Source organism: Thioclava sp., assembly GCF_048263065.1.
Classification (GTDB): domain Bacteria; phylum Pseudomonadota; class Alphaproteobacteria; order Rhodobacterales; family Rhodobacteraceae; genus Thioclava.
In genome coordinates this window covers 1-57,247 of the sequence record NZ_JBLXEM010000010.1, presented here as the reverse complement: position 1 = coordinate 57,247, position 57,247 = coordinate 1, and the positions used below count along the sequence as shown (strand labels likewise).

Below are 57,247 nucleotides of genomic sequence, written 5' to 3'. Positions count from 1 at the left end.
GCTTGCCTCGGCGAACTTGTCGATATCGAACCGGTCCTTGTCGCAGGACGAGTCCTGCGATTTGGCGGTCTTTCCTGGCCTCAGCGGCAGCTCAACACGATGGCTAAGGTGCATTTCATGTGACGCCTTAAAAGAAGCTTCGCGATGGCAAAGCGTCACAAAACAGAATCACAAGCTCGTTAGGGGGAGGTGAACGCAACCAATCAAGGACCTGTTATGTCGCTTCGTTCCGCTCTTCTTCAAGCCACCGCTATCGCCCTTCTGCCGCTTGCCGCTCAAGCGGGGGATCTGTCCTTCGCGCCTGTGCCATTTGCCAAGGATGACACGGCCAAACGCGCGGCCATCGCCTCTGACAAGGTCACTGTTGATGGTAAAGATTACGCTATTGGCTATCATGTGATGGCGCGTTCGGGCGACAAGATTGGTGATCACACTTTCGCGCTGCTGACCGATAAAGACGGCAATCCGGTCAAATCCACTGACGGCTCCGAGCATATCTCGGAAGACGCGGATTTCACCTCGCTGATCCGTCAGGGCGACAAGCTGTATTCGGTGACGCATTTTGAATCGCGCCCCGGTGCTATGTATCTCAGCGAAGTCGAGCAGGATGGCGAGGGCAACCTCAAGCTGATCTCGACCAAGCCGATCAATTTCGCAGAGTTCCACGGTCTTTGGGTGCCTTGCGCAGGTTCGGTGACCCCGTGGGAGACGCATCTGGGGTCTGAAGAATATCCCGCCGATGCGCGCAGCATCGAAGCGGCCACCTCGCTGGACGAGATCGACGATTATGACTTCCCGATGGTGCGCTATGCCGGGGTGAACCCCGAGGATATGACGCTCGATCAGTTCCGCGCTGCCTATAAGCCCTATCGTTATGGCTTCCCGACCGAGATCGCGATTTCTCAGGACGGCAACGCCAACGCACATAAGCATTTCGCGATGGGCCGCGTAGCTGTCGAACTGGCCTATGTTATGCCCGACCGCAAAACCGCCTATATCTCGGATGACGGCACGAATGTGGGCCTGTTCCGCTTTGAGGCGGACAATGAGGGTGATCTGTCCTCGGGCAAGCTTTATGCCGCGAAATGGAACCAGACCTCGGATCAGGACGGCGGTGCCGCCGATCTGGAGTGGGTCGATCTGGGCCATGCGGATGATGCGAGCGTTCAAAAAGCCATCGAATCCGGCATCCAGTTCTCGGACTTGTTCGAAACCGCCGAGATCGGTGATGACGGTCTGTGCCCCGAGGGCTTTTCGGCCTCGAACGCCGAGGGTAATGCCGAATGCTTGAGGGTCAAAGACGGCATGGACATGCTCGCGTCGCGTCTGGAAACCCGCCGCTACGCCTCGATGAAAGGGGCCACGACCGAGTTCCGCAAAATGGAGGGCATCACCTACGATCCCGACAAGCACCAGATGTATCTGTCGATGTCGGCGGTTGAAAAGGGCATGGAAGACGTCGCCAAGCAGGACAAGGGCGGGAGGAACGCGATCCGTCTTCCCAAAAACAAGTGCGGCACGGTCTATTCGCTTTCGCTGGATGACAAATATGATGCGACAAAGATCATGGGCTTCATCTCGGGCAAGCCGCTGACCGAGGCGCATAAGGCCAGTGCGATGGATCCGAATTGCGATCCCACGCATGATATGTGCGGCGACACCGCCGTGCTGAACTCTTGCGACATCAACGGCATCGCGAACCCCGATAACATCACCTACATCCCGGGCTATAACACGCTGATCATCGGCGAAGATACCGGCTCGGGCCACCAGAACGATGCGATCTGGGCGATGAACACCGACACCAAAGAGCTGACCCGTATCCTGTCCACACCCTACGGTTCGGAAACCACCTCAACTTACTGGTATCCGAATGTGAACGGCCACGGCTATCTGATGGCCGTGATCCAGCACCCCTATGGCGAGAGCGACAAGGACAAGCTGACAGATCCGGCTCAGGCGCGCGCCTATGTCGGCTATGTCGGCCCGTTCCCGCAAATGGACGCGACCGCCAAGACCCACTGATCGGGCCTTGCACATGATACTGGCGAGATCCGGGAATCCGGGTCTCGTTTTTTACGAACGCGAACAGGACGAAACCCGATGCTGCGTATCTCGATATTGGCTTTGCTTGGGTCTACAACACTGGCCGGAGCGGTCGATCTAAAGACCACGATTCTGGACAATCCGACGGCCTATGTCCCCTCGCAATGCTACACCAAGACCGAGGATTCTTCAGGCAAGGTGCACAACCCGTGCCAGACCTGTCACACCTATCCGCGCAGCCCCAATTACGTGCGTGATGCAGATCTTCAGACCGAATACGCCTTTCCCGCACCCGCGCTGGAAAACCCCTGGACGAACCTTTTCGTGGACCGCCGCGCCCAAATCGCCGCGACCGATCATGCCGAGATCCGCGCCTATGTGCGTCAAGACAATTACCACGATGCGCAAGGCGGCATCGCGCTGGCGAAGACGTTGGCCGATCTGCCCGACGCTTGGGACGTGGATGGCAATGGGCACTGGGATGGCTACACGCCGGATGTGCAGTTCTCCTTTGATGGCGCGGGCTTTGATCGCCGCCCCGATGGCGCGCTGACAGGGTGGCGCGCCTTCGCCTATCAGCCGCTGCCGGGCACGTTCTGGCCCACCAATGGCTCAACCGATGATGTGCTGATCCGTTTGCCCGAGGCGTTTCGCGAAACAGTGGACGGCGCGCCCGATTTGACGATCTACAAGACCAATTTCGCGATCATAGAAGCTTTGATCACCCGAAAAGACGTGGTGATCCCTGCCACTGACGAGCGCGCGATGGGCGTCGATCTGGACCGCGACGGCGTGATGGGCACCGCCTCGCGCGTGACATTCGCCTTCGCACCGCTCGACGGCATCACCATGCACTATGCAGGGCGCGCGGGGGCCGAGGGCGCAAAGCTGGCCGCCGGGCTGTATCCCAAGGGCACCGAGTTCGTGCATACGGTGCGCTATATTGATCCCACGCCTGCGGGAATCGCGATGGCGGCGCGGATAAAAGAGCTGCGCTATATGCGCAAAACCGACTGGATCAGCTATGCCGCGCTGGAGGAAACCGCGCTGGCCGAACTTAAAGAAGACAACGCTTTTCCAGATCGCACCAAACAGTTCTTTGGCACGTCCGAGACCGGTATTCCCAACGCATTCGGTTGGCGGCTGCAAGGGTTCATCGAGGATGCCAGCGGCGCTCTGCGCCCGCAGAGCTTTGAGGAAACCGTGTTTTGCATCGGCTGCCACGGCACCTTGGGCACGAATGACGACTCCACCTTTGCCTTCGCGCGCAAGCTGGGTAAGGGCGCGTTCCGCGATGGCTGGTATCATTGGAGCCAAAAGAGCCTTGTCGGCACGCCGGATCTGATCCGCGCTGACGGCACGGGCGAGTATGCCCATTACCTGACAAGCAATGGTGCCGGAGACGAGTTTCGCGCCAATGCCGAGGTGATAGAGGCTTGGCTGGAGGCTGGCGAACTGACGCCTGCGCGCGCCGCCACGCTGCGCAACGATATCGGCGCACTGATCCTGCCCTCATCCAGACGCGCCGATGCCCTCAACGCCGCCTATCGCTTGATCGTGCGCGAACAGAGCTTTGTGAACGGCCGCGATGCAACGATCGCCCCGGTTGACGAAACCGTCTGGCGCAAGGTGGAGCAGGATCAGCCCACAGGCATCGAAAAGCCGCAGCAACCTTGGTTTGAGCGGCGCTAGGCTGCGGGGCATCTATCCAGGATAAGCGGTGTGATGCGCAGGTTGTTTGAGCCAAGCCTGACCTAGAAAGCGTCTCTCATTCGATGGCGATCTGTCATCATCGCGTCTCAGAAATGTGGAGGGCGTTATAGGCACGATGAAGGTGTTGTCTTCGCTGCTTTGGGCGTTTTTGGGGTTTGGGCAGTGGGTTGTGGTTTATTTATAGGCGTTTTGCAGGAGGGGGCTTTGCCCCTCCTGCTGGGCCTACGGCTCGGTAAAGCCCCCCCTGTAGCGGGCACGGAGCAGTCTCACGTTCAATTGCCCGAGCGGCTCGCGATTGTGTCGAGCGGATTTGCGTTCTTCAGGCGCCGAAAGTAGGTGCTGCGCGATATGCCAAGTTCCAACCACGGCTGCACGCTCTCCTTACTGTGCTCACTTAGCCACTCTGCTCTGGAGACAGCACCTGCGGCCTTGCGGCGTTCGCACTCCCTCCCGGCCTTTCGTCGCGCCCTTTCATCCAACGGCATGATTTGCTCAAGCTGAAGACCGCGTGCCGTTTCAGACAAGACGCCGAGACGCTCCGCGATCGTCGCCCCAGAGTAGTGATATCTGCCGTCATGGCCGGGGCTGCTAGCTCTCGGCAGAGAGGCATGGCTGGTCGCCATTTTAGCAATGGGGCGAACTTCTGAGGGGGGAAGGCCGGGAGTGGCCTGGCTTGCCATCTGCTCTACGAGCCCTGCGACATCCGATGCATTTGCGGTGTGAGACAGGCATGTTGCGTAAAGGTGCAGCCATGTATTTCGGTAACCTTCCGGGATGAGCCCACCCCAGGCTCCGCGCAAACGCTCCAGATCTCGCAGAACCGCAGCGAAGCGTTCCGCCGGAGCTAGGCCACCTGTGCGCTCGCTCTGTTTACGCCCACTCTGTCGCGCCTTGCGATCGCGCAGCTGCTCGCGTGTTGGTCGCCCGGCAGCCGTATAAATCGCGTCGGAAAATTGGTCGAAATCGTAGCGCGAGAGCGATCCTTGCATGATATGCGCTTCGCGCCCGCACTTCGTATTCAAGGATCCGGGCAAACGTGTGACGCGCGCCGCATCTCGACAGCTTGGATCGGCCCCGAGCTGTCGAAACAGCTCTATGAGCACGTTTTGCGCGGATTGCCAGCGAGGCAGAGCTTGCGGCGGAAGCGGGCTGATGAGCCAGATAGCAGCGAGGCCACGGCCGGTTGAAAGCAAAATGCTCGGCATGGGTAGCCGCAGCTTCTCCAGCGCGCGCGTAACTTTTTGAGCCCACGGTTTGGCATGTTGCGCTGAACCGCGAGGAAGACGATCAATGTCGAGATCCAGGAATAGCCCGTTCAACGCCGCAAGCCTGTCCACACGCCGAGGGCCATGAAAACGATGCAAAGACACGTAGCCGTCGCCATCGAGAAGGCAGTTTACCAAAATCGGAGCGGTCGCGGTCGTGTGCGTCACCGAATGCACACCGCCACATGCATCCTTCGTCATGAGAGTGATCTTGCCGACCGAACCGGGCGGGTGGATCAGCTTAATATACTCCGGCGCTGAGAGCGTTGTGGCCGCGGGACCGGCGTCGGTGAAGCGTGATTTGTCGAGATGTTCCATTTCAAGGAACTGGTGCAAAAAGCAGCCTTCTCAAAACGGAAAACCCTGTAAAATAACGCCGTCCAAAAGGAAGGATCAGGACGCGCGAACCGGCGCGATTGCAGAGGGTAGGGATGGCGAATCCGGTGCCAATACAGGCTTGGCAGCGGTCCCCCATTCCCACCGGACCATGCCGGGAAGCAGACCCTTTAGGGGGGACGATGCTCTTTGCGAAATGTGCCTGTTGGTGGCCGCGCGTGCCGCGGCGTGTCACAATCCGGTTCTCAAGCCGGACGCAAAACGCCTTAAAGGGGAGGGATCTCAACAAACGGGTCATCAACGCCCAGCTGCGGTGCGCATAGTAAGAGCACGTTCGTCAGAGGAGTCCGACCAGGATATACAGGCTCCGCAATACGATCTATCTGCCGTGGACCACCTTCAAGCCGAGTTCGTTGGCGCGATCTTGCGCGGGGTGAGGGAGGGCATCGAACGGTTTGCGGATCTGCGAGATGTCCAGATCGACGCTTTTCAGGCGCTTCAGGAGTGGCTCCATGCCCAAACTCTGTGAGTAGCTTTTCTCGCCCTCGTCTAAGGGCGCGTGCCCCATGAGACGTCGACGGATTGCGTCAGAGCCGTCGTCGGACAGGATTTCGTTGTGGAATGTTGTTCGCAGCGCGTGAAAGTCGAGCCCCGGCCAGTAGACATCATTGATGCGACGGAAGTAGTTGAATCTCTTTGTGAAGTTCTCGGCATAGGTCTTTTTGTTCTTGCCGCGCTTCAGGAACGGGAAGAGACGGCTGTGGCCCTGTTTCTTGCGCAGATCCACGAGTTTCATGAGGCCGAGATCGACGAGCTTCGGATGAAGAGGCACGCGGCGTTCGCTGCTCTCTGATTTGACGTGGTTTTCGTCTGTATTGCGCACTTGCAGATACGGCATGGCTTTGTCGGTTCCGATGTCATCGGTTTTGAGTTGAAGAATTTCTTCCATTCGAAGTCCTTGCGCGCGCGCGATGAGGGGAGCCCAAAACAGAGCGTCCCCCGGATCTTCGAGTTCTTTGGTAAAAATAGACGTGGCGAACAGCTTGTTGATACGATCATCCCAAGCGGCGCGCGCGTGCCCCTCTTCGCGCCGGCGCAGCGTCTTGACTTGCTTGTTGGACCAGACGCAGACTGAGAAGGGATTGTGATCAATGAGATGCATGTCCCAAAGCATTCTCCCGACCGCGCCGAGGCGGCGCGCATGTTTGAGATAGGTATCGACGCGAAAGCGTGGAATGGAACGCTCTTTGCGCATCGTGTCGACTTCCCCGGAAAGCGCGCCTTTGGCGATCGCGCGTTCAATGTCGCGTTTGAGTTCTGCTTCATCGGCGTCACACCGTTCGATCAAGTAGCCATAGCCGTTTTTTATGGAGTAGCTGGCTCCGCGATTGTGATCACGCGGGACACGCCACAGCAATTCAAGAGCATCGTCGACCAGCTCGGGCGTGATTTCATCAACAGGCGTTTCACCGAATTGCTCCGCCCAGTAGATATCGGCAAATGCATTCTTACTCTTGGTTTCTTGCTCCCAGCGCTTGCCGGCTGCGCGATCGCGCACTTGTGGCCGGGAAAAGTCTTCACTGTAGCCAAGCGCGCGCAGTTCGAAGTGAAGCGTCAGGGCTTGCTTGATCGTGATGCCGCGCGGTTCTTTAAGCGCTGCCCGAGAGTCGTCGCTCAGCAAGACGGGATCGAAGTGTAACCTTGGTGGGCGCAGAGCGACGCGGGCGGCCTGGGCTTGCAAAGGCGTCATGTTTGGCGGTGGCTCTGTGTTGAAGGGGATGATGGCATCCCTTTCGTGCTGGCCAGTGGCTGGCAGTGGGGGGGCAATTTCAGGGCCTGCGTCGCAGACATTCGCGAGCGCGCCGGTTGGCTCGCCAGCCGCGACGGGCGAAATCGGTGATGGAGTGTCGCGATAGCGGGCATCGCAGGGTGCGGCGAATCCGGCCGGGCTGGGCGCTTGGGTCTGACTGTCTCTGTGCGGTGCCGCCATGGTGTCTTGCATGATGTTATGCGGGCGTGTGAGGGCGGGACGCATCGCGTGGCGAAAATACACCGTGGGTTCTTCATAGACCCCGAGGCGGCGTTTCTCACGCTCACGGCTGACGTCGAGCAGAACCTTGCTCGCTTGGTAGGCCAGCGCGCGAAAGTCCTCGTCTCCTTCTTCCAGCGTGAGACCCATGCGTGCCGCGACTGCGCGCACGGGGGCTTCAGCGATCGTGCGATCACCTAGAAAGATTGCGGTGCGCAGCGTGTCCTGAAGTGCGAGTTCGCGATCAAGTTCGAGCTGGGCGAGAGCGGGCGACATCGGGTCGGCAACCGCCCGCATGCGCTCGAATGTATCGATTTCGAATCGAACGAGTTCGGTCAGCAAACGTTCAGCAATATCGGGCGCGATCGCCATGGTATTCTCCCGGACGCGGGTGAAAAGCATATCGCTCAGAGCCGTCAGGCGTTGGGCGATAATCTTTGCGTCACGGTCGATGTGGGTTCTTATAGAAAAAGAAAAAAATTTCTTGCTGAAGCTGGTTTCGCAGCTGTGGCGATAAGGGGTTGTTGGCACTCTGCGGCGCCAGAGATAGCCCGATTTCCGGTATTCGAGATGTGGAGGGAGGGAGGTTCGACGTGTCATGCGGTTTGATCTCCGAGACAGAGATGTGCACCGCTGAGTGCACCGAAATGTGCACTTCATCGAACGAACAGCGACTCCGGATTAAGGAAGCCATTTGTTTTCAGTAGCTTATAGAAATTTTGGCTCCGGCGGTAGGGGCCGGAGCAAAAACTTCGCAAGCCATTGATTTAGCTTGCGTATCTTGCTGAACCGATTTGTGATCAATGCAAGTATTGTGACGCCATTGTATGACAAGGTTAGGCGCGGGAGGCAAGGCCTTCGGATTGATTAGAGAGCAATTCGACCGCTGGCACCTGCCTGAGAGCATAGGGCGGGAATACTATGAGAATCTGATGGCGGCGACATGGCTTATAATTGAGGCTATCACTGGCGACCTGGTTTAGCCTCCGGCTAGAACGCCGATCCCGATCACGACCTTAATCATAAAGGGAACCCGTGAAGTGGCGGTCTATTCTGATCGTGGCGATGAGCTCATCGAGCTGAAGTATATTTTCCAGGAGTTTCTCGACATCCGTGACAGTGTGCTGGACCAAGTCGCTGCGCATCGGTGTCTGTTGGAAATAATGAGCGCTTAGGGTTTCACTGGGAACCCCGATAAAACTTCCTAATCGGGGTTCCCATTGTCAAGAATAACATTCCACCGAAAATGAGATTTACGCGGGTGTTGGCCATTTCGAAAATCTGAGATGGAATTAAATATAATAAGGTCAAAACCTTAATGGTGAATTGCCGTGTTCGATTACAGTCCGGTGTGATGGCGCGGTGTCGGTGGAACGCCTGGGTTGATCGCCGATTTAGCATGCCCTCAAAGCACAAATCGCACTTTTCTCGGTCGTGACTTTTGCTACGCCTGCATAGGCTGACGGTGCCTGCGGGCTGTTGTCTGCCCAAAAGATTTGGCGACATCGAGCTCGTTCTCCTGCGCCACGTCGATGCGCCTGCGGATCAAGTCCGGGACATCGATGGGCTGTTTGAAGAGATGACCACGGCTGCTAAGGAGCGGCAAATCAGCTTCAGTGATGAGCCGGATTTCTAAGGAGAAACTCGCCGCCATCCCTGCGGAGGCTGCCATGCTTGATTTTGCGACCCATCTCAGGCAAGCTCATCTTGAGGCGATTGTTTGACGTAGGTGCTCGGCAACCCTGATGTCTGCACATAAAGCATGACATTTCAGGCGCCCAAGGGCAGGGGGTCGCCCCGGCACCTCAAGGTAAGTGGTCAAAAAACCAATGGACGCTGCATTCCTTCGATCCGGATGCACGGCATTATTCACTGTCGTCGCGATCGCGACGACACAGATGGCGCTTGCACAGGAACCTTTTAAGCCTGCGGTGAGGATCGACCAATTCCGTCCCCCGACAACGGCGGACCGGACCAAGGCAGTACAGCCGTCGCGCATGAAAATACCCTGCCAGCGCAGCGATAAAGCGACCTGTCTGGATCGGAAAACTGTCCGTGATCTTCAAGCTGCGCTGAATGCCTTGGGTTATGATGCCGGCGCTACGGATGGACTTTACGGGGCCAAGACCTCCCGTTCGTTTGAGGCCTTCCGTAAAACACATGGGAAGACCATTACCGGCCCTCCCAGCAAGGCAGAGGTCCTGCATATTCTCCGTCTTGCGCAATCTGTGCAGGATATGCCCAAGGTGCGATTCCGCCGCAACCTGGCCGCTTCAAGTCAGCCACCCAATATAGGTGTCCAACCTGCAGAAGTTCAGGTAACAGCCGCACAGGCAGTGCAGCCAGCAAGCGCCGGCGGGCCGCCGGTGCCAACGCGGGTGTTTGCCGGTCCGGGTCAGTTCCCCCCAGAGAACTTTCGCGGTTATGGCTTTATGACCTTCATCGCCACGGCATCAGAATATGACTTCGGCCGTCACATGATCTTCTGCCAAGCCTATGTGAACAGCCTGCCGGTCAGCGCATCGGTCGCTGAGCTGCCGGGGGATCAGTTCGTAACCGTCTGGCCGTTAATCGACGCGGCACTATCCGGACGGTTGAACCGCGCCATGCATCGCGCGGACACGATCTCCACATGCAAACAAGCGATCGACAGTTATGATGCCAGTCGTGCGCGAGCCATCCTAAGCAGCATCCGTGAGAACGAGGGCATCGCGCTGGATGGCCTCGGGCCCTACCTCTTCGGCTGGATCCCGGCCGATGAGTTTGGCCAAGTGGGCAAGCTCATCCTGATGCTGGACCTAAGCCGGGTTTCGACCTACGAGCAGGCCTTGATCCAGTTGCAGAGCTGGCAGCAAAAGATCGCGACCAATCCCGAATTACTGCAGGACGGCTTCTCTATAGAGAACCTGCGCCGTTTGGTCCGTGACTGGTCCGATCAGCATGGACAGGCCTTCCTCGTTCTGATCGGGGCGGCATAGCGATATGGGTTTTGTACAGCTCTCCCGCGGTCTTCTCATCGCAATCACCCTTGGGCTGGTTTTCAGCCTATGGGTCAACCCGGGCACAACCGGTGGGCTTCTCTTGCTCCTCGCGGTATCGACCGGGATTATTTACCTTGTCGTCTCTGTGATCCATCTCACTTGGCTCGGCATCAAGCGTTCTCGCCAAAGCCGCGCAGAGCTTGGTCATGCGTCAAAGGGAAAGCCTTCGTTCACGTCAAGTCGACGCGGCACAAATTCAGGGGCAGGGGACGGCAATCCTTCAGATTGAAGGGCGCGTCTTTGGTCTCGCGATTGAAGCGACTTCGATCATCCCGGTCTACATTCCCTGAAGCGGCATTGCCCTCTGCAACTCCTTGCGCACACTCTCCACCGTAAATTTCGCCGGCACCTCAACCATCGTGATCCCCGCCGACGCCAGCGCCGCCCGCTTCACCTTATCGCTCTTCTCGGCTTTTTCGCGCGCCGCATTACCACGCCCGTAATGGCCGACACCCTGGTACTCGACGACACACAGGATACTGTCCTGCGCATCCGCGATCACGAAGTCGGCGCGTTTATGGTTGATCGTGGCATAGGCGCTGAGCGTACTCATCTTTGGTGCCACCATTCATAGCAGTGGCCGCGCGCTTTAACATGCCTGCAAGATTGAAGACGAGGCGCTGAACCGGGGTACGTGACATCGGTGCCGTTTCGATAATTTTCTGGAGAAATTTTGGCGCGAGCTCGAAATTCTCCCAACGATCGCTGTCGAGCGGATCGCCGCTCTCTGCCTGTGCAACGAGGTCGGTGATTGTCTCAAGGGCACTATCCATTTCGCGCTCGCGTTCAATCACCGCGCTTTCGCGTTGCGTGGCTCACTTCTGCGTGGAAATTAACACCTAGGGCGGGAATACTATGAGAATCTGATGGCGGCGACATGGCTTATAATTGAGCCTATCACTGGCGACCTGATTTAGCCTCCGGTTAGAATACCGATCCCGATCACGACCTTAATCATGAAGGGAAGCAGAAAGATCAACAGCCCGATTATCAGTATTCCTTTGAGCATTTAGAGCGGCTCCTAGGTTTCCAGTTTGACACACATAACCACGGCGTCTCATTCCGTATGATTGGCGCGTTCACGCGGACATGCCTTCCGGCGTCATCAGGTAAAGCAGAGGGGTTTCCGTAGGGGCGCTCACCGCTCGAATGTATTCGATGCCGCTGGTTCCTTCCAACCGCAACGTCTGAGCGATGCTGACCTGACCGGCGAGCCCGAGGACGCCTCCCTTTAAGCCATCAGTTAGGATGCGCGCTTGCGTAAGTGCCTCAATACGAAGCACTTTCGACTTTTCCGGATCGTTGGTGCTGCGGCTCACGAGGCGGCTAAGAGTGTCAGGGCTGAGAGCTTCCAGAAGCGAAAGTTGGCGATCAAGTTCGGATTGTCCAAGACGCTGCGCGACATCCAATTCGTCAGCAGCAAATAACGCTTGCATCGCGGCCTCTTGGCAAACGCGGATAGCGGCGGCAAGTGTCCAGAGCCGGTCCAACTGCGCCATCTGCATTGACACAAGGGAGCCTATATCCGCCTCGCGCAGAAAATGGACTTCGATAAGTCGCGCCGCTCGGGAAAGAGAGAGTTGGAGCTGCTCAGCCACACGTTGAGGTTCACGGCGGTCGATCAGCGTCTCAACGTTCTGCAGATCGGCCCCCATTTCAGCAAAGACGGATTTCAAGTCATCTTCGCGTCGATCCTTCGTGACCATTGCAATTTCTTCTGAAATCACGTCGAGGCGTTTTTCGATCGCTTTTAGCTTTGCCATGGTGGCGGCGAAGCCAGCGATTGCAACACCCAACCCGAGGCCGGAAAGCGCAAGCGTGCCGTATTGAAGGTTTTGCATCAACGCCATGCTGTTCTGGAGATCTGCAATGCCGCTCTTGATTTGCTCATTTTGAACGAGCGACATCATCCCGAGTGGGGAGAAGCCTCCGGTAGATATGGCCGACCCCGTGACGGTGTTCAAGATTTGCTGAAGTGCTGACGTTTGTTGAACATGTCCTAGAATTTGACCAGTCGCGTTGTCCTTTATTATTGTTCCAAAACGGGTGGCTTTCCCAATTTTGACAAGTAGGTCTAAGTTGCTCGGGACATCAAAAAGCAGCGGCATCAGGCAATCTCTTCTAACTTGTTTACCCCAGCCTTCAAAACAATCGCTTGTAGATCGTTCACGAGGCAACGTGAATTTGGCGCAAGTCCTTGACCAAAAATGACAGCCTGCGCCTCGGCCAAGATGCGCGCCGCAAGGCGTGCCCGCGACTTATCCTTGGCATAGTCTAGGCCTTTGAAGCCAGCTAACGAGAGGCCGGTTAGCGCTACTCCTCCAACCAGAAGGAGAGGAACGCTAATGCTAGAGGTAGAGATAAACAGGAACGACGAAGTTACTGTCGCGAAAGATACGACGGCAGGTAGGCCTGCAACCGATGCAGCCAAGACGCCGACGCCGGCAAGAGCGGGCAATGCTGTATGGATGTGATCGCCTATACTGGATTCCATATTCATCTCGGTGACCACGGCTGTCAGGCTCTCCTCTGCACGCTTCAGCGCGATCAGGCCTTGCGCGGCCGCCCAAGGGGAGATGATGCTCTCGGCAAGAGGTTTCGCGCTCAGTTGAGCGCGCGCAACTTGGAGAGTGGTCATCTCGGATAGGCGGGTCTCTATGGTCTTCTCAAGTGAGGGAAATGCATCTTCAAGCTGGCCCGTAATGGCCTCAAGTTGGCTGTCCCGCCAATCCAAGAGCTGTAGCCGAGTCTCAATCGTGTTTAGATCAAATGCCATGCTCTGATAATCCGCTGTAAGCCCGTATGAAATGCCTCGAGCCTAAAGGAAAGGCGCTCACAGCATTAATGACGTGAGATTAAATGATTTTCCAGTGAATTCTATAGCTTGGAAGAGCACTGGTCTGCCGCCTCCAGATTTACTTGGCATCTGGAGGCGATTGTCACGTATGCGTCCAACTGTCGGGAAATGTTAAATGCGGGCTCAATCTGGCAATAGCATTTGGGCGACGTTGCCATTTATGCGGGGTTTCGAAAGGGGCAAGGCCCCTTCGGCTGGGGGTTTCGAAAGGGGGATGCGCGGCTTCTCCCTTCGCCTACAGGGATAAAACGCGCCCGGAGGGTGAGGTTATCCCTAGTAGGTTTTGCGATGCCCAAATCTCCCGCTGCCCGTTCAAATTCAGGATTTTAGAGATTCAATTTTGGATTTTCATCAGTTTGTTCGAGTATTTCCGTATGAAGGATCTCGTTCAGGAAAACCGCGCCACCTTGACGGTCGATGCGCATTCCTTCCCCAAGGCAAACCCTCGGGCTGTTTCGGTGCGCCTTGAGGCTCGCTCGATGTCGAAGGCAAAGGGGACACGTAATCACGACTATCGGTTGGGCAAGGTGCCGGACTATGTCAACAGGGATCTTTCTCACCTGAACCGCAAGCTCTGCGAGTTGCGTCCCTTGTTTCAGATCAGGAATGAAAATGCAGAATTGCGCAGGAGGGCAGGGCGGCAGCGGGCAATGAAGTCAAACGCGGCGGTGGTTACCGCGGGAATTATCACCTTCGGTACCGAGGCCGCACGTATGTTCGAGGCGCTTGAGCCTCAAGCGCAGGACGCGGCATTTAAAGAACTCGCAAATACCATCGCCGCAACGCTCGATACGGCCTTGGAATCACTAATAGTCCATCTCGACGAAACCACGATCCATGCGCATTTCACATTGCGAGGGTATTCCGAGGCGGGGCTTGCGCTGAGCGACACGATGAAGGCTGGCACGATGTCGGAGTTGCAAGACATCGCGGCGGATGTGATGGCGCAGCACTGCCCTGGGATCGAGCGCGGGCATCGTAAACGCGACCGCCTCGCCGCTGGGGCACGTTACGCCGATACGCTGCATCGTTCGGTGCGGCAGTTGCACGAGGATCTTCCGCGCGAAATCGCGGCACGCGAGGCCGAGATGGAATCGCTCGAGTTACGTGCCCTCGAACTTCGGGCTTCGATGGTGAAGACACAAGCAATTATTGATAAGCTTAACGCCACAGTGGCGTTAAGCGAGAAAGAGGCGAAACGGCTGCAGATCTATGCGGTCCGCCTTCAAAAGAAGGAAGAAGAGTTGGCTGCTGTAGAATTCGCCCTCGAGGCCAAGCGTCAACGGGTTGAGGCAGATAGTAAAGCGGTCGACGAGACTTCGGCGCAGCTGCGCGCCGAGGCGACCGTTCTGGACTCTGAAAGGGTAAATTTGCAGAGGGCAGAGCAAGAAGCGGCGAAGGCTACGCAGATTGCGCGCGAGCGTCGCGAGAGGGCAGGGAAGCGGGAGGCCGCAGCAGACAAGAAGGAGGTAGAATTTGAGGCAGCGATCGGAGCATTTGAAAGCCTGCTCGGGGAGATCGAAACTGAGAGCATGCGGGTGAATGCGAATAATAAGATCAACTTGGACAACCTCGCTGTCTTGCGCGCGGTGCCGAAGCCTTTGCTCGACCGACTGATGCCGCCGATGCACCGCCTCGTGCGAATGATCGACAAGACCGGGAAAAAGGCGGCATTTGTCGACGGTATGATGACACGGGTGAACGCCTTCCTAAGGCGGAAGGATCTGGCGGCGGATGCCCGAAGCGAGGGGGAGACGTTGCGCCGGGAATGGGAGCCAGAATAGCGCAAAGATGAGCGCTCCGAATTTAGGCAGGGGATGCCACTGGAGGGGCTACTTTGCTTCGCCGCTTTAGGTCTTTTCTGGTGATGTCAATTTCATCCTCTACGTGCCCACCGCGATAGACGTAGGAAGTTTCATGGCGTGCGTATTGTCCATCGCGATCTGCGCTCAGCCAATTAAAGGATCCAACGCATACTGCCCGCTAGCGGCCATCGCCATAAGGGCATTTCTGCAATCAGTTCCAGTGGCAGTTTCGGGGAACCCCGCATTGTAGCGTTGATTTATCCGACTTTCGGGTCTGGCTCGCTCCTGTCGGCTGGCTGTTTTTTGCATGTGAAACGCTAAGAGGCGGTAGTTGGTAAAGAGGTCTCAGACCTGCCGTTCGTCGCGCTTGAACACACGATCAGTGCCAAGGTGTGTTGATTTCCACCCAGAAGTGACCCGGGTAGCGGTATAACTCTCATTGAGAATTGCAATAGCAAGAAGGCTGGTCACAATCGCCAACGCGATAGTCAAATCTGGAACCCCGTGGCAGAGTTAGTCCTGTGGTTGGACAAAGTTGCTAGCGCGCTCTCCAAGTATCGTCTTGGGCCTTCTCGTGGGCCTCAAGGGCGGTCAAAGTCTTGTCGGGATATAAATGTGCCCATTGAGGGCCTTATCACCACGCGGCGGCCAGAAGGGCTGGCCCAGAAAGATTTGGTTACAGGATGAAGTTAGCTCTTTTCGCGCCCATGCTGCTGATCTGTTTTTCAACCGCGCAGGCGCAAGATGTGAATGCGCAATCGCACGCTTCCCGCGAGACGTATTACGACAATCGTTCGACCGCGCGCGACGTTATCAGCTCTTACTACAATGCGATCAACCTGTCGCAATATGCGCGCGCCTTTAGCTACAAGCTGCGGGGTATGCCCGAGGGCTCTCCAGAGGAGATCAATGCGCAATATGCCCAATTTCGCGACGGCTACGCCCATACCGCGCATGTGCGGCTGCGGTTAGGTCAGCCCGTCTTGGACGCCGCTATGAGCAAGACCTACAGCGCGGTGCCAGTCGTGATTGAGGCGCTAACAGACACGGGTAAGCGCCAAACCTATTCGGGCTGTTATACGCTCATGCAAGTCTCGGCTTCGGTTCAGGATTACGTCCCCTTTGATCCGATCCGGATTGTGGATGCCAAACTTGTTAAGATAAGCAATAACTTTAAGATGGCTCCGATGCCAGATTGTCGACTTTAAACATCTCAACCGCCCGCGTCCCAGCACCCGATAGGAGACTTTTCTATGACTGCTCTGCTTATTATACTCGCTGTAATCGTTATCGCGGTGCTTTATGTCATCTTTCTCTACAACGCACTCGTGCGCGCTCGGCAGATGACGCGTGAAGGCTGGTCGGGGATTGATGTGCAACTCAAGCGGCGCGCCGATCTGATCCCCAACCTGATCGAGACGGTCAAGGGCTATGCCGCGCATGAGCGTCAGACCTTCGATGCGGTCGTAGCTGCGCGCAACGCGGCCGTAAGTGTCGCGCCCGAGGATGTCGAGGGGCGCGCCAAAGCCGAAGGCGTGCTGAACCAAGCGATTGGCCGCTTGTTCGCCCTTGCCGAGGCCTATCCTGATCTGAAGGCCAGCGAGAATTTCCGCGATTTACAAGCCTCTCTCTCCACGCTTGAGCAGGAAATTCAGATGGCGCGACGCTATTACAACGGTGCTGCGCGCGACCTGAACGTCAAGGTCGAGAGCTTTCCCTCCAACCTCGTTGCGGGACGGTTCGGCTTTGCCCAGCAACCCTATTTCGAGATTGAGGACGCTGCCGATCGCGCGGTGCCTTCGGCCAAGTTCTGAGGCGGGGCATGCTGCGTCGCGCGCTTCGCCTTTCGCTTTTCCTTCTGTTCGCCCTTGCGCCGGAGGTGCAAGCCCAAGAGGTCATTCGGTCGTTCCAGTCTGATATCCGGATTGCGGCGGATGGCACGCTGGATGTGCGCGAAACGATCACCGTCACGGCCGAGGGCGATGCGATCAAGCACGGGATCTATCGCGATTTCCCGCGCTATTTCGTCAAAGCCGACGGCACGCTGGGCAAGGTGTCTTTCGATGTGCAGGCGGTCACGCGTGACGGCGCCCCCGAGCTATTCATGACCCAAGCGGTCGAGGGCGGCACACGCATTCAGATCGGGAACGCGGATGAAACCGTGCCGCCGGGGGTGCATACCTATCGCATCGATTACCAAACGGACCGCCAGATCCGTTTTCGCACGGATCATGATGCGCTGGTCTGGAATGTGACCGGGACGGGCTGGCGTTTTCCGATTGAAAGCGCCCGAGCCACGGTGACCCTGCCTAACGGGGATCGGGTGCTATCGGCCGATACCTATACGGGGGCGAAAGGCGAGACCGGGCAGGATGCCACGGCGCAGATCTCGGGCAACCATGTCGAGTTTCAGAGCACGCGCATGCTTTACGTCGGCGAGGGTTTGACCATTGAGGCAAGCTTTACAAAAGGCGTGGTGGCGGCCCCGACGTCTGCCCAGATCCGCGCATGGTGGTGGCGCGACAATCTGGGGGCGGTGATCGCATACAGCGGTTTGGCGGCGGTATTCGCCTTTTTCTTCGCGCGGTGGTTCGCACGGGGGCGCGATCCGAAATCGGGGATCGTCGTAGCGCGCTGGGATTTGCCCAAGGGCGTTTCCCCGGCCTTGGCAAGTTATATCGACGAAAGCGGGTTGACGGGAGGTGCGTGGAGCGCGCTTTCAGCCTCAGCCATTGATCTGGCGGTGAAAGGATATGTGACGCTTGATAACCTGGATCAAGCGGTCACGATCACGCGTGCATCCAAGCCGGTGCCTGACGATCTGCCCGCCGGGCAGGCGGTGCTGCTCGAGACCGTCGAGCAGCACGGCGGAGCCTTCACGATCGAGAGCGCTAATGGAGAGGCCGTGCAGGCGATGTCCATGGCGTTCCGCGCCGCGATAAAGGCCGAGAACCGGGGTGTGTTCTTTCAAAATAACCGGGGCGTGTTCTTCATCGGCCTGCTCGCTTCGGTGGGTATTGCTTTGATTTGGTGTTTCACCAGCGGGCTTTCCTCTGACAGCATCAGCGCGATTGCACTTTCTGGCGCCGTTCCACTGCTGCTTGGCATTCTCATCTGGAAAGCGCTCAGGGCGCGGCGGCGGCGTATAATGGTGGCGGCGCGGCTTTTGCTCACGGTCGCGGTCATTCTGCTTAGCATGATTGGCTTGCTTGCCTTCTTGGTGGCCATCGACAGCTTTGGCGATGTCATGGGGTCAGGGGCCGCGTTGACGATGGTCTGGGGCCTCGTGGTGATGAACCAGCTTTTCTTTATCCTCCTCTCGGCACCAACGAAACGAGGGCGTGACATCCGCGATCACATCGCTGGTTTGCGTCTTTACCTGACCTTGGCCGAAAAGGACCGCATGAACCTTTTGGGCGCGCCGAAGATGTCGCCCGCACATTTCGAAACGCTGCTGCCCTACGCTGTCGTTCTGGGCGTCGAAAAACGTTGGAGCAAAAGCTTCGAGATTTGGCTCAGCGCCTCTGTGGCGGGGGCGGCAGCGGCATATGCGCCTGTCTGGTATAGCGGCACGCGCACGGGGAACGTCACAGGTGACATCGCCTCCTTCGCGTCTTCCATGGGCTCATCCATGGCTGCAAGCGTTCCCAGGTCTAACTCGTCTGGATCGGGGTCTTCGGGCTCCGGTGGCGGAGGAGGGGCCGGCGGCGGCTGGTAAGGGCCGCATTCGCTTCTTGCAGCGTCATTCAGTTAACTTATCATCAAGATGATAAGTTGGTTTGCATTTGCAATTATTTGCCGCAGCAGGTCCGAGCGGGAGCGGCTGCCATGAAGGATGATCTTCGAACTCACGTCAGAATCTGGGCGTCACACTGAAGGCGCTTGGTGCTGACGCGACGTTGGAGCGCAGCGACGCATTCCCCGAGGATGCTTTCGACGTGGTGCTTGATCTCGTGGGCAGAGCGCGTTGGCCTGATCTTCTCACTGCGCTCGCGCCCCGGGGACGCTGATCAAGCTCATGGAGCGGATGCTGGGGGTCGAACTGACCGCGCATCTTGGCTATGAAGGGTGCGAGAGCGCGCCGCCGAGCCAATCCAATCGGCGTAATGGCACATCGACGAAAGTGCTGAAAGGCCGGGACGGGGAGATGCCGGTGGCGGTCCCGCGAGACCGGGACAGCAGCTTCGAGCCAGAGCTGGTGAAGAAGGGGCAGACCCGGATCGATGGGATAGATGACAAGATCATCGGCCTCTATGCCGCCGGTCTGACGGAGCGGGACATCTAGGCCCACCTGCTCGACCCTTATGGCCTGAATGTCTCGCCCGACCTGATCAGCCGCGTCACCGATACGGTGCTGGACGAGGTCCGGGAATGGCAGAGCCGGGCGCTGGACCGGATGTATCCCATCGTGCTTTTCGATGCGCTACGGGCGAAGATCCGCGACGCGGACAGCCGGACCGTAAAGAACAAGGCCGTCTACATCGCCCTCGGCGTCACCCGCGATGGCCAGCGTGAAGTTCTGGGCCTCTGGATCGCCGAGAACGAAGGTGCCAAATTCTGGCTCTCGGTGAGGAACGTTCAAGAATACGCGTGACAGTTGGCACATCACGGGGCCTGCCGCCAGAATGATCCGGCTATTTCACGCGCCGTAGATATCCACTCGGCGCAACGGACATTTGCAATTTCGCGTCAATTGCGTAATCGATTTCGAAATGGTCGGTGGTCTGAAGAAACGCTTGCACGGCTGTCTTTGGATTGTTTCCCGGCCCCCAAGGTCGATCCGGAAACATCGAGGCATCCATATCTTCGACGACTGTATCAAACACAACACAATAGCTGTCGATGCTTGTCAGATCGGCGTAGGCCTCCAACTCCGCCAAAACGTGGTCGTGCGTATGGTTGCTGTCGAGCGAGATGAGAATCTTCTTCGCCCCCTTAGCCGCCGCGTGGACCTGTGCGATAACGTCTGGCGCGATGGAGGAGCCTTCGATCATGTCGATTCGACCCGCCATGGGATGCGCTTCAATTGCTTCGCGGTTGTGGGCGCGGATATCGATATCGATGCCGAGAATGCGACGTTTTGGGACGGCGGGGTCCATGACCTCCCCTGCCTCGATTGCATCGCACAGGTCCAGCTGTGCCAGTTGCGAGGCCATGAAGATGAGCGAGCCGCCGTGGGCGATCCCTGTCTCGATGATCAGGTCAGGCTTCACCGCCCAAATCAGTTCCTGCATCGCCATGATATCTTGCGGATATTGGATGATCGGGCGACCCTGCCAGAAGAAATTATATGAATACAACGATTTGATCGTTTCATCCCGGAACGCAGCCGTGGCGGCATGGAGGTCTGTGTTCTTGGCAGCCGCCTCAAGGCGCGCTGCTGCTTCGCGTTCAAAGTCTGTCACAGGCTTGTTCTCTCATATGAAAAGCGATTACCGGTCATCGCTTTGATCTCATCAAAGTAATTGGGGTTCATCACGTATATCAACGTGCCGGGAGCAAGCAACTGGGTTGCGTCTTCGGGCGAGGTCACGCGCAGGCCGGTCACGGGTAGGTAGCGGCCCTGTTTGTCCGGGTTTATGTCAATCACGCCGTCCACAGGGCGGCCCTCGCGCAGCCGCAGAAGTGAGAAGATCACGCCCTTCGACGCGCCACCCCAAACCATGCCGCCAGTGTCGCTTTTTGAAAGGCCGGCGGAGAAATCCTGGGGCCAATCAACGTCCGCGTCTGGCGCAGGATCGCGCAGTGTGGAAAGGTCCGCAATGATCGACAGATACTGCCCGCCAAAGCGGCGTTCTGAGACCAGCACGCGTCCAAACATGCGGGCGAAATCATCCATGCGGAAGTAGTTCACATGCTCGTAGAAAATGTCAAACCATGCCCGGTTCTCTAGGATCCAGTCGAGGCAGGGCACCTCGATATAGATCAGCCCCTTGCCGCCATTGGCCTCGGCCAATTGCTTCAGGAAATCGACGGGCTGTGGAATGTGTTCCAGCACGTGGCGCAAGATCAACCCGTCGCCTTCAATCCCTAGGTCCGGGTTGAAGTAAGATTTTCGGATCAGCGGGTTATTGCCCTCGTAGGTTGGATCAAACCCGGTGATATCTGCGCCACCTTTGATCATTTGCTCCAGAAACGCGCCCTTGCCGCAGCCCACTTCGATAAGGTTTTTGAGCCCCATGTGGGCCGTGATCAGCGCGGCCACATCGTCCATATGTGCCTGAAAACGGGGGCTGTGGGATTGCTCATTATTGTAGTCAGTATCGTATACTGCTTTGGCGAGCTCAAACGCGCGGTTGGTGATAATCCCCGTCGTCGGGTCTTGCGCCAGATCAATGTCCCCAAGAGCGCAGTCTCGCGCCTCCTCAGCCGTGGCATAGGTGCGGTTCTGGAACACGGGAAAGCCGGTTTGGCGGTATAAAGACGGCGAGGTCATGGGGCGAAATCCTTCGGCATCTTGGTCGGTACTCCTACGATCGTCGCGGGGTCGAAGATGTTGTTGGGCCGCGCGCCAAACTTCAAAAGGTCAACGCGTCCATACTGCGTAGCAATGCCAAGCGCTAGGTCGCGCACGCTGATTCCTGTGCCCGAACAGATATTGACCGGGCCATTGGTGGGGCCAAGGGCAGTCGTAACGATACGTTGCGCGGCTTCTTTAACGTCCAGAAAATCGCGGATCTGTGCGCCATCGCTGAGCGGAATTTCTTGGCCGTTGGCAAGCCGCGAATGCAGGTTCGCGACTAGGCGGCCGGGGTGCTCCCCCTCGCCGTGAAGCGCAAAAAGCCTGCACCATGCGAAGTCCGTGTCTGTCTTGGCTAGTGAGGTTGAAAGGGCCGTAAAAGCGGCAGCCTTAGCGCCCGCGTAAGGCGACTGTGGATCGAGCGGTGTGTCAATGTCCAGCGGCGCGTCGCCCATGCGATATTCGATGCAGGTCCCGATGCCGGTGATCTTGGAGATCCCCGCTGCGATGGCCCCTTCTGCCATGGCGAGCGTGCCGGCAAGGCAGCGGAGATTGGCAGGATCGTTGATGTATTTCCCCGGCGTCGCGGTCCAGGCAAGATGGATAAGGTGGGCTCCTTCGGTCAAATGCTCTGCCCACCATTCGGGCGTCTGAGTAAAGATGTCCTCTACCACGATTACCCGCGCTATACCCTCTGGAACGCGGGCGACGCTGCCGGGGCGGACAATCGCTGTCACCTCTTGGCCTACAGCGGCCAGTAGCCGACACACATGCCGTCCGACAAAGCCGGTTCCGCCTGTGACGAAGACCCCGCTCATACGATTTTCAACTCCGGCACAAAGGTTACAAAGCGGGTGCCTGCCTTTGCAAGATAGGACAGCTGCTCGCGGACTTCATCGGCGATGTTCCACGGCAGGATCACGATGTAATCTGGGCGCGTGTCGTCTAGCGCCGAGGGCGCAAAGATCGGGATGTGGCTGCCAGGCAGGAACATGTTCTGCTTGGCGGGGGCGGCATCATGGACGCGGGGCAGAAGGTCGGGGCGAATTCCTGCAAAATTCATCAGCGTGTTGCCTTTGGCGGCTGCGCCATATCCGACAACCGTTTGCCCGTCGCGCTTGGCGTCCAGAAGGAAGCGAACAGCGGCATCCTTGACTGCCTCAGCCTCAGACTGAAAGCCCTTGTAGAAGTCCGGTGTATCCATGCCGCGGGCGCGTTCTTGTGCAAGAATGATATCGACGGCATCCGCGGCGACGTGGCTCGCAGCCGACCGGCATCCGTAGACACGAAGCGATCCGCCGTGGGTCGAAAGTTCTTCAACATCCACCACACGCAAGCCGTTGGCCTCAAATATGCGCTGCACGGTCAGCAGTGAGAGGTAGGAGAAATGCTCATGATAGACGGTGTCGAATTGACGGTGTTCAACAAGGCGCATCAGGTGCGGGAACTCCAGCGTCAAGATGCCCTCAGGCTTCAAAGCCGTAGCGATGGCCTGAGTGAAATCGTTGATGTCAGGTACATGGGCGTAGACGTTGTTGCCCAAGATCAGGTCGGCGGATTTGCCGCCTGCCACAAGGGATTCCGCCAAGGTCAGACCGAAGAAATCCTCGACGATTTCGATCCCCTTGGCACGCGCGGCGTCCGCCGTGGCGGTGGTTGGCTCGACCCCCAGGCAGGGCACACCCGCCGCTTTCATATGCTGTAGGAGGTAACCGTCGTTGGCGGCCACCTCGATCACAAGGCTTTCTGCGCCAAGGCCTAGGCGATCTATGATCATGTCAGTGTAGCGTTTCGCGTGAGCCACCCAACCTGATGAAGTAGATGAAAAATATGCGTAATCTGCCCCGAAGACATCGGCCGCGCTGGTGTAATCCTCCGTCTGCACAAGGCGGCAGACGGAGCAGACGTTGAGCCGCAAGGGATAGGTGACCTCCGCCGCCTGCAAACCCGCCGCGTCCAGATAGGCGTTGGACAGGGGCGCATGGCCAAGGTCCAAAAACCGCTCGGTCAGGGGGGCGGCGCAGTGGCGGCAGGTATGGGACAGGCTCATAGCGCAATCGGCTCCAATTCGGACAGGCGAGAGTGCCCAGTGTCTCGAACAGATACTTCCGTCGGGGGCAATAGCCAAGGGATGTCGAGCGCGGGATCATCCCACGCTAATCCGCCCTCATCGAGTTTGGAGTAGGGCGCGCTGTGAAAGTAGAGCATCTCTACATCCGGCGTCAGCGTCTGATAGCCGTGCGCGAAACCGGCAGGTATGAATAGCATATCGCGGTTGTCGCCGTTCAACTCCACGCAGGTCGCTTGCCCGAAAGTGGCAGACCCGGCGCGGATATCCACGACGACATCAAGAATCGCCCCACGCACGCAGCGCACCAACTTGGCGTCAGCCATGGGCGGGCGTTGGAAATGCAGGCCGCGCAAGGTACCTTTTTTTCGATTGAAGGCAGAGTTCACTTGGCACCACGTCACATCGATGCCTGCATTCGCGAATTCCTGCGTACAGAAGGTGCGGGCGAAGAAACCCCGCGCGTCTCCATGCTTTTCGATGCTGACCCTGAAAAGACCCTTGGGCGGAAGCGCGTGGAAGATCATGCGCCAGCCTCAAACGCTGCAATCTGGGCGCGCGTGGTGGCCAGTGGGTCCGCGCCCTCATCCACCATGCGATACCAGTCGATTGTTTGCGCCACTGCGTCTTCAAAGCGCCACCTGGGCATCCACCCGAGGGCGTCGCGAGCCAGCTCGATCGACAGCGCGAGGCGACCCGATTCGTGGACTTGGTTGCCGTCCGAGACATCACGCCATTCTCCCGGCCAATGACGCAAAGCGACGTCTAGAAGATCGCTAACGGGTCGATTTGCACTAGGGTCCGGCCCGAAGTTGAGCGACACCGGGACAGAGCCGCCGTGCAAGTGCTCTGCGTAGGAGAGGTAACCTGAAAGCGGCTCCAGCACATGTTGCCAAGGCCGAGTCGCGCGCGGATTACGGACCTCAATTGCGCGACCATCGCGCAGGCCGCGCACGATGTCAGGCACGATCCGATCCTCGGCCCAATCACCGCCGCCGATGACGTTGCCAGCACGCGCAGATGCGAGCTTTACCTTGCCGCCTGCAAAGAACGCATCCCGGTAACTGGAAATCACCAGCTCTGTCGCGGCCTTGCTGGCGCTGTAGGGGTCATGACCGCCAAGTCGGTCGCTTTCACGATACCCATGCACCCATTCGCGATTCTGGTAGACCTTGTCGGTGGTACTGACGATTATCGTGCAGGGCCGATCCGCCATGCGGATTGCATCAAGGACGTGGACGGTGCCTTGCACATTGGTGGCCCAGGTTTCGGCAGGTCGGGCGTAGGAACGGCGTACTAAGGGTTGTGCCGCGAGATGAAACACGATGTCGGGAGCCACGGCCTGAATGCGGGCGGTTACGCTTTCGGCGTCGCGCAGATCAATCTCGGCGTGGTCAACCCGGTCGCGAATGGCGAGTTGATCGAACAAGGCGGGGTCTGTATCTGGTGCCAGCGCAAGGCCGAAGACCTGCGCGCCCATGTCTGCCAACCACAGCGATAGCCACGCACCCTTGAATCCGGTATGACCGGTCACAAGCACGCGCTTGCCGGACCAAAACGCGGCTTTCGTCATCGCGCCAGTCATGTCCATACGCGCCATGGCGCGCGGTCCTCGGCCCATAGCGCCTCTAGCACCTTGCGGTCGCGCATCGTATCCATGGCGGCCCAAAAGCCGTCGTGTCGGTAGGCAGAAAGTTGGCCTTCGCGGGCGAGGGATTCTAGTGGCTCGCGTTCCCAGATCGTTGCGTCACCCTCGATGCGCGACAGCACTGAGGGTTCGCACACGAAGAACCCACCGCTAATCCAGCGGCCATCGCCTTCGGGCTTCTCGATGAAATGGCTCACGCGGTCGTTCAGCAGTTCAATAGCACCGAAGCGCCCAGCGGGTTGCACAGCCGTCACCGTCGCCTCTCGCCCGCCTGCTTTGTGAAACGACAGCAGCGCAGCGATATTCACGTCCGAGACGCCATCGCCATAGGTCAGGCAAAACGTTTCATCGCCAATGTGATCGGCCACCTTGCGCAAGCGCCCGCCGGTTTGTGTCTGTTCTCCGGTATCTATGAGCGTGACGCGCCACGGTTCGGCGTTTTGCTGATGCACCTCCATCTTGTTGTCGCGCATATCAAACGTGACGTCGGACATATGGAGGAAGTAATTCTTAAAGTATTCCTTGATGATATAACCCTTGTAGCCACAACAGATCACGAATTCGGTGATCCCGTAATGGCCGTAGAGCTTCATGATATGCCACAGGATCGGGCGCCCGCCGATTTCGATCATCGGCTTGGGCTTGAGGTGAGATTCCTCGCTGATGCGCGTGCCTAGTCCGCCAGCAAGAATAACAGCTTTCATCAGGTAGTACTCCGCTTGAGGAAGGGTGTGTGGCCACTGTTTAACGTAGAAGCGGAGCTGCGGCGTAACACCAACAAGCGGTCCAACGTATCAAGAAAATTATGATATCCGTTGCGGTCGCTATGTCAATGTATCGGCGGCTTACCTCTTTATTCGCTCCTTCCGGGGTTCTCTCAAGGCTCGCTTCCAATCCAATACGATGCCTGCTATTAGCCGTCACCCAAGCAAAGGATCAACCATTATTGGTGAAACTTTATGCATGAAGGTATAAGATGCAGCTTTCGAAAGTAGCCGTAGTGATTCCAGTCCACAACGGCGGCGAAACCCTTGCCGCGACGCTCAGCGACTTGCTGGAACAAACCTACACTGACTTTTCCGTCACGATCGTCGAGAATGGGTCCACTGACAATACTGTTGAGGTCGCTAGACGGTTTTGCGCCAAAGATACTAGAGTCTCAATAGACTATGGCTCTGAGTTGCTTCCTCCAGTGGAAAATTTCGCTCGTGCGATGCAGATCGGCGCAAGCCGGGGTACCTACTTCATGCTCCGGGCGTGCGATGACACTTCCGCGCCTGACTACTTAGAAAAACTTGTTCACGCGCTTGATGCTTGTCCGGATCGCAAGTTGGCTGCGGGGACGACAAGATTAGTCGGTGGATCAAAGGGTGAGCGGAGCAAAAGTCCAAACCAAAACGTATTTGACTTCGTAAACAGATATACCTCGGGACACGTGCCGCGAAATCTGACGTTTCCTGCAGAATGGATTTATGGCTTGTTTCGTTCAGACAGCGCAGAGCGTTTGCGTAGTCGTTGGACCCAGTTAGGGACGCCATGGTGCGCTGCATCCTTCGCTTTGTACGATTTTGTGGTACACGATGAAGTGGCTTACGTGCCCGATGCATACTTCGAATTTGTTGAGGGATCTGGCTCCAAAGAGAAGTATGCGGCTCGTGGCTTTCGCGCAAAACTGCGTCGACGGCTCGACTATAGCTTGGGCTGCTTCGCTTTGCGGCATTCCTTGCCCCCTGTCAGTATAGCCGTCACAGCACGTTACTTCTTCATGTGTTGGACAGATTCGCGGCGTAAAACGGGCTTTAAGCTGCTCGGATTTCTCTAGCAACTGTGTCTAATCAGCGAACTGATGTTGCCATGGGGTGCCGGTTTTGATGATTGCGTTGGCGATGGTGACCAGTCTGCGTGCGATTGCAATGATGACGAGTTTGTGTGGCTTTCCACGTTCTTTGAGGCGTTTTGCGACCGGTTTCAGGACCGGGTTATGATAGGCTGCGGCTAGAGCAGCCTGGAACAGCACATGCCGTAGAGACCGGCGCCCGCCCGCAATAGCTCTTCGACCTCTCATCGCCCCGCTATCGTGAGGGACCGGTGCCAGGCCGGTCATGGCTGCGGCTTCGCCTGCTGTCATCCGACCGAGTTCCGGCAGTTCGGCGATCAACATTGCTGCGGAGACTGGTCCAATCCCTGGGATCGATCTGAGAAGTGCGGTTCTGTCGCAAAGTTTTTTTTGCGAAGAATATTGTTCCTCGCCAACACCGCTTTGTGCGTGAGGGAGCTTCAATTTGAGATGATACTCAGCGAGTCTAGCAGCGGAATTTCAAATTTCAGCTTACTTTCCGATCACAAAAGAACAATATTCCAGTTATTTGAAGTGCTTTCAGAATTTGCGACAGAACCCTCTCCTGACCCACCGCTGCCCCATCTTGGAAACCGAAAACGGCAGCTTCCCGATAAAGGCAAGCTCAGCATCAGAGGATTAGCGGCTGGACCCCTCGCGCTTTCGAACGGCATCCAGTCAGCGACCAAACTTGTAACAATTACTCACTGAATCTTGGTGGTATCGCGGAAAATTACTAACTTTAGCCCAAGAGAAATTACAAATATTGACATATTCAACGCCGGAGTATACTAATTTTTATGGCTTTGACGGAGGAGATCTGGAGGGACCGACGTGCCGAGCGTTCTGGAGAGTGCCGTGAGGCTTTGCTGCTGACAGCGTTTAGGCGACCGACGGCCCGTTGTGTCGCTTTGGTAGTGGACGGGTCGGCAACAGATGCAAGCGCTGTGCGGGATGCTCAACTTACTGATACTAGCGCCGGTGCTTTGCGGCCGCGCAGCCGCACAGGCCACGCCGCAAGACGCGCAGTTAGGCGCTGGCAAACTTCAATCTGGTCTTGCGGGGCAATGCATCGCAGCGCCAGAGAGCAGGGCGAATTCATAACAACCATGGCCGCAACGAGCCCGGCGATAGGGAGAGACTATGAGCGACTACATCTTGTCCAGTGAGACGCGTGACAAATTGAGGAAAGTATCCACGGCTTCTGTCGCGACGGCTTTGTATAAGCGCGGCTTGCGCAACCAGTTCGTGCAAGGTGTTGTGCCGATGGAGCGCAAACCGGTCACGATGGTCGGTCAGGCCTTCACGCTGCGCTATATCCCTGCGCGCGAGGATCGCAATCCGCTTACCGTTTTCCGCAATCGCGACCACAAGCAACGCGTAGCGGTCGAGACCTGTCCCGAAGGCCATGTGCTGGTGATGGATGCCCGCAAGGACAGCCGCGCGGCCACGGCCGGGTCGATCCTGATCACCCGCCTTGCGCAACGCGGCGCTGCGGGGGTTGTGTCGGACGGGGGCGTGCGTGATGCCGTGGGTATCGCGGCTCTTGATATGCCGGCCTATTTTGGCTGCCCCTCGGCCCCGACAAACCTTACGTTGCATGAGGCCATTGATATCAACGTGCCGATTTCGTGCGGCGATGCCCCGGTCTTTCCGGGCGATGTGATGCTGGGCGACGGCGATGGCGTGATGGTGATTCCCGCGCATTTGGCCGATGAGATCGCCGAGGAATGCACCAACATGGAATCCTATGAGGATTTCGTGCTGGAGCAGGTGAATGCGGGGGCCGGAATCATCGGCCTCTATCCGGCAACGGACGAAGAAAATCTTGTGAAATATGATGCTTGGCGCAAACGGACAGGACGATAACATGACCTTTACTCCCCATGGAAATCACTTGATCGCAGGCAAACAGGTCGGCTCGAAGGCGCGGTTTTCCTCGGCTCCTGCGACGGGCGATGCCTTTGAATTTTCGGCCGGATCCCCCGAACTGGTGGCACAGGCCTGTGCTGCGGCCTATGACGCATTTGCAGGTTTTGCCGCTACGACCCGTGAGCAGCGCGCACAGCTTCTCGATACCATTGCCGAAGAAATCGACGCCCGTGGCGACGAGATCACGGAGATCGGCAGCGCGGAAACCGGCCTGCCTGCCGCACGTTTACAGGGCGAGCGGGGCCGGACGACCGGTCAGCTGCGCCTTTTTGCATCGCATATTCGTGCCGGAGATTACCTTGATCGTCGTCACGATACGGCGCTGCCCGACCGGCAGCCTCTGCCGCGTCCCGATCTGCGGATGATGCAGCGCCCGGTGGGGCCGGTGGCCGTCTTTGGTGCGTCCAATTTCCCGCTCGCCTTCTCGGTGGCGGGGGGCGATACCGCCGCCGCGCTGGCTGCGGGGTGTCCGGTTGTCGTCAAAGGGCACGGCGCGCATCCCGGAACAAGCGAAGTCGTCGGCGACGCAATCGTTGCCGCGCTTGAAAAGCTGGGCATGGACGCGGGTATTTTCAGTCTCGTCCAAGGTGGCAGCCGCGCCGTGGGCGAAGCGCTTGTGACGGATCCACGCATCCGGGCCGTCGGCTTTACCGGAAGCCTTGGCGGCGGGCGCGCGCTGTTTGATCTATGCGCATCGCGCCCCGAGCCGATCCCGTTCTTCGGAGAACTCGGCAGCGTCAATCCCATGTTCGTTTTGCCGCAGGCCACCGCCGCGCGTGGCGCGGAGCTTGGGGCCGGTTGGGCCGCAAGCCTGACGATGGGAGTGGGGCAATTCTGCACCAATCCGGGCATCGCGATTGTGATCGACGGGCCGGATGCCGATGCTTTCGTGGACGCCGCGCAAGCCGGTCTGAGGGCCGTTGCCGAGCAAACCATGCTGACCGATGGCATGGCCGATGCCTATCGCAGCGGCGCGCGCCGGGTTTCCGAGGGCGCGGGAGTCAAATCCCTGCTTACGACATCATGTGAGGGGCGCAATGCCGCGCCGTATCTGTTTGATGTCTCGGCCAGCGACTGGTTGAGCAATGAGGTGCTGGCCGAGGAAGTATTCGGTCCGCTCGGGCTGGTGATCCGTGTGAAAGACGCCGCGCAGATGAAAGAGATCGCGGAAAGCTTCAAGGGGCAACTGACCGCGACGCTACAGATGGATGACGGCGATATCGACCTCGCGCGGGACTTGTTGCCCGTGTTGGAACGTATGGCGGGTCGTGTTCTGGCCAACGGCTTCCCAACGGGTGTCGAGGTCTGCGATTCCATGGTTCATGGCGGCCCGTATCCGGCAAGCACCAACTTTGGCGCAACTTCTGTTGGCACGCTTTCGATCCGCCGCTTCCTGCGACCCGTGTGCTACCAGAATCTCCCCGAAGCGCTCCTCCCGGCTGATCTTGTGAGCGTTTAACGGTCGCCGAGCTCGGCACCCCAAAGACCCGCCACCGCGCCTTGTCGCGGCTGGCGGGTTTGTCTTTTGATGTCGGATAAGCGACCTGCTTAAGTCCCCTCGCGATTGCGTCATGCGGACGACCTTACACATTTTGTCAGGTAGAGCCGGAATTACGGCTCACAAACCTAAGCTTAGCAAAATTTGTTTTTGAAATGAACATATTTCAGCGCGCATTTGGAGCTTAAGCACGTAACTGGTAATTTTTTCGTTGATTTGTAAAAATTAGTTCAGTATCTTGAGGCAAGCTTCCTGAGCGTCCTGCCTACGGCGCTGACGGCTTCAGGGGTTACGGCTCGGTAATATACGGGAGGATGTTATCAGTCGCGTCCGAAGCGCAGGCTTGCCGGGCTTCGGAAGGCGCAAGTTTTCGACGAGGCGATAGTGTGATCTTGGCAACCCGATCACGCGCCCCGTCTTTTCCAAAGCGCATAAGCCAAGCCCAGAACCGCATTCGGGCTTTGCTTTCCTACTATCGGCAAACTTGAAGCCGCCTTGGCGAAGCGACCCGTCTCGTCACGCCAGCCGGTTCATTCAACAAGCCAGACTTATCTAAATGACAACATCTGTGGAGGAGGAACAGGTCTATGTTTTTTAAGAGCTTGAAGCGCGGTGCCGTGATGGCACTCGGCGTTTGCATCATCGGCACTTCGGTTGCTGCGGCAGATTTCCCGACTCGGGATATTCGTCTGATTGTTCCGTGGCCGGCAGGTGGCGGCGCGGATGCGATTTCGCGCAAGATTAGCAATATCGCTGAAAAGGAACTGCCGAAATCCATCTATGTGGAGAATATCGCGGGGGCCGTGACGGCGACCGGTCTGATCCAGATGACCAGTGCGCGCCCTGACGGGTATACCCTTGGCGTGCTGACCTATGACAGCGTCATCACCCTGCCGCGTGGCAAGATGGTGGCTGGCTATTCGCTGGATAACATGACCCCGATCGCGCGCATCACCAGCGAAGCCGATGCGGTTGTGGTCTCAAAGCACTCGGGCATCAACAGCTTTGAAGATCTGGTGAAAGAGGCCAAGGCAAACCCCGGCAAAGTGCGCGTCGGCGTTGCGCCGAAAGGCTCGGGTCCGTATCTGTCGGTCATCCAGCTTGAAAAGCTGCTGGACGTCGATTTCAACGTGATCACCTATGCCGGGTCTTCAAGCGCCGAAGCAGAGGCGTTGTTGTCCGGCGAGCTAGATGCAGCGATCTCCAGCCTTGGTGACTTCAGCGGTATTATTACCTCGGGCGATGCCAAGGGCGTTGTCGAGCTAAGCTCGGTGCAGAACGAGACCTATGCGGATGTGCCCACGATCAAATCCAAGGGCTATGATCTGGAAACCGGTAGCTTCATCGTTCTCGCGGCCCCCAAAGGCACCCCGCCCGAGGCTATCGCGACGCTCGAAGCCGCGTATAAGACGGCCTATGACAGCGCGGAATTCCAAGACTGGCTTAAGCAGGTCGGCGTGACTCCGGCCTGGCTTGGCTCGGACGAGGTCAAGCCTTGGATGGACCAACTGCAAAAGAAGACCTTCACGCTTATGGATCAGCTGAACCTGTAATCCAGTGCTGAAGGAACGTCTCTGATCCAAGACAAGGCCCCTCTCGGGAGGGGTCTTGTTCGGAGCCGTGACCCAAGCGCCTTTATCAAGCAACACTCACGCCAATGATCAGGCAGCAGGCACGAGCAAGCGTGGTTCCACGACTTTCTCCAAACCTGACGCGCAAACTCCGTTTTGGCGCTGAAGCCCACATCACACCCATCGCGGGAGAAGACGATGACCTTCAACAGACAACCGTTATTCTTGTATTTCACTCTTGCCGTGTCTGTCGGATATTTCATTACGGCGCTGAGTTTAGGTGCGCCCGTATCCGAGAGCGGCTTGACGCCTTCGTTCTTCCCCATCCTTCTGGGGGGCGCGGCCATCGTTTTTGCCAGCGTTCTTATCGTCCAAAAGCTGCGCGCCGAACACGATGGACCGGGACCAAGCGAACCGCGGATCTACACGCATTTGTGGGTTGTCGTGGCCATCTTTGTCTACATCGTCGCCTTCAAGCCTTTGGGATATTTCATCTCTTCAAGCCTCTTCGTCTTCGCGCTTCTCTTGCTTTTCTCGTCTTTCGAAAAGCTGCTGCAGAAGGCCGTTATATCCGTGGTGATTGTCGGGGTCGCCTATGTCATGTTCCAACAATTGTTCGGGGTTCGCCTCCCGACGCCGTGGGGGTAAATCATGGATTTCATCGCCCTTGTCTTCCACAGCTTCAGCTTGCTGCTTGATCCAATGAACCTGGCCTATGTGATTATGGGCTTCATAATTGGCACCATTTTCGCCGCCATTCCCGGCCTGACTGCAACGCTGGCGATGGCCTTGCTGTTGCCTCTGACCTACACGCTCAACGTTGAAACCGCACTTATGGCCAGCGCGAGCATCTACATGGCCGGCATGTACGGTGGCAGCATCACGGCTATCACCATCAATATTCCGGGGGCACCATCTTCGATGATGACGGCTCTGGACGGCTACCCCATGCAACAGCAGGGCAACGGCGCTAAGGCGTTGGGGCATGCGGCCCTAGGCTCGATGTTCGGCGGCGCGGTGGGAACGTTGCTGCTGATCGCGGTCGCGCCCTTTGTGGCCGAGCTGTCCCTGCTCGTCAAAACGACCGGTAAATTCTCGCTGCTTGCCTTTGCCATCGTCGTTGTCGTTATCGCGCAACGCGGGCGCATCCCACAAGCCGGGCTGGCCGCCTGTATCGGGCTCATGCTTGCCACCGTCGGCCTTGACGCGATGGAGCCGATCACCCGGTTCACCTTTGGCTACAGCGACCTGACCGCCGGCATTGATCTGATGCCTGTCATCATCGGGACGTTTGCGATCTCGGAAATTCTCATTCAGGCCAGCACGCACACCAATATGGCTGCGGTCGCTGCGGCCGCCGAAAAGATCAAGATCAGGCGCAGGGATTTTCGGCCCCCGCTGTCTGAAATCCGCGAGATCGGCTTTGTTTGCTACTTCAAATCCTGCCTGATCGGATATTTCGTCGGCACCCTTCCCGGTGCGGGCGGGTCTATGGGGTCGCTCTTGGCCTATACCGAGGCGGTTCGCACCTCTCACGAGCCCGAAACCTTTGGTAAAGGAAACCCCAAAGGTATCGCCGCCTCGGAAAGCGCCAACAATGCCGTCTGCGGCGGGGCCATGGTTCCAATGCTGACCTTTGGTATTCCGGGCGATCCGATCACCGCCATCATGCTTGGCGTCTTGATCATCAACGGGATCCAGCCCGGCCCGCAGCTGATGGCGGATCAAGCCGGTTTGATTGCGCCGATGCTTGCAACCCTGCTGTTCAGCGCCGTGGTCCTTATTCCTTTGACGCTTTATCTGATCGGGCCGTATTGCATCAAGATCGTGTCGATCCGTAAAGACCTGCTTTACGGCGTCATCGCTTTGTTGGCTGTTGTCGGAAGCTACGTTTCGACCTACTCGACCTTTCAGATGTTCATGGCGCTGGGGATGGGGGTTCTGACCTTCTATCTGCGACGCAACGGGTTTCCGGTAATCACGATGTTGCTGGGTTACATTCTGGGCCCCAACCTCGAGGAATTCCTGCGCCGGTCTCTGGCGCTGTCAAATGGCGATCCCATGACGTTTCTTACCAACCCGGACAGCTTGTTCTTTGTCGTGCTGACTTTGATCTTTGTCTATTTCCTCGCGATCAGAAAGCCTGCGAAGAAACCGTTGACGGGTCAATCCGAGTAACGTGCGTGCCAGTAGCCCCGTTCCCGTGATCGCACCAACTGCATCACGGGGGCGGCACCGAACCGGATGCGCGCCATGACCCGAGCGTTGCGAAGGCCCGTTTGCGGCTTATAAAGGAGTTCAGACGTTTGGCAGAGACTTGGCCAATGTATACTCCGGTCCAACAGAAACAAAGGAGGCCACAGTGTCAGAGTCCCGTCGCCCGTCGTTGGCGGACCAAGTTTATGATCAACTTCTGACGCAGATCCTCGAAGAGGAATACCCGGTCCACAGCCGTCTGCCCGCCGAAGACGTTCTGGCCCAAAATTTCGGTGTTTCGCGCCCGATTGTGCGCGCAGCACTTTCGCGGCTGCGCGATGACGGCATCGTCGAGTCCCGTCGTGGCTCTGGCAGCTATGTCTTGCGTAGTCCCGACCGGCAACTCATCACATTTCTACCGCTGGACTCGGTTTCAGGAGTTCAGCGGTGTTACGAATTCCGCATTGATGTGGAAGGTGCTGCGGCGGCATGGGCGGCTCTGCGCAGGGACGACGAAGATCTTGCCGCGATGGATCACGCCTATCAGGTGATGGCGCAAAGCTATGAACAACACGCACTTGGCGTCGAAGCAGACCAGATGCTTCACCTTGCCGTGGCACGCGCCTCGAAAAACCCGTTCTTTGCCTCGGTTCTCGAATCTCTTAGCGAACAAATTGCCATCGGCGTGAAACTCTCGCGGTCGCTGACGCTTTTGGATACGACAGTGCGTCAGGAACTGGTGCTGGCCGAGCATCGTGCGGTGTTGGACGCAATCCGCCTGAAGCAGCCAGAAGTCGCAAAAGCCGCCATGCGCTATCACATCACCGCCGCCAAGGACCGGATGTTTGTTGGGACACAGGACGCCTAGACGTTTCGGTACCGCTGACCTTCGTAGGTGTCGCGGTCAAACCTGACGGGAATACTGCGGTCGCCTTTGAGGCGGGGTTGGGAAATTGGTTGATCATCGGAATCTGCTACCGACTCTCGGAAGGCCGGCCAACAAGTTGACAATGCCAATGAAGGTTCTTCTTTCGACACCTGGAAACTCTGCGACAGCACCCATGAAACTGGCGGAAGCGGTATGTAACGACGCCGTCGCGCTCCTTAGCCGCAAGGTCCGGTGGTATCACGAACTCTAAGCCGCGGCTGGACAATCGCGTCACGCAGTTCTGCATGTGGCTCGGCGATCCGACGGATCAGCAGCTCGGCGGCTTTGGTGCCAATCTCGCGCGGGAAAACCTGCACCGTGGTCAGGCGCGGCGGTGCGCCGAGATCGATGAACGACAGGTTGTCGTGACCTACCACCGACAGATCGCGCCCCGGCATCAACCCCAGATCGAACAGACCGCGCAGCAGTCCTGATGCCAGAATATCATTAAAGCAAATGGCCGCTGTCGGGCGCGGATTGAGCGCACTCACCATCCCCGCCGATTGTGGTGATCCATCCCACGCAAGCGGAACCTCAATAATGCCCGCATTCTCAAGGCTCATTTCGCGCATGTGCCTGTCAAATGACTCCAACCGCTCAATCCGGGTTGAGGTCTTGCCCTTAAGTGAAACATAGGCAATCCGGCGATGGCCTAGATCGCGTAAATGCCGCACACTTTCGCGCACTGCCAGCCCCGGATCAGAGCCCGCAAAGTCGCTCAGACCCATTCCAACGTGACGCATCGCTTGCACCACCGGCAGGGACGCGCGGTCGAGTTGCGAGATCGTCTCGGGGCGCGTGGCGTCGGCGGGAATCAATATCAGCCCTTCGGCGTCGTGCTCGCGCAGCCTACGGATCAGGCCGGACTGGCGCGCGGGATCATCGCGGCTACTGGCCAGCATCACCAAATGGCCACTGTCATCGAGTCTGGCCTCAATTCCTTCGACAAACTCGGCAAAGAAGCTGTTGACGAGGTTGGGGATGATGACGCCGATCGTGCGGCTTTTTTGCCCGCGCAGACGCGCAGCGCCGCTGTTGGGCACATAATCGAGATCGGCGATTACCTTTTCGACTTTTTCACGCGTCGTCTCGGCCACGAGGCTTGATCCGCGGATCACCAGTGAGGCCGTTGCGCGCGACACCCCTGCCGCGCGCGCCACATCAATCAAGGTGATCCGCTTTTTGCTCATATTCCGACCAGTATCGTCCCGACGCCACAGTGGCAATTGAACATACCCAGCCGCGCCAGATCAGGGGGTATGCGCGCGTAAAAATTATGCGGCAGTAACTGTCATCTCGACTCGCGCATGATTTATTTCTGCGTGAAATGTGCCCGGCGTGGTCAGCGGGATTGGCCCAAGCCGCGCGCCAGTAATCACATATTGCCCTGCGCTCAGCGGCAGGCCAAGTTCCGCTGCGCGTCGCGCAAGAAAACCAAGAAAATCGACGCTTTGATCAAGAGACATGCCGGGTGCCGCCCGCGTTCCCGCCGGGGCGAAATTGGTTGTGATCGCAAGCGCCGCCAGATCGCGGTTGCGCCAATCGGCAATCGCGTCGCCGATCACGATGGAATAGTTGGTGAACCTGTCTGCCATCAGCTCTAGCGGCGTGTGACCAGTTGGTGTGACGAATCGCGTACGCAAACACTCAAACGCGATATGGACGTCGTCGATAGCATCAATGATCGCCTCGAAGGTGGCATCGGGGGCGATATCTTTGCCAAGGAGGAACGCGGTTTCAACTTCTATCCGAAGGCCTCTCAGGTGGGGCTGTAGGGTGCCGGAGTGATGAACTTCGGCTTTCAAAATCGGCGCACAGGCCAAGTCACGCCCGCCGATCAGACCGTGTTTCCAGCCGCCCACGACGCCAAGCCGTGCAATTGTGGCGCTCTGGATTGCAAAAGCGTCCTCGGCGGTTTCGGGCAGCAGCGGCAGCGCGTCGATCTGTCCCGTCAAATGGGCGTGGGCAAACTGAGCGGCGCAGCTCTCGATCATGTCAGACTGCATGTTCGGCGATCTCCTCATGCATCGCGGATTTCGGAATGATGGCACCGGGAAATTGCACCACGCGGGCGGCCAATCGCGCCCCTGCCAGAACCGCCTCCCGTGGGGACTTTCCGCGCTGAAAGGCCGATAAAAAGCCTGCGTCAAAACTGTCGCCTGCGGCGGTGGTATCGCGCGCGCGCACTGGTGCTGGTAGGGCGATGGACTGCGCCTCACCTGCGGAACTACGGTGCAAAACCGCACCGCCGCCGGTGGTCAAAACGATCTCGCCAGTCGCGAAGCGGGCGCAGTGTTGCAATGCCGCCTCGGGTGTATCACAGCCCCAAAGCGCACCCATATCTTCCAGTGAGGGCAGCGCGACCGAAGCCACGGCCAACGCTCGTGAACTCCAGTCTGTGGCTTCTTGATGCGAAGTCCACAACCGCGCGCGGTAATTCGTATCATAGGCCACCAAACAACCTGCCGCGCGCGCGTGCGCCAAAGCCGACAACATCCGGGCGCGCGCCGCTGCTGGCAAAATAGCCAGTGCAATGCCAGAAAACAGCACTGCGCGGGCGTTGGACAGGGCGGGCGCCTCGGACATTTCGGGGGAGAACATCCGACGTGCCGGGGACTGATCGCGCCAATAAACAAAGCTACGCTCACCGTCTTCATCGGTCGAGATAAAGCTCAGGCCAGGGCTGCCGTGCGGCTCCAGCGCGACGCCTGACACATCCACACCTTCGGCAGCAATGGCATCGCGCATCCAGCGGCTCATTGCGTCATCGCCCAACCGCGACAGATAGCCTATGCGCAAATCGGGTCGCAAACGCGCCAGATAAATTGCGGCATTGAGCATATCGCCGCCCAACCGGCGGTGAAACTGGTTCAGGTTTGCGGCATCATTGGTGAATTCAGCAAGCGGTTCGCCGATGCAAAGGATATCCATTCGAGGTTCCGTTCAAGACAGCGCGACTTTGCTGAGCAGCGGTGCTCCGGCAATAAACGCGTCGATATTGGCAATCACAAGTTGGGCCATTGCCCTGCGCGCCTCATAGGTGGCCGAGGCGATATGCGGGGTGAACAGCGTATTGGGCGCGCGCAAAAGCGCATCCTCCGGGCCGCCGGGCGTGGCCGGTTCGGTTTCAAACACGTCAAGCGCCGCAGCGCCAAGCGTTCCGCCGTGCAAAGCCGTCGCCAGAGCCGCGCTATCAACAACCGAGCCGCGCGCGACGTTGACCAGAGTGCCCTCTGGGCCTAGCGCGTCCAGCACGTCAGGCCCGACGATATGGTGGGTCTCGGGCGTGGCGGCCAAGGTTACGAATAGCACATCGCAATCACGCGCCAATGTCACAGGATTGGCGCGATAGGCGTCGGTCGCATTTTGATCCGGCGCGCGCGCGTAATAGAGCACCTCAAGGCCCAAAGCGCGCAGCATATCCGCCAGTGCACGCCCGATCCGACCGTAGCCCAGAATGCCGGACCGCGCACCGATCAGTGAGCGGCCAAGCCGCGCCTTTTGACCCCCGCCCCAAGCGCCCGAGCGCACCAGTCGCTCTCCTTCGCCAATGCGCCGGCGCACGCTTAACGCAAGACCAAGCGCCAGTTCGGCCACCGCCCCGGAAAGCACATCGGGTGTGGTGGTTACGGCAATGTTGCGCGCGGACGCAGCGCCCAGGTCGACGGCATCTGTGCCCACGCCATTCACCGCGATCAGCCGCAGGTCGGGCAGAGCGTCAATTTCGTCACACGTCAATCCGCGCGTGCCGCTGGTGAGCACGATCTCGATCCCGTCACGCGCCTCGATGTCGCGGGTGATGGCGTGACTGGCGCAAAACTGCTCCATTATGTCTGGCGGATTTAGATCGCTCAGAACCAAAATTCGGGGCGGTGCTGTGGCGGCAGTCATGCGATTTGACCAAGGAAGTTGCGCAGCCGCTCAGAGCGGGGGTTGCCAAAGAACTCTTCGGGCGCGCCCTGCTCGATGATCGCGCCCGCTTCCATAAAGATCACACGATCGGCCACCGCGCGTGCAAACTCCATTTCGTGGGTCACGCAGAGCATCGTCATGCCTTCGCGCGCGAGATCAATCATCGTATCGAGCACTTCTTTTACCATCTCGGGGTCAAGCGCCGAAGTCGGCTCGTCAAACAGCATGATCCGCGGCTCCATGCACAGCGCGCGCGCAATTGCGACGCGCTGCTGTTGGCCCCCCGACAATTGGGCGGGAAACTTATCTGCCTGCTCGGGGATTTTCACACGCTCAAGATATTTGCGCGCGGTCGCCTCGGCGCTGGACTTATTGGCCCGTCCCGTCTTGAGCGGCGCCAACATGCAGTTTTGCAGCACCGTGAGATGGGGAAACAGGTTGAACTGCTGAAAGACCATGCCAACTTCACGGCGCACTTTGCCAACATTGTCGCCCCCTGCTGTCAGCTCGATTCCATCAACGGTGATTGTGCCGCTTTGAATGGTTTCAAGCTGGTTGATCGTGCGGATCAGCGTTGATTTACCCGAGCCAGAGGGGCCACAGATAACAATCCGTTCGCCGGTCTCGACCGTCAGATCAATTGCTTTCAACGCTTGGAACGCCCCGAAGAATTTGGAGACCCCGCGCATTTCAACCGCGAGCTGCTTGGATTGTGCCATGGTCATGCCTCGTCATTGAAGCCCGGCGCCGCCGCGTTTGAAACGTGGCGCCGGGTTGATGTCAGATGTTCACTTCAAAGCCGCTTTAGCGGTGCCAGTGCGGACAAAATCAGGGACCTTCGTGCCAAGCCATTGCTCGCTGATTTTGTCCATCGTCCCGTCTTTCATCGCGTCCGCGACAAAGGCGTTGATTTTGGCCAACAGCGCGTCAGAGCCCGGCACGACGGCCACACCCTGAACTTGGCTCGAAAGTGAGAACTTCTCGTCGAAGCGGCCCGGTGCAGCTTTGTTGATCTGTGCAGCAATCACGTTCGAGACGCCAATCAGCGGCACCTGTCCCGATAGCAGCGCTTGAACTGCGGCGGCATCATCGTCAAAACGGCGGATCGTTGCGCTTGCGGGGGCAACTTTGGTGACGCCAGCATCTTGCGTCGAGGCGCGCACCACGCCGATCGTCTTGTCAGCGAGGCCCGCGCCGTCTTTCACGTCTTCGTCTTTTTTGCCGTAAACCATGATCTCAATCCCGGCATATGGGTTCGAGAAATCAACCCTTTCGGCACGCGCCGGCGTGATCCCCAGTGAGGCCACCAGAACATCGACCTGACCCGACAACAGATAGGGAATGCGGTTGGGCCCGGTCACCGGCACGATCTGAATTTTAGTGCCGAGATATTTCGCCAAGGCCTTGGCGGTGTCGGCGTCATAGCCCTCGGGGGTGCCGGTCGTGCTCATCGTGCCGAAGGGCGGAAAATCGACCAACATGCCGACTTTGAGCACGCCATTCGCCTCGATCTGTTTGAGTGTAGTGGCTTGCGCTTGCGGGGCAAGAAGGGCCGTGGCTGCAATAGCGGCGGCTGCCAGTGTGTGGAAAAACTTCATTCTCTCCTCCTCCGAGAAATTGGTGGTTACGGTCGTTCAGCGTGTGAAGGCGCGGCGCATCCGCGCTTCAAGCCGGCGCGCGTATAGCGAAAGCGGCCAGCAAATCAGGAAATAGATCACGGCCACCAATCCAAAGACCACAAACGGGTCGAAGGTGGCATTGTTGACAATCTGACCAGCGCGAGTCAGTTCGGTAAAGCCGATAATAGAGGTCAGCGAGGTGCCCTTGATGAGCTGCACCAGAAATCCCACCGTAGGCGCAACCCCAATCCGTGCCGCTTGCGGCAAGATTACGCTTTGCATCCGGTCGCGGTAGCTAAGCGAAAGGGCCGTTGCGGCTTCAAGTTGGCCCGTGGGCACCGCCTGTATCGAGCCGCGCCAAATCTCGCCCAGATAGGCGCTTGCGTGGAATGTCAGCGCAACGGCGGCAGCCAGCAACGGATTGATCGGCAAGTTCAAGACAGCAAGGCCAAAGTAAAACAGAAACAACTGCATCAGCAGCGGCGTGCCCTGAAAAATTCGGATAAATACGGCGCTGATCCGGCGTAGCGCGATCGAGTCAGAGCTGCGCGCCAGTGCGACGATCAGCCCGCCGACGGCTCCGCCGACAAACGCAATGACGGACAGCAGCAAGGTCCAGCGGACGGCCTCGATGATGAATAGAATGTCGGCGGGACCGAATTGACGGATCATATCAGCGGCTCGCGGGGTAATTGAACAAGGTGTGCTGAACCAGGCGGAACAAGCCCGAGAACAGCAGTGAAAGCACAAGATACATGGCCGTGATGACCAGATAGATCTCAAAGCTCGCAAAAGTTTTTGCGTTCAGATCCGCGCCGGCAGAGGCCAGATCATTGGCCGAAATCGTAGAGACAACCGAGGACGTCAGCATGAGGTAGATGAACTGGCTCGTCATCGCCGGGTAGACGTTGCGCAACGCAGGTTTAAGCACGACATAGCGAAAAATCTGCACCGGCTCGAGCCCAAGCGCACGCCCCGCCTCAACCTGACCATGAGGCACGGACTCGATGCCCGCTCGGGTGATTTCGGTTCCGTAAGCACCGACGTTGATCACAAGGGCGACGAGGGCTGCGACATTTGGATTCAATGCGATGCCCACGGCGGGCAAGCCGAAAAACAAAAAGAAAATTTGGATCAGGAAGGGTGTGTTGCGGATAATTTCAACATAGGCTCCGACAAGGCCGCGTAAGACCTTGTAGCGAGACGTGCGCGCCACCGCACCGAGAACCGAGACGACCAGCCCCAAAATCATCGCGGCAAAAGACAAGCGAACCGTCAGCCAAGCGCCGTATAAAAGCAGGTCAAAGTTGTCGAATACGGGTGTAAAGTTGAAATGGTACACGACGCCTCCCCTGCGTGACCGTCCGAAATCTCCGCTCCTCAACGGACATTTCGGATCATTTAGAACGATCCAATTAGATCGTTCTAAATGTTAATTGGCAAAACAAATTTCCGTGACGGCACACTCTCGCATCCGCGTGAAGGTGGCGCTATGGTCAACTTGGGATATGTCGGCGATCCGCGCCCGCCAAAGCCATTACAAGCGGCCATGTTGCATGGATTAAGCGATGGATACAGTTCCCCCTTTTCCCACAGGATCAGCTGACACGACAAAAGGATTTGTGGGTTTACGCTGATCAACCATAGGCGCAGACCAAAGGCCCGTGGTCTCGGATGTTTTCGCGCAACATTTCCAAGAGGGCGGGATAGCAGCGCAGAAGATAGCTCCAGTGTGCCGTCCGGGCATCGATATCGCAAAAGTCATCGGGGATCTCGCTCGGAACCTCGTGGCTCCCAATGCCTGCTGACGTAAGCGCGAGAGCGAGACGCGCATCCGCAATTGCGAGGGTTTGATCCGTTACATAGAAATCATCATATCCGCCGTAGACCCGACCGCCGATGTCGGCGTCAAAAAGGGCAAGGAAGTCTGTGTGATTTTTAAGGGCTTTGTCAGGTTGCTATGTCGCGACGCGACCAAGATCGGCGTCCCGATCAGGCAGCAATTTCGGCCGCATAGTTTTTCCACAGGCTGAACGCGTCAGCCCGAGATTGGCGGTAGGATGCTGCGGAAAGGCGGTGGCGCTTTGGACGAAAGATGGTGGCGGTCTGATCGTGGACGGATAGAAAACGCTGCGCCTGGTGTGTGGATTTGAAACGACCCATGATCTTTTCTCTTCGTCGTGTGTGTCGATGCGACGCCTCGGATCGGTTGTTCAGCCCCTTGTGGGAACGATGATCGACGCTTGGGCAAAGATCACGGACGGCCACGCCATAACTGCGCAGTTTGTCCACTGCCCGGCAGTGCATTGCGCAGCAATGTCACGAAAGGGTGTCACGAGGACACGTGGCACACCCCATCGCTTCATCAACTTCATCAGGAAACGCTTGGCAGCATGGGCATTTCTGCGGCTTTGTATCAGGACCTCCAGCACGTCTCCGTTGGCGTCGACCGCTCGCCAAAGCCAATGTTTTCGCCCTCGAATTGAAATCACGACCTCGTCGAGGTGCCATTTGTCGCCAGGAACCGGGCGGTTGTGACGGATCTTGGCCGCTATCTGCGTTCCGAACCGTTGGCACCACACTCGGATGCTTTCATACGAAACGATTACGCCCCGCTCGGCCAACAAATCCTCGACATCGCGCAGGCTCAGGGCAAACCGGTGGTACGCCCAAACGGCATAGGAAATGATGGGCCGAGGGAACCGGAAGCCTTTCAGGCGAGGCTGTGAAACTTTGCTGACCATGAGAGATGGCTATGCGTGCAGCCTGGGAGCGTCAATAACCTGACAAAGCCCCTCTCAGATATCCGCTCGCGCTCGAACTGGGCGATAGAAGCGAACACATGAAAGACCAACCGTCCTGCTGGTGTCGTGGTGTCGATGTCTTCTGCCAAGGACCGAAATCCCGCACCTTTTGCGCCGACCGCCTCAACGATGCTCAAGAGGTCCTGTAGGGATCGGCTCAGTCGGTCATATTTGGTCACGACAACCACGTCACCGTCCCGCAACTGCTCGATCATGCGATCCAGCTCAGGGCGGGACTTCTTGGTGCCGGAGATTTTCTCAGCGAAAATGCGATCCGCTCCAATCGCTTCAAGGGCGGTAGTCTGGGCATCAAGGTGCTGATCTTCTGTCGAGACACGCGCGTAGCTGATGATCACTGATATGACCCTTCCAAAAACCTTCAACAACTGGTTGGGTTTTGAACGGGGTTTGTGGCAGCGTCAATCGGGGTGGTTTGCGCATGTGCCAAAAAGGAGGGTTTTTGGAGCCGGAATTGCGTGAGAGCAGGGATGAGACATTCCCCGCCCTCGGTTTTTCAGCTACCGGGTGTAGCCGCCGATCCCGCAAGGATACCTCCATCAACGGTGAGTTCTGCTCCGGTCATGTAGGCGGCATCATCAGATGCCAATAGGACAGCAATCGCGGCGACTTCTTCCGGCTCTCCAAAACGCCGCATAGGCGTATCAGCAACCATCACAGCCTCACGTTCCGCCCGATCAGGACCAGTGCCGAGCATCGGCTCCCACATCGGGGTCATGATCGCCGCTGGGTGGATTGAATTGCAGCGGATATTCAGACCTTGGCCCGCGCAATACAGCGCCACGCTTTTTGTATGATTTCGTATCGCGGCTTTGGATGACGCATAGGCCACGGCCATTGGTATCCCGACAAGCCCCGAGCGCGACGAGATATTGATGATAGAGCCAGCGCCCTTTTCGCGCATTGCGCGAATTGCATAGCGACAACCGAGAAATGTGCCGTCAAGGTTTACGGCGTGGACAGCGTGCCAGTCTGCAAGCTGAGCGTTTTCAGGGTCGTGTGCGGGTGGTGTGCCGTCGAACGGACCTTCCAGACCTGTGACACCCGCATTATTCACAACCACATCAAGTGTTGGAAATTGTTCCGCGATAGCGGTCCAGTCTGCCTCCGAAGCAACGTCGAGGCGGGCGAAGATCGCGCCGATTGCATCAGCGGTCGCTTGACCACCTTCAACATTTATATCGGTCACAATAACCTCTGCACCTTCATTCACGAATGCACGGGCAATGGCCGCGCCAATACCGCGTGCGGCACCGGTCACGAGGGCGGTTTTTTCAGTTAGTTTAGGCATAGGGTTTCCTTTGGGGAATTGAAGACGGATTTCGAGCGCCGTTCATCTGAAGCGGTGCGCTCGTCAAAGGCGGTTAGCCGGATTACCGGTGGCGCTTGTCCATCGTCATTCACTCCCAAGTTGGTATTAACACCATATTTGCCGCTGATCGAACATTCAAGAAGGGCCGGAAGCTACCATTCAAGCCTTCCAAAAACCACATGGTGTGATTGCGGCGGCCGCTCTCCGGTGGCGAACGAGGTCCGGTATACTGGCCTCATGGAAACAAGCCGTGAGGAGAACGACCATGACGTATTATGCAGGATTAGACGTATCGCTCAAAGAAGTTTCGATCTGTGTTGTTGATGACGACGGAGAGGTGTGGCGCAGGGTAGCGCGCCAGCTGATCCTGAAGGGGTGGCAGGTTGGCTCAGGAACCGATCTCTGGCCCCAAAGCGGATCGTGCATGAAAGCGGTCAGCTTTCGATCTGGTTGCAGCGTGGAATGGTGCAATTAGGTTTGCCCGCAATCTGCATTGATGCCCGCAGGGCCCACAAAAGCCTGTCTGCACGCTTGAACAAATCCGACAGCGCCGATGCGGAAGGTCTCGCGCAGCTGGCGCGGATGAACTGGTTCACCCCTGTTCATATCCGCAGCGAAGAGTCGGACCGGTTGCGGGCGCTGGTCGGAGGGCGGGAACGCCTGATCCGATTGCGCAAGGATCTGGAAGGCCACATCCGAGGCGTCCTGAAGACTTTTGGCATCCGCATGACTGGGATCGGTCAGGCACAGCAAAGACAGGGTTTTCGCGATCAATTGGCCGCAGCTGGCGAAACTGATCCGGTGCTGCGCACCATCGCAGACGGGTTCATCGCTGCCCACATCACGCTCTGCAAAGCGACTGCTGACTTTGATCGCGCGTTGAAGGCAAAGTCCAAAAGCAATCCGATCACGCGCCGCCTCATGACCATTCCAGGCGTTGGTCCCATTGTGTCGCTCAGCTTTGTAGCACTCGTCGATAACCCTGATCGGTTCAGCAAAACCTCTGATGTAGGGGCATTCCTTGGCCTGACGTCGAGGCGACACCAATCCGGTGAAATGGATTGGTCTGGCCGTGTCTCGAAGTGCGGCGATGCCACGATGCGCGGACTTTTGTTTGAATCCGGATCCAGCGTGATGAGACAGGTGAAGCGCTTCTCGACGTTGAAATCCTGGGCTGTCCGCTTGGCTGCGCGTCGCGGGTTCCGCAAGGCCGCCGTCGCCACGGCCCGCAAGATCGCTGTTTTGATGCTGACACTCTGGAAATCAGGAAACGACTACCAATGGACACAAGAGGCTACTGCCTGAACTGAATTCTCGCCCGACGGGTGGGAAGCGAAGTCCCAACGGGACGGAGGTTGATCGATCTCGTAAAAACGGTTGGGACGGGGCAACTGCCGCGTAATCCGCAAACCACATTGGAGACGATCCACCACCGAAAACCATCATGAGGCGCAATACGCGACCTCGGAGAGAACCATGACCCCGGACGGACAAATCGCTAACCCGCTTGACAAGGCCGCAAACAGAGAACCGATTTATCAAACGGGTCACTCACCCTATGATGGGCTTCAAAGCATTCCATTCGGCCGCCGCGACCATTGCCGGGATCGAGACCGCCCACATGATCCGAAAGGGCAAGATCCCGGCGAAAGGCGCAACCGCCTTTCAGATCTTCGCGGAGATCGCAGCGTAGTCATGTCCAGAATTCGGCTCAACGATCCCTATAAAAAAGTTTGCGACGGAACCCTTTTGCCCACTCCCGTCCCAGGGTTTGATCGCCACCCCCGGTTCGGGCATCACCGAGAACATCGTCGACAAGGCCCGCAAGCTCTGGGTCCGCATCAAGAGGATCGGGGCTTAGGCCCCGGTTCACGCACCGCGCAGCAGATCTTGCACCACGGATGGTTTTTTGGCGATCAATGCCAGCAGAACCTGGGCCGGGCCCGTCGGGTGCCTGCGCCCATGTTCCCAGTTCAAGAGCGTGCCTTTTGCCACTCCGATGCTCTTAGCGAACTCGGCTTGGGATAGACCCGTCCTTTGACGAACATCGGCCACGTCGACTTCAGCAACGGACACTTCATGCACCTTGGCTCCGGCCAGATCGCCATTCGCGAAGGTCAGCGCCTCTTCTAGGCCCTTGGATACGGATTCGAATGCACTCATGTTGCGTCTCCATATTTCGCGACGAGCGCCTTGCTCATCTCTACCGCAGCGGCCTGTTCGGTCTTCGACAGATTGGCCCTCACGTTCTTGGCAAAGACCGTGATCAGGAAGATCGGCATATGGGTCCCGCCAAAAACATACACCGTTCTAAATCCGCCACTCTTGCCGCCCCCCTCTCTTGGGATGCGGACCTTGCGCAACCCGCCACCAAGAGAGACGCCAGCCTCCGGATTGGTAGCAATAAAGTCGATCGCAGCCTCGCGTTCTTTGTCCGACATGATAGTCTTGGCCCGTCTTTGAAATTCGGGCAGTTCGACTACTGTCTGCAATCGTGTCATCTCTCGTCCCATATAGGTTTCAATGGCGTGTATGTCAATGACGTATAGATTGCGGTCGAGAAGGGCAAGATGACTTTTGATGCGTGAACCAACCAGCCTTCGTTTTCACTACGTTTTCGCTTACGCCCGTGCAACAAAGCCGCCCTACACACCCCGGGACTGTGAGACGAGTTTCGAGAAGTTGGATGCACGAACACAAAAGCGCGGGAAAATGCGCGCTCGCACATCAAGGGAAAATGTGGGCAACCCGATTGCGCCATGACCATCTGTGCGGAATTGACCATCATAATCGGGGACGAGCGTCGACATGAAAGGCCCAAACCAGACCTTCTAGGTAGAAGTCAGCGCCGCAGTGCGCCTTCACCGAACCGGCCTAGAAAGACCTTGCAATACCAGACACCAGCCGAGAAATCTGAACAGTGTGTTGCGACGATCCGTTGAATTCGCAGTGGGGAACTGCCGTGCGGCAAATGGAGACGAATGTCTGTTTTCTACGTACCGCACGTTTATGCGTCGCCGCAAACCTACCGCAATGAGTTTCCGACCACGATCAGGCTGCTGGCGGCCATGGCTGCGGCTGCGATGCTTGGGCTGATTAATCCAGTGGCGGCCAAAGGTACCATCACAATGTTGTAAGAGAACGCCCAGAACAGGTTTTGTCGGATCACTGCGCGCGTCCGGCGGCTTTGGTTCAGAAACCACGGCACCAGGGTCAGGTCGCGGCGCATCAGGACGACATCCGAGGTCTGGCCGGCCACATCGCTGCCACTTCCCATGGCCATACTGAGATCCGCCGCCGCAAGGGCGGGGGCATCGTTGACGCCGTCGCCCACCATGGCGATGTCTTCACCCGCTTTCTTCCAAGCCCTGATCCGATCCGCTTTCGCCTCCGGCGTCAGAGCCGCCTCGCTGTCTTCCAGGCCAAGCGAGCGGCCAATCGCGTCCACCGTGCGTTTTCCGTCGCCAGAGAGCATCACCGAGGCGATGCCCGCCTTTGTCAGGGTCGCGATTGCCGCGCTGGTGGTCGGATCGATTTCGTCGCTCAGGGCGATGAACCCCAGCATTTTCGCATTGCGACCGACCCAAACCACGGTTTGTCCGTCGTCGGCGCGCTGATCGGCCTCGGTTATCATATGCGGTGCAGGGACCGCCCCGACATGCGCCATCCTTCCGACCGATATGCGTCCGCCCAACGGGCCGCGAACCTCGCCACTCACGCCAACGCCCTGCGCCGCCCGAAAGTCATTGGCGTCCCCTGCGCCAAGGTCCGAGGCCGCGATCGCCGCTGCCAGCGGGTGTGCAGAAGACCTCTCGACCGCTGCGGCCAGCGACAGCATCTGGCCCGCTGACAGGTCACTGGCCGGGTCGGCCTGGACATGGGTGACAGTCATCTTGCCGGCGGTGAGCGTGCCGGTCTTGTCAAACGCCACGCGCCGCACTTTCGCGGCCGTTTCAAGCGCCGTCGGGTTGCGCACCAGCAGACCTTTCTCGGCTGTGCGCCCCAAAGCGGTGCCAATCGCGAACGGGGTGGCAAGGCCGAGCGCGCAGGGGCAGGCCACGACGAGTACAGCCACTGCTGAGACCAGCCCTTGGGACAGGTCGTGATCCAGAACGGTCCACACCAGCAGAACCAGCCCCGCAATGCCTAGTATCGAGAAAGCGAACCATGCCGATACGCGATCCGCCAGACGCTGGACCGGAGGCTTCGTCTCCAGGGTCCGTTCAACGATGGCCGTGATGCGCGCAAGACGGGTATCGGCCGGCGCGGCAGTGACCCGGCAAACGAGTGCGCCGTCGACCAACTGCGATCCCGCGAAAACCTTGTCGCCGGGGTGTCTTGCGATGGGACGCGGCTCTCCGCTCAACATCGCCTCATCGATTGCGCCCTGACCCGAGATCACCTCGGCATCCGCCGAAATCCGCTCGCCAGCCCGCACCATGATCTTATCGTCAAGGACAAGCGCCGTCGCCTGAACCGTTTGCCAAGTCTCGTCGCGTTGCCGTTGCGCCGTCTCGGGCTGAAGGCGCAACAGGCCGCGAATGCCCTTGCGGGCATGATCGCCGCCCAGCGTCTCGACATAGCGGCCGATGCCGACGAAGACCGTGATCATCACTACCGAGTCGAAATAGACCTCGCCGCCGCCGTTCAGGGTGAACCAGACGCTGTAGCCGTAGGCCGACAGGGTGCCGAGGCTGACCAGCGTGTCCATAGTCGCGGAGCGGGCGCGCGTGGCGCGGATCGCGCCCCGAAGGAACGTCAGCCCGCCGTAAAACAGCACCGGGGTGGTCAGGAACCACGCCAAGTATTGAACCGATCTGATATCGGGCGCATCGAAGTTGCCGTTTGCATAGGCAGGATAAAGATGTACGAGAGTCAGCAGCATCACCTGCATGCCAAAAGCCATCGCCGCGATCAACTGCAACAGAGAGTAGGGTCGACGGGTGCCGGGACGAGTGGGGCTATCGCCGCCGATGACCTGCGCGGTGTAGCCGAGCTGGCTGGCGCTGTGCGTCACGGTCGCCGGATCGGTCACGGCGGGATCATAAGTCAGCCACCCGCGTTCCGAGGCAAAGCTGACCTCGGCGGCCCGCACGCCCGGCTGGTCGCGCAACAACCGTTCCGCTGTCTGTGCGCAGCCGGCACAGTTCATGCCCTCGATATGGTAATAAACGGTCTTGTATCGCGCCCGTCCGCGTGTCGCGCCTTCCGGGTCGATCGGGGTATCGGCGGGATGACCCGTCGCCGTCATGGCACCTCCTCGAAACTGTGGCTGGAGATACCCTTTCCGGTTACAAAATCGACGAACTCGGTCAGCGTCTTTTCTTCCATGACCTGCGAACTGCGGTGCGCCACCAGATCGTCCCAGTCTTGCCAGACGCTTTGAAACACCACCCGCGTCGGCTCGCCGCTATCGATGGAAAACATCGCCCGCGACGTGACGTAGCCTGTCTCGTTGGGCAGGAGCGCGCGCAGATAGCCGATCACCCGTTCCAGCGACGCGCCGATCTTCAGATCGCCCACCCGGTCCGGCGCGAGCTCAAAGCTGACTTGATGGACATATGCCATTAATCTAGCCCCCCGATCCGGTCGTCCAGTTCAGCAGGATGTATCCAAGCCACCAGAGCAAGACCACCGGGATCGCCAGCTTGACGACGGGCGGCACGCTTCCGCCAGCCTCTTCGATCTCATTTGAAAAAGTGTCGATGTATCCATCGGGGCCAATTTCTTCATGTCCAGTCTCGTCCGCTTTCAGGCGGTGGCCATGGCTGGCCGGCTTGCGCCGACCGGACTGTGGCAGCGCCAGCGCCAGTGCAAAGGCCGCGAGAACAACGATGCTGGCGATCACCCAGACGATCTCTCCCCAGCCCTCAACGATATTTCCGGTCATTGTTTGCCTCCTTTGCGGTCGGGCCAAGGTTCGGGTTCGCGATCTTCGAGCATGCGAAACTTTGGCTCTTCGGGGTTGCGGAACTGGCCGTGCCGCCAGCCCCAGTAGAACAGGCCGACCGCAACAAGCGCGACGAAGATCATGAACGCGACCTTAATCCAGAGACCGAAGAGCATCATGGCTTGGCCCCCAGAGCTGCACCGGCAAGGCTTTGCACGTAAGCTGTGACGTTCCAAAGATCCTCGTTGCTCATATTCTGCTTGAAGCCCGGCATGATGCCGTGCGGAACGCCGCTGCGCACCTTCGAGAATATCTGATCGAAGCTCAGCGCGGGGGTGAAAGCGGGTGGTGCGGCCGACGGCCCGTTCATCAGGCCCGGCGCGTCGCCCTTGCCGCTATCGCCATGGCAGGCCGCGCATTTGGCGGCGTAGACGGCCTTGCCAAGGTCGGCCGAAATGATTTTGCCACTGCCGGTCCAGTCGCTCTTGCTGAGTGTCACCACATCCGCTGGAACCGCCGCCGACGCATCCGTGACCTGCAACGGCACTCCGGCCACAAAGGCCTGCTGGACATACTTGATCACATCCCAACGGTCCTCGACCGACAGCACCTCGCCCCAGCTTGGCATCGCTGTGCCCATAATCCCGAAGGTGACTTTAGCGAACATCATCGCGTCGAGCTTCTGGTCGATCGGCGTTCCGACCATCTGGCGATAGTCTGCGGGCTTGATGGCAAGGTACTGGCCTTGCGGGCCATTGCCGTCGCCAGCCAGACCGTGGCAACTGGAGCAACGGGTCAGGAAAATCTGCTTGCCACGCTCGAACGAGGCTGCGGCCGGCATGGCCTGTTTCGTGTAGATGTTCGGGAAGTTGAAATCCGACCCCTTTGCGGGTTTGTCGAGCGGCTTTTCTGTCTGGGTGAACAAGGAGCGAATGTAGTGGACCAGCTTCCAGCGGTCCTCCTCGGAATACTGCCCTTTCCAGTCCGGCATGGCGCTCCACGGCAGGCCCTCGCTGATGCGCCAAAAATAGTCGGCATCATGGTAGGAGGGATTGGCGAGCGTGCCGTAGCTGCCATCGCTGAAGTCGGGCGGGGGTGGTTGCAGGCCCGCCGCATAGATCCCGCCACCGCTGCCGTCATAGCCGTGGCAGATGGAGCACTCGCGGGTAAAGATGTGTTTGGCATCCTCCAGAACCTGAATCCTCAACGGGACGGGGTTGGTCAGCCCGGCATAGGCACCGGTCGGGTCGCCCTCGTCTGGGTCGCGCATGATCGGCTCGGCGAAGATCTGCTTGATGTAGCGGATCACCTTCCAGCGCTGCTCGACCGTCAGCGCGTTTTTCCACGGTGGCATCACGGTGCCAGGCACTCCTTCCGAGACATGCCAGAACCACTGGTCATCGGGCATCGATCGGAAGGGTTCCTGCTTGAAGTTGGCAGGGGTGACGATCAGGGTGCCCGCATAGGTTCCCAGGCCGTTGCCAGATTGCCCATGGCAAGTCAGGCAGTTGGCCACGTAGATCTCCTTGCCCTCCTGCAACCCGGCGTTCTGCCAAGCCTCCCAACCCTGCGGTGCGGGGTTCTGGCCCGTGGTCGGTGTCATCGGCGGATAGGGTAGCGGATCGGTCAGACCGGCATATTCCGGCGGCGGGGTGATCATGTTTTCGGCAGCGACCCGGTTGCCGAGCGCGAACAGATAGGTGGCGATTGCTTTCAGATCGTCATCGGGCAGAAAGTCGTAGCTTGGCATGATCGACATCGGCGAGTATTTCCGCGGATCCTTCAAATGGGCGATCTCCCAGGCCTCGCTGCGCTTGCGTCCAAGATAAGACAGGTCGGGACCGGTCCGCTCCGATCCGAGGATCAGCGGATTGTCATAGACATAGTTCCCGGCCTGCGACACCGGCCCCATCGCCGTATCCGAGGCGCGGACATATTGCGTATGACAATAGTTGCAGCCGTTGGAATAAAAGAGCTTCCGGCCCCTTTCCTGTTCGGGCGTGTAGGGGTGGGCAACCAGCGTCGGCTCGGGGTTCCAGACCAGCGTCGGCACGAAGACGACCACCGACACGACGGCGAAGAAGACGAAGATCGCGCCAAAGACGATCGTAGGGAAGGACATTTTCATGGCTCAGACCCCCGCCCGCACGGGTATGGGCTGCGGCACCGGTGGACGCCCCACCGCTTTGCGGCCGATCACGGTGGCGAAGATGTTCCAGGCGAAGACCAGCACGCTCAGAACGATCACCGCGCCACCGATGGCCCGGAGCGCCATGTAGGGTCGCAGGCCGGGTAGTACGCTCCAGACCGGTAGGCCCTGGTTGACCCAGGCCGTGCCCTGAACCAACCCGGTCAGCACGAAGCCACCAAAGAAAGCCGCAAAACCGACCAGATAGAGGCTGTATTGGACGTTGGCGAGCGTGCGGTTGTGCAGGCGGCAATCGTAGATGCGCGGCAAGGTGTAATACATTCCGCCCATCACCACGGAGCCTGCGAAGAACAACAGGCCCAGGTGGGAGTGCGCCGGCACATATTGGGTGAAATGCGTCAGGTCGTTGATGGCGCGGAAGGCCTGATGCGTGCCTTGGAACGATGTGAGGATATAGGCGAACCAGCCGGTCAGCACGAACCGTAGCGGGATTGACGAGAAGAACCGGTTCCAGTTGCCGCGCATCGTCAGATAGATGTTCATCATGAAGGCAATGACCGGCAGCAGCATGCCTATGCTGTCGGCCACTGCAATTGTCTTCAGCCAATACGGGATCGGCGCCCACAGAAGGTGATGGCCACCGACGCCTGTATAAAAGAACGCGATCCCCCAGAACGCGAACAGCGACAATACATGACTGTAAAGCGGAGTATTGGTTTCTCTGGGGACGATGTAATAGATCACTGGCAGCAGTCCGGTCGTGAACCAGAGCCCCAACACGTTATGTCCATAGAACCAGCCGACGATCGAGTCGTTGATGCCTGTCAGAGCGCCGGTTGGCGGGTTCCACATCACATTGCCGATGAAATAGAGCATTGGCATCCAGATCACGCTGCCGATGATATACCACATCGAGACATAGAACTTCTGCTCGGTCCGGTGGGCCACGGTCATGTAGATGTTGGTCATGTTCAGGATCAGAACCAGAACCACCGCGACGTCGATGCCCCAGACCAGTTCCGCGTATTCGCGACTCTGCGTATAACCGTTGAGCAGCGCCACGATTCCGATAAGCATCGCCCCGTTCCACAGGATCACGCAAAGGTGGCCAAGCGGCTCGCTCCAGAGCCGGCGCCCGGTCAGGCGCGGCACGATGTACAGCCAGATGCCCATCATTCCGCCCGATAGGAAGGCAAACATCACTGTGCTGGTATGGGCTTGCCGCAGACGACCGAAGACGAGCCAAGACATCCCGCGCGCAATGTCCGGAAAGACCAGTTCCAGCGCCAGAACGAGCCCCATCAGTACCCCGATGACCAGCCAGACGGTTGCGGAAAGCATGAAGAAGGCGCTGGCGCTGTCTGGTATTTTGAACATGCCTTCTCCCCCCAATGTCAGTTTTGCCATGGAAATACTCTCCATTAGAAATATGCATTACTGAGTCGTGACTTTACGTTAACATGATATCTTCGAACCCATATTCACTTTTCAATCTTCACCTTAGCAGGGTGTTGGTTCAGAACGGGCTGTCGGCCAATGCCCCACATGGCAATACCGTTCACCGTAATGACTCTTCCAGACACGATGCATCTTCCCCTGAAATGCGTGTCGCGCCATGACTTCCAGCATTGTCCTGGATGTGTGGAGAAAACGCCCGATCTGGTTCTTCGCCATTGGCGCTTAGCCTGGTCACTGACATGCGGAACCTGTGGTCTAGCCCTTGCGACGAAATATCCGGCGGAAAGCCTGTCACACCGGCTTCTAATGCGCGCCGCTTGCGGTGCGGAAGTCCTTCAATCCGCAGTAGCCAACAAGGATCTCAGGAAGGTGCGCCGTATGGATTTAACCGTGCACGTCACGAACGTACTGGGCATCGGTCATTTGGAGTCGCTCACTTCCGGGAACGAGCGCGAAAGGTTGATGGCGCTTGCCGCAGTCAGTGTCGGCACAACCCGTCCTTTGTTGGGCTCCGCCATCATTCTGCGTGGAAACGACCGGCCGGTCTGGGAGTTGCGCCGCGTCTTTCCCCAGCACAGACGGGTGATTGAGAGGATCCGTGTGTTGTCGCGGGACCTTGATCGGCGGCTTCCGGGACAATCGGAAACTAGGCACCTGACTAGGCAGGAAACACATGGAATGAGCCATCCCAGTGCATCCGCGAGTGCTCTGAAAGCAGCTCGTCAGGCCATATCCGAGCTCGGCCCCGACGCAAATCGTCAAGCGCTGTTGGCGCGTGCCGATGCAATCTGGAGGCGCTCAACTAGTGTCAAATCCTGAGGTATGTTGCCTGTGGATATATGGTAATTAGGGGTACAGAACCGCCCCAAAAAGTTTAGACATGTCACTAAACTGTGTTGGTAGCCTTCTTTCTGGCGAAATCAGCCAATATTGCCTTCCCCGAACTAAAAGGAAGGCAGATGAGCAAATCCGGCAAAACAGCCATTACCCCTAAGTCGTTTAGGTCCCTCCTGGACAGACTGCCACAGTTGAATGCGAGCCAAATTGAGGACCTGCTGACGAGCGCGATGGAGATCCGTCGGACCCGCGCATCGTTGGCGGAAATCGAAGCGCGAGCAGAGCACGAATGCAAGTGTCCGCATTGCGGTGGCGAGCATCGGCAAAGGTGGGGACAGACACGAACAGGCGTTCAGCGATACCGGTGCTCTGCTTGCCTGAGGACCTTCTCCGGCCTCACTGGCACTGTCATGTGTGGGGTGCATCGCCACGACCTGTTTTTCGAGGCCATCCTGGACTTGTTCTCGGACACCCCGCAGTCCTGCCGGAAGCTGGCTCGCCGGCTGGGGAAGACCAAGGACACGACCTGGCGTTGGAGAATGATCGTTCTGGAGGCTGTAGGCGTCGCCTCCGACGATGCCTTCAGTGGCATTGTCGAGATAGACGAAACTCATCAACGCGAGAGCCGCAAAGGTTCACAGGAATGGGCGCTGCACCTGAGGAATCCGCTCCAGTATCCGCGCCCGCCCCGCCATCAGTGGTATGTCTACAAGAGCGGAAGGGTGAAGATGCAGAGAGGGTTGTCGCGGTGGCAAATTCCGCTTCTCACAATCACCGACCGCTCCGGCAAGCAATATCTGGAAAGGATCAAAAACCGCAGTATTCCCGTCATCGACGCGGCGCTTTCGCCCGTGGTTGCGACAGATGCGATTCTTTGCACCGACGGTGCGGCGGCCTATGCCCGCTTCACCAAGAAGAACACCTTGAACCATCATGTTCTCAGCAACAAGCCAGGCAAACGGGTCGCGCAGAAAGCATTTCACATCCAGAATGTGAACGCGTTACACTCCCGCTACAACGACTTCATGGGGCCTTTCAAAGGCCCGGCGTCGAAGTATCTGGGGCGTTACCTGCGTTGGTTTCTACTCCGGTCGAAGATGGACGGCGGAGCAGTCTTTCGAAGGGTGCTTTCGCCGCAATAAGTTGGTAGGGCGTGGAGACATGACGGTCGGCAGAAAGGCACACTGGGACACCGTCTATGGTGAGAAATCCGAGGCCCAGTTGAGTTGGCATCAGGATGATCCACGGGCTTCGCTCGAACTGATCGAGATGGCTGGCGCAACTGCGAATTCATCAGTCATCGACATTGGCGGAGGGGCCTCCCGCCTTGCGGGCACTCTGCTCGCGATGGGACTTCACGATATCACAGTCCTCGATCTATCGCAGGTCGCCCTGGATGTAGCCCGGGACCGGCTGGGACAAGCCGGTGAGGCAGTGAAATGGATTTCGGCAGACATCACCACTTGGGCCCCTGATCGCCATTACGACCTGTGGCACGATAGGGCAGTGTTCCATTTCCTCGTCGATGCGGCGGAGCGGGCGGCCTATCTGGAAAGCCTCGCGCGCGGGGTGAGCATCGGCGGCCATGCGATCATTGCCACCTTTGCGCCAGATGGGCCGGAGAAGTGCAGTGGCCTCCCGGTCGCCCGATATAGGCCAAGCGACCTCGCCGAGCTACTTGGAGAGAGTTTCGAACTCGTGGCGTATCGCCACCACCTGCATCAAACTCCCTCGGGAAAAAGCCAGTCCTTCCAGTTCAGTCTTTTCCGCCGCTTCCGCTGAAGCCGCAGATGCAACTGGTCGTGAGCCGACCTGCCCAACACGCTTTCGAGACATGGCTAAAAGTTTCGAATCCGCAACATCGGACTAATTAGGGTACAGTGACAGCGACGACAGCAAAAACCAATGTTGAGAAGGTCGTGCAGAGGGTCATTTCCGTCGTGAGCAGAACGCCCCTTGGTGCCGAGTTGGCTTGGGAGTTGAAGGTCCCGAAGGCTCTTTGCGTTGCCCTTGACCCA

The 57,247-nt window shown here is 58.2% G+C and carries 50 protein-coding genes and 3 pseudogenes; 19 read left to right on the top strand and 34 right to left on the bottom strand.

Annotated features, from left to right (window positions below; translation table 11 throughout):
- The first annotated feature begins 216 nt into the window (after positions 1-216).
- The gene (locus tag ACN0SD_RS13725; RefSeq protein ID WP_417808798.1) at positions 217-2,025 is read left to right on the top strand and encodes a PhoX family protein; all 1,809 of its coding nucleotides are present in this window, start codon (positions 217-219) and stop codon (positions 2,023-2,025) included.
- Positions 2,026-2,103: 78 nt separating this feature from the next.
- Complete coding sequence (locus tag ACN0SD_RS13720) at positions 2,104-3,738, top strand: hypothetical protein (RefSeq protein WP_417808797.1); 1,635 nt, start codon at positions 2,104-2,106, stop codon at positions 3,736-3,738.
- A 293-nt stretch (positions 3,739-4,031) separates the two neighbouring features.
- Here the strand turns inward: ACN0SD_RS13720 and ACN0SD_RS13715 are convergent, their stop codons facing one another.
- From ACN0SD_RS13715 to ACN0SD_RS13705, 3 genes are all read right to left on the bottom strand, one after another.
- Positions 4,032-5,360, bottom strand: a complete 1,329-nt coding sequence (locus tag ACN0SD_RS13715; RefSeq protein WP_417808796.1) for a hypothetical protein — start codon at positions 5,358-5,360, stop codon at positions 4,032-4,034.
- A gap of 379 nt (positions 5,361-5,739) precedes the next feature.
- Positions 5,740-7,989, bottom strand: a complete 2,250-nt coding sequence (locus ACN0SD_RS13710) for a tyrosine-type recombinase/integrase (RefSeq protein ID WP_417808795.1) — start codon at positions 7,987-7,989, stop codon at positions 5,740-5,742.
- Between the two features lie 844 nt (positions 7,990-8,833).
- Positions 8,834-9,061 (bottom strand): hypothetical protein, encoded by a 228-nt coding sequence (locus ACN0SD_RS13705; protein ID WP_417808794.1) that lies wholly within the window; start codon positions 9,059-9,061, stop codon positions 8,834-8,836.
- 157 nt (positions 9,062-9,218) lie between these two features.
- Between ACN0SD_RS13705 and ACN0SD_RS13700 the strand changes: the two genes are divergently transcribed.
- Positions 9,219-10,367 carry a peptidoglycan-binding domain-containing protein gene (locus tag ACN0SD_RS13700; protein WP_417808793.1) on the top strand — a complete coding sequence of 383 codons (1,149 nt, stop codon included), beginning with the start codon at positions 9,219-9,221 and terminating at the stop codon, positions 10,365-10,367.
- Between the two features lie 340 nt (positions 10,368-10,707).
- Here ACN0SD_RS13700 and ACN0SD_RS13695 read toward each other — a convergent pair whose 3' ends face one another.
- The 4 genes from ACN0SD_RS13695 to ACN0SD_RS13680 form a co-directional block, all read right to left on the bottom strand.
- The gene (locus tag ACN0SD_RS13695; protein WP_417808792.1) at positions 10,708-10,983 is read right to left on the bottom strand and encodes a DUF2726 domain-containing protein; all 276 of its coding nucleotides are present in this window, start codon (positions 10,981-10,983) and stop codon (positions 10,708-10,710) included.
- Positions 10,946-11,224 carry a hypothetical protein gene (locus ACN0SD_RS13690; protein WP_417808791.1) on the bottom strand — a complete coding sequence of 93 codons (279 nt, stop codon included), beginning with the start codon at positions 11,222-11,224 and terminating at the stop codon, positions 10,946-10,948. Before ACN0SD_RS13690 ends, ACN0SD_RS13695 begins: the two co-directional genes overlap by 38 nt.
- Before the next feature lie 285 nt (positions 11,225-11,509).
- Positions 11,510-12,538, bottom strand: coding sequence for a hypothetical protein (locus tag ACN0SD_RS13685; RefSeq protein ID WP_417808790.1), 1,029 nt, complete (start codon positions 12,536-12,538; stop codon positions 11,510-11,512).
- Entirely contained in the window at positions 12,538-13,206 is a 669-nt protein-coding gene (locus ACN0SD_RS13680; RefSeq protein ID WP_417808789.1) for a hypothetical protein, read from the bottom strand. Before ACN0SD_RS13680 ends, ACN0SD_RS13685 begins: the two co-directional genes overlap by 1 nt.
- Before the next feature lie 455 nt (positions 13,207-13,661).
- On the opposite strand from ACN0SD_RS13680, the gene ACN0SD_RS13675 reads away from it, so the two are divergent.
- From ACN0SD_RS13675 to ACN0SD_RS13655, 5 genes and pseudogenes are all read left to right on the top strand, one after another.
- On the top strand, positions 13,662-15,071 hold the full coding sequence (locus ACN0SD_RS13675; RefSeq protein ID WP_417808788.1) for a plasmid recombination protein: 1,410 nt from the start codon (positions 13,662-13,664) through the stop codon (positions 15,069-15,071).
- Between the two features lie 704 nt (positions 15,072-15,775).
- The gene (locus ACN0SD_RS13670) at positions 15,776-16,300 is read left to right on the top strand and encodes a hypothetical protein (RefSeq protein ID WP_417808787.1); all 525 of its coding nucleotides are present in this window, start codon (positions 15,776-15,778) and stop codon (positions 16,298-16,300) included.
- Between the two features lie 45 nt (positions 16,301-16,345).
- Complete coding sequence (locus tag ACN0SD_RS13665) at positions 16,346-16,906, top strand: LemA family protein (RefSeq protein ID WP_417808785.1); 561 nt, start codon at positions 16,346-16,348, stop codon at positions 16,904-16,906.
- 8 nt (positions 16,907-16,914) lie between these two features.
- On the top strand, positions 16,915-18,810 hold the full coding sequence (locus ACN0SD_RS13660) for a DUF2207 domain-containing protein (protein ID WP_417808784.1): 1,896 nt from the start codon (positions 16,915-16,917) through the stop codon (positions 18,808-18,810).
- Positions 18,811-19,101: 291 nt separating this feature from the next.
- Positions 19,102-19,668, top strand: a pseudogene (locus ACN0SD_RS13655) (IS256 family transposase); the annotation flags it as partial.
- 58 nt (positions 19,669-19,726) lie between these two features.
- Here the strand turns inward: ACN0SD_RS13655 and ACN0SD_RS13650 are convergent.
- Genes ACN0SD_RS13650 through rfbF form a run of 7 tightly spaced genes read right to left on the bottom strand, consistent with a single transcriptional unit; the run spans position 19,727 to position 25,972 of the window.
- Positions 19,727-20,497 carry a cephalosporin hydroxylase family protein gene (locus ACN0SD_RS13650; protein ID WP_417808783.1) on the bottom strand — a complete coding sequence of 257 codons (771 nt, stop codon included), beginning with the start codon at positions 20,495-20,497 and terminating at the stop codon, positions 19,727-19,729.
- Positions 20,494-21,528, bottom strand: coding sequence for a class I SAM-dependent methyltransferase (locus ACN0SD_RS13645; RefSeq protein ID WP_417808782.1), 1,035 nt, complete (start codon positions 21,526-21,528; stop codon positions 20,494-20,496). The genes ACN0SD_RS13650 and ACN0SD_RS13645 overlap by 4 nt, the downstream gene beginning before the upstream one ends.
- Positions 21,525-22,370, bottom strand: coding sequence for an NAD-dependent epimerase/dehydratase family protein (locus ACN0SD_RS13640; protein WP_417808781.1), 846 nt, complete (start codon positions 22,368-22,370; stop codon positions 21,525-21,527). Before ACN0SD_RS13640 ends, ACN0SD_RS13645 begins: the two co-directional genes overlap by 4 nt.
- Entirely contained in the window at positions 22,367-23,602 is a 1,236-nt protein-coding gene (locus tag ACN0SD_RS13635) for a class I SAM-dependent methyltransferase (RefSeq protein WP_417808780.1), read from the bottom strand. The genes ACN0SD_RS13640 and ACN0SD_RS13635 overlap by 4 nt, the downstream gene beginning before the upstream one ends.
- Positions 23,599-24,147, bottom strand: coding sequence for a dTDP-4-dehydrorhamnose 3,5-epimerase family protein (locus ACN0SD_RS13630; protein ID WP_368393249.1), 549 nt, complete (start codon positions 24,145-24,147; stop codon positions 23,599-23,601). Before ACN0SD_RS13630 ends, ACN0SD_RS13635 begins: the two co-directional genes overlap by 4 nt.
- The gene (gene rfbG / locus ACN0SD_RS13625) at positions 24,144-25,220 is read right to left on the bottom strand and encodes a CDP-glucose 4,6-dehydratase (RefSeq protein WP_417808779.1); all 1,077 of its coding nucleotides are present in this window, start codon (positions 25,218-25,220) and stop codon (positions 24,144-24,146) included. The genes ACN0SD_RS13630 and rfbG overlap by 4 nt, the downstream gene beginning before the upstream one ends.
- The gene (gene rfbF, locus ACN0SD_RS13620) at positions 25,202-25,972 is read right to left on the bottom strand and encodes a glucose-1-phosphate cytidylyltransferase (protein ID WP_417808778.1); all 771 of its coding nucleotides are present in this window, start codon (positions 25,970-25,972) and stop codon (positions 25,202-25,204) included. The genes rfbG and rfbF overlap by 19 nt, the downstream gene beginning before the upstream one ends.
- 272 nt (positions 25,973-26,244) lie before the next feature.
- Here rfbF and ACN0SD_RS13615 point away from each other — a divergent pair, with 272 nt between their 5' ends.
- Complete coding sequence (locus ACN0SD_RS13615) at positions 26,245-27,090, top strand: glycosyltransferase family 2 protein (protein ID WP_417808777.1); 846 nt, start codon at positions 26,245-26,247, stop codon at positions 27,088-27,090.
- Between the two features lie 9 nt (positions 27,091-27,099).
- Here ACN0SD_RS13615 and ACN0SD_RS13610 read toward each other — a convergent pair whose 3' ends face one another.
- Positions 27,100-27,549, bottom strand: a complete 450-nt coding sequence (locus tag ACN0SD_RS13610; RefSeq protein ID WP_417808776.1) for a transposase — start codon at positions 27,547-27,549, stop codon at positions 27,100-27,102.
- A 699-nt stretch (positions 27,550-28,248) separates the two neighbouring features.
- Here ACN0SD_RS13610 and ACN0SD_RS13605 point away from each other — a divergent pair.
- The 6 genes from ACN0SD_RS13605 (at position 28,249) to ACN0SD_RS13580 (ending at position 35,170) form a co-directional block, all read left to right on the top strand.
- Complete coding sequence (locus ACN0SD_RS13605; protein WP_417808775.1) at positions 28,249-28,974, top strand: ribonuclease activity regulator RraA; 726 nt, start codon at positions 28,249-28,251, stop codon at positions 28,972-28,974.
- A gap of 1 nt (position 28,975) precedes the next feature.
- Positions 28,976-30,496, top strand: coding sequence for an aldehyde dehydrogenase (NADP(+)) (locus ACN0SD_RS13600; protein WP_417808774.1), 1,521 nt, complete (start codon positions 28,976-28,978; stop codon positions 30,494-30,496).
- 626 nt (positions 30,497-31,122) lie between these two features.
- Positions 31,123-32,088, top strand: a complete 966-nt coding sequence (locus ACN0SD_RS13595) for a Bug family tripartite tricarboxylate transporter substrate binding protein (RefSeq protein WP_417808773.1) — start codon at positions 31,123-31,125, stop codon at positions 32,086-32,088.
- 216 nt (positions 32,089-32,304) lie between these two features.
- Complete coding sequence (locus ACN0SD_RS13590; RefSeq protein WP_417808772.1) at positions 32,305-32,754, top strand: tripartite tricarboxylate transporter TctB family protein; 450 nt, start codon at positions 32,305-32,307, stop codon at positions 32,752-32,754.
- 3 nt (positions 32,755-32,757) lie between these two features.
- Positions 32,758-34,284, top strand: coding sequence for a tripartite tricarboxylate transporter permease (locus ACN0SD_RS13585; RefSeq protein WP_417808771.1), 1,527 nt, complete (start codon positions 32,758-32,760; stop codon positions 34,282-34,284).
- A 184-nt stretch (positions 34,285-34,468) separates the two neighbouring features.
- Positions 34,469-35,170, top strand: coding sequence for a FadR/GntR family transcriptional regulator (locus tag ACN0SD_RS13580; protein WP_417808770.1), 702 nt, complete (start codon positions 34,469-34,471; stop codon positions 35,168-35,170).
- A gap of 236 nt (positions 35,171-35,406) precedes the next feature.
- Here the strand turns inward: ACN0SD_RS13580 and ACN0SD_RS13575 are convergent, their stop codons facing one another.
- The 11 genes and pseudogenes from ACN0SD_RS13575 to ACN0SD_RS13525 form a co-directional block, all read right to left on the bottom strand.
- A complete protein-coding gene (locus tag ACN0SD_RS13575) occupies positions 35,407-36,420 on the bottom strand; it encodes a LacI family DNA-binding transcriptional regulator (RefSeq protein ID WP_417808769.1) in 1,014 nt (337 codons plus the stop codon).
- Between the two features lie 84 nt (positions 36,421-36,504).
- Complete coding sequence (locus ACN0SD_RS13570; RefSeq protein ID WP_417808768.1) at positions 36,505-37,236, bottom strand: hydratase; 732 nt, start codon at positions 37,234-37,236, stop codon at positions 36,505-36,507.
- Positions 37,226-38,161, bottom strand: a complete 936-nt coding sequence (locus ACN0SD_RS13565; protein ID WP_417808767.1) for a sugar kinase — start codon at positions 38,159-38,161, stop codon at positions 37,226-37,228. Before ACN0SD_RS13565 ends, ACN0SD_RS13570 begins: the two co-directional genes overlap by 11 nt.
- A gap of 12 nt (positions 38,162-38,173) precedes the next feature.
- On the bottom strand, positions 38,174-39,121 hold the full coding sequence (locus ACN0SD_RS13560; RefSeq protein WP_417808766.1) for a 2-hydroxyacid dehydrogenase: 948 nt from the start codon (positions 39,119-39,121) through the stop codon (positions 38,174-38,176).
- Positions 39,118-39,831 carry an amino acid ABC transporter ATP-binding protein gene (locus ACN0SD_RS13555; RefSeq protein ID WP_417808835.1) on the bottom strand — a complete coding sequence of 238 codons (714 nt, stop codon included), beginning with the start codon at positions 39,829-39,831 and terminating at the stop codon, positions 39,118-39,120. Before ACN0SD_RS13555 ends, ACN0SD_RS13560 begins: the two co-directional genes overlap by 4 nt.
- Positions 39,832-39,930: 99 nt before the next feature.
- The gene (locus tag ACN0SD_RS13550; protein ID WP_368392719.1) at positions 39,931-40,740 is read right to left on the bottom strand and encodes a transporter substrate-binding domain-containing protein; all 810 of its coding nucleotides are present in this window, start codon (positions 40,738-40,740) and stop codon (positions 39,931-39,933) included.
- Positions 40,741-40,776: 36 nt separating this feature from the next.
- Positions 40,777-41,433, bottom strand: coding sequence for an amino acid ABC transporter permease (locus ACN0SD_RS13545; protein WP_038130586.1), 657 nt, complete (start codon positions 41,431-41,433; stop codon positions 40,777-40,779).
- A 1-nt stretch (position 41,434) separates the two neighbouring features.
- Positions 41,435-42,103 carry an amino acid ABC transporter permease gene (locus tag ACN0SD_RS13540; RefSeq protein ID WP_417808765.1) on the bottom strand — a complete coding sequence of 223 codons (669 nt, stop codon included), beginning with the start codon at positions 42,101-42,103 and terminating at the stop codon, positions 41,435-41,437.
- Positions 42,104-42,753: 650 nt separating this feature from the next.
- Positions 42,754-43,505, bottom strand: a pseudogene (locus tag ACN0SD_RS13535) (IS6 family transposase).
- Positions 43,475-43,921 carry a recombinase family protein gene (locus tag ACN0SD_RS13530; protein WP_417808764.1) on the bottom strand — a complete coding sequence of 149 codons (447 nt, stop codon included), beginning with the start codon at positions 43,919-43,921 and terminating at the stop codon, positions 43,475-43,477. Before ACN0SD_RS13530 ends, ACN0SD_RS13535 begins: the two are co-directional and overlap by 31 nt.
- Positions 43,922-44,079: 158 nt before the next feature.
- On the bottom strand, positions 44,080-44,874 hold the full coding sequence (locus ACN0SD_RS13525; protein WP_417808763.1) for an SDR family oxidoreductase: 795 nt from the start codon (positions 44,872-44,874) through the stop codon (positions 44,080-44,082).
- Positions 44,875-45,234: 360 nt separating this feature from the next.
- On the opposite strand from ACN0SD_RS13525, the gene ACN0SD_RS13520 reads away from it, so the two are divergent.
- Positions 45,235-46,200 carry an IS110 family transposase gene (locus tag ACN0SD_RS13520; RefSeq protein ID WP_417808762.1) on the top strand — a complete coding sequence of 322 codons (966 nt, stop codon included), beginning with the start codon at positions 45,235-45,237 and terminating at the stop codon, positions 46,198-46,200.
- Positions 46,201-46,414: 214 nt separating this feature from the next.
- Positions 46,415-46,588: pseudogene (locus tag ACN0SD_RS13515) on the top strand (IS6 family transposase); the annotation flags it as partial.
- A gap of 176 nt (positions 46,589-46,764) precedes the next feature.
- On the opposite strand, the gene ACN0SD_RS13510 reads toward ACN0SD_RS13515, so the two are convergent.
- The 8 genes from ACN0SD_RS13510 to ACN0SD_RS13475 all read right to left on the bottom strand — a co-directional run bounded on the left by ACN0SD_RS13510 (position 46,765) and on the right by ACN0SD_RS13475 (position 54,341).
- Positions 46,765-47,058, bottom strand: coding sequence for a helix-turn-helix domain-containing protein (locus tag ACN0SD_RS13510; RefSeq protein ID WP_417808761.1), 294 nt, complete (start codon positions 47,056-47,058; stop codon positions 46,765-46,767).
- On the bottom strand, positions 47,055-47,396 hold the full coding sequence (locus tag ACN0SD_RS13505; protein WP_417808760.1) for a type II toxin-antitoxin system RelE/ParE family toxin: 342 nt from the start codon (positions 47,394-47,396) through the stop codon (positions 47,055-47,057). The genes ACN0SD_RS13510 and ACN0SD_RS13505 overlap by 4 nt, the downstream gene beginning before the upstream one ends.
- Positions 47,397-47,920: 524 nt before the next feature.
- On the bottom strand, positions 47,921-50,146 hold the full coding sequence (locus ACN0SD_RS13500) for a heavy metal translocating P-type ATPase (RefSeq protein ID WP_417808759.1): 2,226 nt from the start codon (positions 50,144-50,146) through the stop codon (positions 47,921-47,923).
- Positions 50,143-50,463, bottom strand: coding sequence for a hypothetical protein (locus ACN0SD_RS13495; protein ID WP_417808758.1), 321 nt, complete (start codon positions 50,461-50,463; stop codon positions 50,143-50,145). Before ACN0SD_RS13495 ends, ACN0SD_RS13500 begins: the two co-directional genes overlap by 4 nt.
- Positions 50,464-50,467: 4 nt before the next feature.
- A complete protein-coding gene (locus ACN0SD_RS13490) occupies positions 50,468-50,785 on the bottom strand; it encodes a hypothetical protein (protein WP_417808757.1) in 318 nt (105 codons plus the stop codon).
- A complete protein-coding gene (locus ACN0SD_RS13485; protein WP_417808756.1) occupies positions 50,782-50,964 on the bottom strand; it encodes a cbb3-type cytochrome oxidase assembly protein in 183 nt (60 codons plus the stop codon). The genes ACN0SD_RS13490 and ACN0SD_RS13485 overlap by 4 nt, the downstream gene beginning before the upstream one ends.
- Positions 50,961-52,913 carry a c-type cytochrome gene (locus ACN0SD_RS13480; protein WP_417808755.1) on the bottom strand — a complete coding sequence of 651 codons (1,953 nt, stop codon included), beginning with the start codon at positions 52,911-52,913 and terminating at the stop codon, positions 50,961-50,963. Before ACN0SD_RS13480 ends, ACN0SD_RS13485 begins: the two co-directional genes overlap by 4 nt.
- A 3-nt stretch (positions 52,914-52,916) precedes the next feature.
- Positions 52,917-54,341 carry a cbb3-type cytochrome c oxidase subunit I gene (locus ACN0SD_RS13475; protein ID WP_417808754.1) on the bottom strand — a complete coding sequence of 475 codons (1,425 nt, stop codon included), beginning with the start codon at positions 54,339-54,341 and terminating at the stop codon, positions 52,917-52,919.
- Between the two features lie 1,010 nt (positions 54,342-55,351).
- Here ACN0SD_RS13475 and ACN0SD_RS13470 point away from each other — a divergent pair.
- Both ACN0SD_RS13470 and ACN0SD_RS13465 read left to right on the top strand, forming a co-directional pair.
- A complete protein-coding gene (locus ACN0SD_RS13470) occupies positions 55,352-56,371 on the top strand; it encodes an IS1595 family transposase (RefSeq protein WP_417808753.1) in 1,020 nt (339 codons plus the stop codon).
- 19 nt (positions 56,372-56,390) lie between these two features.
- Positions 56,391-57,011: a class I SAM-dependent methyltransferase gene (locus ACN0SD_RS13465; RefSeq protein ID WP_417808752.1), complete on the top strand. Its 621-nt coding sequence runs from the start codon at positions 56,391-56,393 to the stop codon at positions 57,009-57,011.
- Positions 57,012-57,247: the final 236 nt, after the last annotated feature.

Excerpts from the sequence above, each read along its gene's own strand:
- ACN0SD_RS13725 (WP_417808798.1), top strand. The coding sequence starts at position 217 with ATGTCGCTTCGTTCCGCTCTTCTTCAAGCCACCGCTATCGCCCTTCTG.
- ACN0SD_RS13720 (WP_417808797.1), top strand. The coding sequence starts at position 2,104 with ATGCTGCGTATCTCGATATTGGCTTTGCTTGGGTCTACAACACTGGCC.
- ACN0SD_RS13710 (WP_417808795.1), bottom strand. The coding sequence starts at position 7,989 with ATGACACGTCGAACCTCCCTCCCTCCACATCTCGAATACCGGAAATCG.
- ACN0SD_RS13705 (WP_417808794.1), bottom strand. The coding sequence starts at position 9,061 with ATGGCAGCCTCCGCAGGGATGGCGGCGAGTTTCTCCTTAGAAATCCGG.
- ACN0SD_RS13700 (WP_417808793.1), top strand. The coding sequence starts at position 9,219 with ATGGACGCTGCATTCCTTCGATCCGGATGCACGGCATTATTCACTGTC.
- ACN0SD_RS13695 (WP_417808792.1), bottom strand. The coding sequence starts at position 10,983 with ATGAGTACGCTCAGCGCCTATGCCACGATCAACCATAAACGCGCCGAC.
- ACN0SD_RS13685 (WP_417808790.1), bottom strand. The coding sequence starts at position 12,538 with ATGCCGCTGCTTTTTGATGTCCCGAGCAACTTAGACCTACTTGTCAAA.
- ACN0SD_RS13680 (WP_417808789.1), bottom strand. The coding sequence starts at position 13,206 with ATGGCATTTGATCTAAACACGATTGAGACTCGGCTACAGCTCTTGGAT.
- ACN0SD_RS13675 (WP_417808788.1), top strand. The coding sequence starts at position 13,662 with ATGAAGGATCTCGTTCAGGAAAACCGCGCCACCTTGACGGTCGATGCG.
- ACN0SD_RS13670 (WP_417808787.1), top strand. The coding sequence starts at position 15,776 with ATGAAGTTAGCTCTTTTCGCGCCCATGCTGCTGATCTGTTTTTCAACC.
- ACN0SD_RS13665 (WP_417808785.1), top strand. The coding sequence starts at position 16,346 with ATGACTGCTCTGCTTATTATACTCGCTGTAATCGTTATCGCGGTGCTT.
- ACN0SD_RS13660 (WP_417808784.1), top strand. The coding sequence starts at position 16,915 with ATGCTGCGTCGCGCGCTTCGCCTTTCGCTTTTCCTTCTGTTCGCCCTT.
- ACN0SD_RS13645 (WP_417808782.1), bottom strand. The coding sequence starts at position 21,528 with ATGACCTCGCCGTCTTTATACCGCCAAACCGGCTTTCCCGTGTTCCAG.
- ACN0SD_RS13640 (WP_417808781.1), bottom strand. The coding sequence starts at position 22,370 with ATGAGCGGGGTCTTCGTCACAGGCGGAACCGGCTTTGTCGGACGGCAT.
- ACN0SD_RS13635 (WP_417808780.1), bottom strand. The coding sequence starts at position 23,602 with ATGAGCCTGTCCCATACCTGCCGCCACTGCGCCGCCCCCCTGACCGAG.
- ACN0SD_RS13630 (WP_368393249.1), bottom strand. The coding sequence starts at position 24,147 with ATGATCTTCCACGCGCTTCCGCCCAAGGGTCTTTTCAGGGTCAGCATC.
- rfbG (WP_417808779.1), bottom strand. The coding sequence starts at position 25,220 with ATGGCGCGTATGGACATGACTGGCGCGATGACGAAAGCCGCGTTTTGG.
- rfbF (WP_417808778.1), bottom strand. The coding sequence starts at position 25,972 with ATGAAAGCTGTTATTCTTGCTGGCGGACTAGGCACGCGCATCAGCGAG.
- ACN0SD_RS13615 (WP_417808777.1), top strand. The coding sequence starts at position 26,245 with ATGCAGCTTTCGAAAGTAGCCGTAGTGATTCCAGTCCACAACGGCGGC.
- ACN0SD_RS13605 (WP_417808775.1), top strand. The coding sequence starts at position 28,249 with ATGAGCGACTACATCTTGTCCAGTGAGACGCGTGACAAATTGAGGAAA.
- ACN0SD_RS13600 (WP_417808774.1), top strand. The coding sequence starts at position 28,976 with ATGACCTTTACTCCCCATGGAAATCACTTGATCGCAGGCAAACAGGTC.
- ACN0SD_RS13595 (WP_417808773.1), top strand. The coding sequence starts at position 31,123 with ATGTTTTTTAAGAGCTTGAAGCGCGGTGCCGTGATGGCACTCGGCGTT.
- ACN0SD_RS13590 (WP_417808772.1), top strand. The coding sequence starts at position 32,305 with ATGACCTTCAACAGACAACCGTTATTCTTGTATTTCACTCTTGCCGTG.
- ACN0SD_RS13585 (WP_417808771.1), top strand. The coding sequence starts at position 32,758 with ATGGATTTCATCGCCCTTGTCTTCCACAGCTTCAGCTTGCTGCTTGAT.
- ACN0SD_RS13575 (WP_417808769.1), bottom strand. The coding sequence starts at position 36,420 with ATGAGCAAAAAGCGGATCACCTTGATTGATGTGGCGCGCGCGGCAGGG.
- ACN0SD_RS13570 (WP_417808768.1), bottom strand. The coding sequence starts at position 37,236 with ATGCAGTCTGACATGATCGAGAGCTGCGCCGCTCAGTTTGCCCACGCC.
- ACN0SD_RS13565 (WP_417808767.1), bottom strand. The coding sequence starts at position 38,161 with ATGGATATCCTTTGCATCGGCGAACCGCTTGCTGAATTCACCAATGAT.
- ACN0SD_RS13560 (WP_417808766.1), bottom strand. The coding sequence starts at position 39,121 with ATGACTGCCGCCACAGCACCGCCCCGAATTTTGGTTCTGAGCGATCTA.
- ACN0SD_RS13555 (WP_417808835.1), bottom strand. The coding sequence starts at position 39,831 with ATGCGCGGGGTCTCCAAATTCTTCGGGGCGTTCCAAGCGTTGAAAGCA.
- ACN0SD_RS13550 (WP_368392719.1), bottom strand. The coding sequence starts at position 40,740 with ATGAAGTTTTTCCACACACTGGCAGCCGCCGCTATTGCAGCCACGGCC.
- ACN0SD_RS13545 (WP_038130586.1), bottom strand. The coding sequence starts at position 41,433 with ATGATCCGTCAATTCGGTCCCGCCGACATTCTATTCATCATCGAGGCC.
- ACN0SD_RS13525 (WP_417808763.1), bottom strand. The coding sequence starts at position 44,874 with ATGCCTAAACTAACTGAAAAAACCGCCCTCGTGACCGGTGCCGCACGC.
- ACN0SD_RS13510 (WP_417808761.1), bottom strand. The coding sequence starts at position 47,058 with ATGAGTGCATTCGAATCCGTATCCAAGGGCCTAGAAGAGGCGCTGACC.
- ACN0SD_RS13505 (WP_417808760.1), bottom strand. The coding sequence starts at position 47,396 with ATGACACGATTGCAGACAGTAGTCGAACTGCCCGAATTTCAAAGACGG.
- ACN0SD_RS13500 (WP_417808759.1), bottom strand. The coding sequence starts at position 50,146 with ATGACGGCGACGGGTCATCCCGCCGATACCCCGATCGACCCGGAAGGC.
- ACN0SD_RS13495 (WP_417808758.1), bottom strand. The coding sequence starts at position 50,463 with ATGGCATATGTCCATCAAGTCAGCTTTGAGCTCGCGCCGGACCGGGTG.
- ACN0SD_RS13490 (WP_417808757.1), bottom strand. The coding sequence starts at position 50,785 with ATGACCGGAAATATCGTTGAGGGCTGGGGAGAGATCGTCTGGGTGATC.
- ACN0SD_RS13485 (WP_417808756.1), bottom strand. The coding sequence starts at position 50,964 with ATGATGCTCTTCGGTCTCTGGATTAAGGTCGCGTTCATGATCTTCGTC.
- ACN0SD_RS13480 (WP_417808755.1), bottom strand. The coding sequence starts at position 52,913 with ATGAAAATGTCCTTCCCTACGATCGTCTTTGGCGCGATCTTCGTCTTC.
- ACN0SD_RS13475 (WP_417808754.1), bottom strand. The coding sequence starts at position 54,341 with ATGGCAAAACTGACATTGGGGGGAGAAGGCATGTTCAAAATACCAGAC.
- ACN0SD_RS13470 (WP_417808753.1), top strand. The coding sequence starts at position 55,352 with ATGAGCAAATCCGGCAAAACAGCCATTACCCCTAAGTCGTTTAGGTCC.
- ACN0SD_RS13465 (WP_417808752.1), top strand. The coding sequence starts at position 56,391 with ATGACGGTCGGCAGAAAGGCACACTGGGACACCGTCTATGGTGAGAAA.